This is a genomic window from Paenacidovorax caeni, assembly GCF_001298675.1.
In the GTDB taxonomy this organism is placed as follows: Bacteria; Pseudomonadota; Gammaproteobacteria; order Burkholderiales; family Burkholderiaceae_C; genus Paenacidovorax; species Paenacidovorax caeni.
This window is the reverse complement of the sequence record NZ_CYIG01000002.1, coordinates 56137-111082: the sequence shown is the minus strand read 5'-3', so window position 1 is coordinate 111082 and position 54946 is coordinate 56137. Positions and strand designations below refer to the sequence as shown.

At 65.8% G+C, this 54946-nt stretch carries 55 protein-coding genes (2 of these 55 running past the window's edge); 27 read left to right on the top strand and 28 right to left on the bottom strand.

The features are described 5' to 3' along the window. Together BN2503_RS01420 and BN2503_RS01415 are read left to right on the top strand one after the other, a co-directional pair. On the top strand, positions 1–712 hold the final stretch of the coding sequence (locus tag BN2503_RS01420) for a methyl-accepting chemotaxis protein (protein ID WP_054254854.1). Its footprint begins 1094 nt before the window's first position; the window shows 712 of its 1806 coding nt (coding positions 1095–1806); its start codon lies beyond the left edge, outside the window; the stop codon is at positions 710–712. A gap of 199 nt (positions 713–911) precedes the next feature. Beyond that, the gene (locus BN2503_RS01415) at positions 912–1514 is read left to right on the top strand and encodes a TIGR00645 family protein (protein ID WP_054254853.1); all 603 of its coding nucleotides are present in this window, start codon (positions 912–914) and stop codon (positions 1512–1514) included. A 134-nt stretch (positions 1515–1648) separates the two neighbouring features. Here BN2503_RS01415 and recJ read toward each other — a convergent pair whose 3' ends face one another. Next, positions 1649–3373, bottom strand: a complete 1725-nt coding sequence (gene recJ, locus BN2503_RS01410) for a single-stranded-DNA-specific exonuclease RecJ (protein ID WP_054254852.1) — start codon at positions 3371–3373, stop codon at positions 1649–1651. Continuing rightward, a complete protein-coding gene (locus BN2503_RS01405; RefSeq protein ID WP_054254851.1) occupies positions 3370–4299 on the bottom strand; it encodes a hypothetical protein in 930 nt (309 codons plus the stop codon). The genes recJ and BN2503_RS01405 overlap by 4 nt, the downstream gene beginning before the upstream one ends. Positions 4300–4455: 156 nt before the next feature. On the opposite strand from BN2503_RS01405, the gene BN2503_RS19885 reads away from it, so the two are divergent. Further along, positions 4456–5787, top strand: a complete 1332-nt coding sequence (locus tag BN2503_RS19885; RefSeq protein WP_139235328.1) for an immunoglobulin domain-containing protein — start codon at positions 4456–4458, stop codon at positions 5785–5787. Here BN2503_RS19885 and BN2503_RS19880 read toward each other — a convergent pair. After that, positions 5784–6116: a hypothetical protein gene (locus BN2503_RS19880; protein WP_139235327.1), complete on the bottom strand. Its 333-nt coding sequence runs from the start codon at positions 6114–6116 to the stop codon at positions 5784–5786. The genes BN2503_RS19885 and BN2503_RS19880 overlap by 4 nt on opposite strands. 23 nt (positions 6117–6139) lie before the next feature. Between BN2503_RS19880 and BN2503_RS01400 the strand changes: the two genes are divergently transcribed. The 3 genes from BN2503_RS01400 to BN2503_RS01390 are packed head-to-tail and all read left to right on the top strand — an operon-like array spanning position 6140 to position 8961. Continuing rightward, the gene (locus BN2503_RS01400) at positions 6140–7393 is read left to right on the top strand and encodes a lipoprotein-releasing ABC transporter permease subunit (RefSeq protein WP_054254850.1); all 1254 of its coding nucleotides are present in this window, start codon (positions 6140–6142) and stop codon (positions 7391–7393) included. Beyond that, the gene (gene lolD, locus BN2503_RS01395; RefSeq protein WP_082366460.1) at positions 7386–8117 is read left to right on the top strand and encodes a lipoprotein-releasing ABC transporter ATP-binding protein LolD; all 732 of its coding nucleotides are present in this window, start codon (positions 7386–7388) and stop codon (positions 8115–8117) included. Before BN2503_RS01400 ends, lolD begins: the two co-directional genes overlap by 8 nt. Before the next feature lie 10 nt (positions 8118–8127). Then, on the top strand, positions 8128–8961 hold the full coding sequence (locus tag BN2503_RS01390) for a TatD family hydrolase (protein ID WP_054254849.1): 834 nt from the start codon (positions 8128–8130) through the stop codon (positions 8959–8961). Between the two features lie 57 nt (positions 8962–9018). On the opposite strand, the gene BN2503_RS01385 is transcribed toward BN2503_RS01390, so the two are convergent. From BN2503_RS01385 to BN2503_RS01375, 3 genes are all read right to left on the bottom strand, one after another. After that, positions 9019–10704: a PhoH family protein gene (locus tag BN2503_RS01385; RefSeq protein ID WP_054254848.1), complete on the bottom strand. Its 1686-nt coding sequence runs from the start codon at positions 10702–10704 to the stop codon at positions 9019–9021. A 136-nt stretch (positions 10705–10840) separates the two neighbouring features. After that, entirely contained in the window at positions 10841–11326 is a 486-nt protein-coding gene (locus tag BN2503_RS01380; RefSeq protein WP_054254847.1) for a peroxiredoxin, read from the bottom strand. Between the two features lie 195 nt (positions 11327–11521). Beyond that, entirely contained in the window at positions 11522–11896 is a 375-nt protein-coding gene (locus tag BN2503_RS01375; protein ID WP_054254846.1) for an Mth938-like domain-containing protein, read from the bottom strand. Positions 11897–12019: 123 nt separating this feature from the next. Here BN2503_RS01375 and BN2503_RS01370 point away from each other — a divergent pair, with 123 nt between their 5' ends. The 6 genes from BN2503_RS01370 to moaD all read left to right on the top strand — a co-directional run bounded on the left by BN2503_RS01370 (position 12020) and on the right by moaD (position 18213). Next, the gene (locus tag BN2503_RS01370) at positions 12020–13252 is read left to right on the top strand and encodes a pyridoxal phosphate-dependent aminotransferase (protein WP_054254845.1); all 1233 of its coding nucleotides are present in this window, start codon (positions 12020–12022) and stop codon (positions 13250–13252) included. Positions 13253–13334: 82 nt separating this feature from the next. Next, positions 13335–14669, top strand: coding sequence for a homoserine dehydrogenase (locus BN2503_RS01365; RefSeq protein WP_054254844.1), 1335 nt, complete (start codon positions 13335–13337; stop codon positions 14667–14669). Beyond that, positions 14669–16096, top strand: a complete 1428-nt coding sequence (gene thrC / locus BN2503_RS01360) for a threonine synthase (protein WP_054254843.1) — start codon at positions 14669–14671, stop codon at positions 16094–16096. The genes BN2503_RS01365 and thrC overlap by 1 nt, the downstream gene beginning before the upstream one ends. A gap of 73 nt (positions 16097–16169) precedes the next feature. Then, on the top strand, positions 16170–16712 hold the full coding sequence (gene mobB, locus BN2503_RS01355) for a molybdopterin-guanine dinucleotide biosynthesis protein B (protein WP_054254904.1): 543 nt from the start codon (positions 16170–16172) through the stop codon (positions 16710–16712). Then, complete coding sequence (locus tag BN2503_RS01350) at positions 16709–17944, top strand: molybdopterin molybdotransferase MoeA (RefSeq protein WP_054254842.1); 1236 nt, start codon at positions 16709–16711, stop codon at positions 17942–17944. The genes mobB and BN2503_RS01350 overlap by 4 nt, the downstream gene beginning before the upstream one ends. Next, entirely contained in the window at positions 17941–18213 is a 273-nt protein-coding gene (gene moaD, locus BN2503_RS01345; RefSeq protein WP_054254841.1) for a molybdopterin converting factor subunit 1, read from the top strand. Before BN2503_RS01350 ends, moaD begins: the two co-directional genes overlap by 4 nt. Before the next feature lie 20 nt (positions 18214–18233). Here the strand turns inward: moaD and BN2503_RS01340 are convergent, their stop codons facing one another. The 3 genes from BN2503_RS01340 to BN2503_RS01330 form a co-directional block, all read right to left on the bottom strand. Continuing rightward, entirely contained in the window at positions 18234–18536 is a 303-nt protein-coding gene (locus BN2503_RS01340; RefSeq protein WP_054254840.1) for a hypothetical protein, read from the bottom strand. Next, the gene (locus BN2503_RS01335; protein WP_199445234.1) at positions 18533–19183 is read right to left on the bottom strand and encodes a cytochrome c oxidase subunit 3; all 651 of its coding nucleotides are present in this window, start codon (positions 19181–19183) and stop codon (positions 18533–18535) included. The genes BN2503_RS01340 and BN2503_RS01335 overlap by 4 nt, the downstream gene beginning before the upstream one ends. 185 nt (positions 19184–19368) lie before the next feature. Continuing rightward, positions 19369–19689: a hypothetical protein gene (locus BN2503_RS01330; protein ID WP_054254839.1), complete on the bottom strand. Its 321-nt coding sequence runs from the start codon at positions 19687–19689 to the stop codon at positions 19369–19371. Between the two features lie 38 nt (positions 19690–19727). Between BN2503_RS01330 and moaE the strand changes: the two genes are divergently transcribed. From moaE to BN2503_RS01315, 3 genes are all read left to right on the top strand, one after another. After that, positions 19728–20210 (top strand): molybdopterin synthase catalytic subunit MoaE, encoded by a 483-nt coding sequence (gene moaE, locus BN2503_RS01325; protein ID WP_054254838.1) that lies wholly within the window; start codon positions 19728–19730, stop codon positions 20208–20210. A 50-nt stretch (positions 20211–20260) separates the two neighbouring features. Then, positions 20261–22870 carry an ATP-dependent chaperone ClpB gene (gene clpB, locus BN2503_RS01320; protein ID WP_054254902.1) on the top strand — a complete coding sequence of 870 codons (2610 nt, stop codon included), beginning with the start codon at positions 20261–20263 and terminating at the stop codon, positions 22868–22870. 73 nt (positions 22871–22943) lie between these two features. After that, a complete protein-coding gene (locus BN2503_RS01315) occupies positions 22944–23249 on the top strand; it encodes a hypothetical protein (protein WP_054254837.1) in 306 nt (101 codons plus the stop codon). Between the two features lie 259 nt (positions 23250–23508). Here the strand turns inward: BN2503_RS01315 and BN2503_RS19220 are convergent, their stop codons facing one another. Continuing rightward, positions 23509–23754 (bottom strand): DUF1010 domain-containing protein, encoded by a 246-nt coding sequence (locus tag BN2503_RS19220; protein WP_074930076.1) that lies wholly within the window; start codon positions 23752–23754, stop codon positions 23509–23511. A 609-nt stretch (positions 23755–24363) separates the two neighbouring features. On the opposite strand from BN2503_RS19220, the gene BN2503_RS01310 reads away from it, so the two are divergent. Next, positions 24364–25803, top strand: coding sequence for a coniferyl aldehyde dehydrogenase (locus BN2503_RS01310; protein ID WP_054254901.1), 1440 nt, complete (start codon positions 24364–24366; stop codon positions 25801–25803). A gap of 77 nt (positions 25804–25880) precedes the next feature. On the opposite strand, the gene BN2503_RS01305 is transcribed toward BN2503_RS01310, so the two are convergent. Continuing rightward, positions 25881–27677 (bottom strand): ATP-binding response regulator, encoded by a 1797-nt coding sequence (locus BN2503_RS01305; protein ID WP_082366459.1) that lies wholly within the window; start codon positions 27675–27677, stop codon positions 25881–25883. Between the two features lie 3 nt (positions 27678–27680). Next, positions 27681–28307, bottom strand: coding sequence for a response regulator (locus tag BN2503_RS01300; protein WP_054254836.1), 627 nt, complete (start codon positions 28305–28307; stop codon positions 27681–27683). 129 nt (positions 28308–28436) lie between these two features. Here BN2503_RS01300 and BN2503_RS01295 point away from each other — a divergent pair, with 129 nt between their 5' ends. From BN2503_RS01295 to BN2503_RS01280, 4 genes are all read left to right on the top strand, one after another. Beyond that, positions 28437–29006, top strand: a complete 570-nt coding sequence (locus BN2503_RS01295; RefSeq protein ID WP_054254835.1) for a hypothetical protein — start codon at positions 28437–28439, stop codon at positions 29004–29006. A gap of 195 nt (positions 29007–29201) precedes the next feature. Next, positions 29202–29723 carry a GNAT family N-acetyltransferase gene (locus BN2503_RS01290; protein ID WP_074930075.1) on the top strand — a complete coding sequence of 174 codons (522 nt, stop codon included), beginning with the start codon at positions 29202–29204 and terminating at the stop codon, positions 29721–29723. Further along, on the top strand, positions 29720–30892 hold the full coding sequence (locus BN2503_RS01285; RefSeq protein ID WP_054254833.1) for a methyltransferase: 1173 nt from the start codon (positions 29720–29722) through the stop codon (positions 30890–30892). The genes BN2503_RS01290 and BN2503_RS01285 overlap by 4 nt, the downstream gene beginning before the upstream one ends. 51 nt (positions 30893–30943) lie before the next feature. Next, entirely contained in the window at positions 30944–31942 is a 999-nt protein-coding gene (locus BN2503_RS01280) for a tRNA-dihydrouridine synthase (RefSeq protein WP_054254832.1), read from the top strand. Here the strand turns inward: BN2503_RS01280 and mnmH are convergent. From mnmH to BN2503_RS19215, 10 genes are all read right to left on the bottom strand, one after another. Further along, positions 31866–32954, bottom strand: a complete 1089-nt coding sequence (mnmH, locus tag BN2503_RS01275; protein WP_054254831.1) for a tRNA 2-selenouridine(34) synthase MnmH — start codon at positions 32952–32954, stop codon at positions 31866–31868. The genes BN2503_RS01280 and mnmH overlap by 77 nt on opposite strands. Continuing rightward, a complete protein-coding gene (gene ribD / locus BN2503_RS01270) occupies positions 32951–34075 on the bottom strand; it encodes a bifunctional diaminohydroxyphosphoribosylaminopyrimidine deaminase/5-amino-6-(5-phosphoribosylamino)uracil reductase RibD (RefSeq protein ID WP_054254830.1) in 1125 nt (374 codons plus the stop codon). The genes mnmH and ribD overlap by 4 nt, the downstream gene beginning before the upstream one ends. A 63-nt stretch (positions 34076–34138) precedes the next feature. Beyond that, positions 34139–34555 (bottom strand): type IV pilin protein, encoded by a 417-nt coding sequence (locus tag BN2503_RS01265; RefSeq protein WP_054254829.1) that lies wholly within the window; start codon positions 34553–34555, stop codon positions 34139–34141. A 13-nt stretch (positions 34556–34568) separates the two neighbouring features. Beyond that, the gene (locus BN2503_RS01260) at positions 34569–38336 is read right to left on the bottom strand and encodes a pilus assembly protein (protein WP_054254828.1); all 3768 of its coding nucleotides are present in this window, start codon (positions 38334–38336) and stop codon (positions 34569–34571) included. 91 nt (positions 38337–38427) lie between these two features. After that, the gene (locus BN2503_RS01255) at positions 38428–39222 is read right to left on the bottom strand and encodes a pilus assembly PilX family protein (protein WP_054254827.1); all 795 of its coding nucleotides are present in this window, start codon (positions 39220–39222) and stop codon (positions 38428–38430) included. 11 nt (positions 39223–39233) lie between these two features. Next, entirely contained in the window at positions 39234–40199 is a 966-nt protein-coding gene (locus BN2503_RS01250) for a PilW family protein (RefSeq protein ID WP_082366458.1), read from the bottom strand. Between the two features lies 1 nt (position 40200). Next, positions 40201–40851, bottom strand: coding sequence for a type IV pilus modification protein PilV (gene pilV, locus BN2503_RS01245; RefSeq protein WP_233494976.1), 651 nt, complete (start codon positions 40849–40851; stop codon positions 40201–40203). Positions 40852–40856: 5 nt separating this feature from the next. Then, positions 40857–41423 (bottom strand): GspH/FimT family pseudopilin, encoded by a 567-nt coding sequence (locus tag BN2503_RS01240; protein ID WP_175537916.1) that lies wholly within the window; start codon positions 41421–41423, stop codon positions 40857–40859. Between the two features lie 22 nt (positions 41424–41445). Beyond that, the gene (locus BN2503_RS01235) at positions 41446–41940 is read right to left on the bottom strand and encodes a GspH/FimT family pseudopilin (RefSeq protein WP_054254825.1); all 495 of its coding nucleotides are present in this window, start codon (positions 41938–41940) and stop codon (positions 41446–41448) included. Positions 41941–42006: 66 nt separating this feature from the next. Further along, a complete protein-coding gene (locus tag BN2503_RS19215) occupies positions 42007–42228 on the bottom strand; it encodes a hypothetical protein (protein ID WP_074930073.1) in 222 nt (73 codons plus the stop codon). Between the two features lie 174 nt (positions 42229–42402). Here BN2503_RS19215 and BN2503_RS01230 point away from each other — a divergent pair, with 174 nt between their 5' ends. Together BN2503_RS01230 and BN2503_RS01225 are read left to right on the top strand one after the other, a co-directional pair. After that, complete coding sequence (locus tag BN2503_RS01230; RefSeq protein WP_054254824.1) at positions 42403–43590, top strand: NnrS family protein; 1188 nt, start codon at positions 42403–42405, stop codon at positions 43588–43590. A 50-nt stretch (positions 43591–43640) separates the two neighbouring features. Then, entirely contained in the window at positions 43641–43931 is a 291-nt protein-coding gene (locus BN2503_RS01225) for a DUF2249 domain-containing protein (protein WP_054254823.1), read from the top strand. A 60-nt stretch (positions 43932–43991) separates the two neighbouring features. Here the strand turns inward: BN2503_RS01225 and sufT are convergent, their stop codons facing one another. The 6 genes from sufT to sufB all read right to left on the bottom strand — a co-directional run bounded on the left by sufT (position 43992) and on the right by sufB (position 49933). After that, complete coding sequence (sufT, locus tag BN2503_RS01220) at positions 43992–44552, bottom strand: putative Fe-S cluster assembly protein SufT (RefSeq protein WP_054254822.1); 561 nt, start codon at positions 44550–44552, stop codon at positions 43992–43994. Next, on the bottom strand, positions 44549–45019 hold the full coding sequence (gene sufU / locus BN2503_RS01215) for a Fe-S cluster assembly sulfur transfer protein SufU (RefSeq protein ID WP_054254821.1): 471 nt from the start codon (positions 45017–45019) through the stop codon (positions 44549–44551). The genes sufT and sufU overlap by 4 nt, the downstream gene beginning before the upstream one ends. After that, positions 45016–46269, bottom strand: coding sequence for an aminotransferase class V-fold PLP-dependent enzyme (locus tag BN2503_RS01210; RefSeq protein ID WP_054254820.1), 1254 nt, complete (start codon positions 46267–46269; stop codon positions 45016–45018). Before BN2503_RS01210 ends, sufU begins: the two co-directional genes overlap by 4 nt. An 84-nt stretch (positions 46270–46353) precedes the next feature. Continuing rightward, positions 46354–47583 (bottom strand): SufD family Fe-S cluster assembly protein, encoded by a 1230-nt coding sequence (locus BN2503_RS01205; protein WP_054254897.1) that lies wholly within the window; start codon positions 47581–47583, stop codon positions 46354–46356. Positions 47584–47591: 8 nt separating this feature from the next. Then, complete coding sequence (gene sufC / locus BN2503_RS01200) at positions 47592–48368, bottom strand: Fe-S cluster assembly ATPase SufC (protein ID WP_054254819.1); 777 nt, start codon at positions 48366–48368, stop codon at positions 47592–47594. Positions 48369–48451: 83 nt separating this feature from the next. Beyond that, positions 48452–49933, bottom strand: coding sequence for a Fe-S cluster assembly protein SufB (sufB, locus tag BN2503_RS01195; protein WP_054254818.1), 1482 nt, complete (start codon positions 49931–49933; stop codon positions 48452–48454). Positions 49934–50201: 268 nt separating this feature from the next. On the opposite strand from sufB, the gene rpsO reads away from it, so the two are divergent. From rpsO to secG, 5 genes are all read left to right on the top strand, one after another. Continuing rightward, complete coding sequence (gene rpsO / locus BN2503_RS01190; RefSeq protein ID WP_074930083.1) at positions 50202–50468, top strand: 30S ribosomal protein S15; 267 nt, start codon at positions 50202–50204, stop codon at positions 50466–50468. Positions 50469–50699: 231 nt separating this feature from the next. Continuing rightward, the gene (gene pnp / locus BN2503_RS01185; RefSeq protein WP_054254895.1) at positions 50700–52934 is read left to right on the top strand and encodes a polyribonucleotide nucleotidyltransferase; all 2235 of its coding nucleotides are present in this window, start codon (positions 50700–50702) and stop codon (positions 52932–52934) included. Positions 52935–53054: 120 nt separating this feature from the next. Further along, the gene (locus BN2503_RS01180; protein WP_054254817.1) at positions 53055–54047 is read left to right on the top strand and encodes an NAD(P)H-quinone oxidoreductase; all 993 of its coding nucleotides are present in this window, start codon (positions 53055–53057) and stop codon (positions 54045–54047) included. Beyond that, positions 54035–54802 carry a triose-phosphate isomerase gene (gene tpiA / locus BN2503_RS01175; RefSeq protein WP_054254816.1) on the top strand — a complete coding sequence of 256 codons (768 nt, stop codon included), beginning with the start codon at positions 54035–54037 and terminating at the stop codon, positions 54800–54802. Before BN2503_RS01180 ends, tpiA begins: the two co-directional genes overlap by 13 nt. A 45-nt stretch (positions 54803–54847) precedes the next feature. Then, on the top strand, positions 54848–54946 hold the beginning of the coding sequence (secG, locus tag BN2503_RS01170; protein ID WP_054254815.1) for a preprotein translocase subunit SecG. The gene runs 276 nt beyond the window's last position; 99 of the gene's 375 nt are visible here — the first part of the coding sequence; it begins with the start codon at positions 54848–54850; the stop codon falls past the right edge of the window.

Below are 54946 nucleotides of genomic sequence, written 5' to 3'. Positions count from 1 at the left end.
CTCCATCGCCTTCCAGACCAACATCCTGGCGCTGAACGCCGCCGTGGAAGCCGCGCGCGCCGGTGAGCAGGGCCGGGGCTTTGCCGTGGTGGCCGGCGAGGTGCGTGCGCTGGCCCAGCGCAGTGCCGACGCGGCCAAGGAGATCAAGGGCCTGATCACGGCCAGCGTGGAGAGCGTCGAGTCCGGCTCGCAGCAGGTCAGCCAGGCCGGCCAGAGCATGGAAGAAATTGTCCAAGGCGTGCGCCGCATGAGCGACCTCATTGCCGAGATCACGGCATCGACCAGCGAGCAGCGCGACGGCATTGGCCAGGTGAACCAGGCAGTGACCAACCTGGACCAGATGACGCAGCAGAACGCCGCGCTGGTCGAGGAGTCCAGCGCCGCGGCAGCGTCCATGCACGACCAGGCCCTGCGTCTGGCGGAAGTGGTGGCTGTCTTCAACGTCGGGGCGGGCGCTGCCGTGCGCGCTGCTGCGCCGGCGCGTGCCCCCGTACGTTCCCCTGCGCGAGCCCCCATGCGTGCGCCTGCGGTGCAGCGTGCCCCGGCTGCCGCAGTGACCACCGCCAAGAAGGTGCCAGCAGCGCCCAGCCAGGTGGCCTCAAGCAAGCCCCCGCAACCCAAGGCGGCTGCGCCGCAGCTGCCTGCTGCACCCGCCAAGGCAGCGCCGCCGCGCCCCAGCGCCACGGCTGAGGACGAATGGGAAAGCTTCTGACGGCTTCCCGTCGCGCCGCAGTCCCCGCAAGGGGCTGCGGCTTTTTTTTGCTCTTTTTTCGATAGCTTTTAGCGCTTTATGGAAAAGGGCTAGAGGCTATTTTTTCTGTGTTTTTGCAGGGGCCCTGGGCCGCAAACGGCCGGACGCACTTGCGGGCGCTCTTCTAAAATTCGCGCCCGGCTTTTTCCCGCACACATCCATGAAAAAAAACATCCGTCGTGGCTCGGCCCTGAGCACCCTGCCTTCGCTGATCTTTGCCAGCCGCTGGCTGCAACTGCCCCTCTACCTGGGGCTGATCGCCGCCCAGGCGGTGTACGTGTTCCACTTCTGGGTGGAGCTGGTGCACCTGCTGGAGGCCGTGTTCGGCAGCGAGAAGGCCCTGCAGGCCCTGGTGACCAGCATTGGCTACAAGGCCGATGCACCCATTACCAGCCTGAATGAGACCGTGATCATGCTCGTCGTGCTGGCGCTGATCGACGTGGTCATGATCTCCAATCTGCTCATCATGGTCATCGTCGGCGGCTACGAGACCTTCGTCAGCCGCATGAATCTGGAAGAGCACCCCGACCAGCCCGAGTGGCTCAGCCATGTCAACGCTTCGGTGCTCAAGGTCAAGCTGGCCACGGCGATCATCGGCATCAGCTCGATCCACCTGCTCAAGACCTTCATCAACGCGGGCAACTACGACACCAAGGTGCTGATGTGGCAGTCCATCATCCACATCACCTTCCTGCTGAGCGCGCTGGCGATTGCGCTCACCGACCGGCTCCTGAGCGCCGCGCACAGCGCGCCAGAGCACTGAGCCGCACCTTCTGCGCTACGGCACACAGCGTTAAAACTGGCGCGCCCGAAGCGTGGGCCGCCGCGCAAGGGTCGCCCCGCCACGCTGGCTGCGGCCCCCTCCCACGCGCAGCGTGAGAGAGGGGGGAAGGCGACTCAGGGGGTGTTGGCCTCCACACCCTCCACCACGAACTGCACGCGCCGCTCGCCGCGCCACTCGTTCACGTCGAGCCGGAAGGCCAGCAGTGCCTGGCGCGGCAGCGGCTCGGTGTGGCCGAACCAGATGCCATCCACCGGCTCGCCGCGGTGCAGCAGCTTGAGCGAGAGGTGGTTCTTGCCTTCGCCCACCAGGCGCTGGTTCAGCACTTCCAGCTCCTCGCTGAAGGTCGGTGGGGCAAAGCCTTGGCCCCAGACCTCGCGTGCCAGCATGTCCACCAGGTCGGCACGCAGGTATTCGGGCGCCAGTGGGCCGTCGGTTTCCAGGCGGCGTGTCAGCGTGGCGGCGTCCAGCCATTCCTGCGCCACCTGGGCGAAGGCGCGCTCGAAGGTCTCGAAATGCGCCGCCGCCACGGTGCAGCCCGCCGCCATGGCATGGCCACCGAATTTCAGCACCACGCCCGGGTGGCGTTTGGCCACGAGGTCGAGCGCGTCGCGCAGGTGAAAGCCTGCGATGGAGCGGCCCGAGCCCTTGAGCTCGTGTTCCTTGCCCGGCGCGCTGCTGGCGGCAAAGACGAAGGTCGGGCGGTGCAGCTTGTCCTTGATGCGGCTGGCCACGATGCCCACCACGCCTTCGTGGAAGTCGGGATCGAACACGCTCACGGCGGGCGGCGGGGCTTCGCTTTCGTCGAACAGGTTCTCGGCCATCAGCATGGCCTGCTCGCGCATGCCACCCTCGATCTCGCGGCGCTCGCGGTTGATGGCGTCCAGCTGGCGCGCCAGCTCCAGCGCGTGCGCCGCGTCGTCGGTGAGCAGGCATTCGATGCCCAGTGTCATGTCGGCCAGGCGCCCGGCGGCATTGATGCGCGGCCCCAGCGCGAAGCCGAAGTCGAAGGTGGTGGCCTGCTCGGCCTTGCGCCCGGCGGCGGTGAACAGCGCCGCCATGCCCGCGGGCAGGGCCCCTGCACGCACGCGCTTGAGGCCCTGGGCCACCAGGCGGCGGTTGTTTGCGTCCAGCCGCACCACGTCGGCCACGGTGCCCAGCGCCACCAGCGGCAGCAGCGGCTCCAGCCTTGGCTGGCTGGCGGCATCGAAGACGCCGCGCGCGCGCAGTTCGGCGCGCAGTGCCAGCAGCACGTAGAACATCACGCCCACGCCCGCCATGGCCTTGCTCTCGAACGTGCAGCCGGGCTGGTTGGGGTTGACGATGGCGTCGGCCGCAGGCAGCTCGGGGCCGGGCAGGTGGTGGTCGGTCACCAGCACCGCCAAGCCCAGCGCTTTGGCCTCGCGCACACCTTCCACGCTGGCGATGCCGTTGTCCACGGTCACGAGCAGGTCGGCGCCGCGCGCGTGCACGCGGCGCGCGATCGGCGGGGTCAGGCCGTAGCCGTCCACCACGCGGTCCGGCACCAGGTAGTCCACATGGCGCGCGCCCAGCAGGCGCAGGCCGCGCACGCCCACGGCGCAGGCGGTGGCGCCGTCGCAGTCGTAGTCGGCCACGATGACGATGCGCTGGTCGCTGGCGATGGCGTCGGCCAGCAGCCGTGCCGCCTCTTGTGTGCCGCGCAGCGTGGCGGGCGGCAGCAGGCGGGCCAGGGCGTCATCTAGCTCGCTGGGCGTGCGCACGCCGCGTGCAGCGTACAGGCGTGCCAGCAAGGGGTGGATGCCCGCCTGCTCCAGCGCCCAGGTGGGCCGGGGGGGTACGTCTCGGACTATTATTTTCATAGCTGCTCGCGCACGTCCAGTAAGCGTTGGGGCCGAAAAAAGCTTTGAATGCGTTGGGCCCACGGGCGTGCGCCGCTGTGCCAGTGCAGGGCGCCGTTGTCACCGCACAGGCTCAAACGCACGCTGTGGCCGGCCTGGGCCTGCGCAGCCAAGGTGGCAACGGGGCCGGCATCGAGTGCTTGCCAAGCCTGTGCCCAGGCGGCCCAGTCGCCCGCCAAGGCGCTGGCCCGCAAAGACACATCGAGCTGGGGCGCCGGGCTGCGCGGTGGCGGCAGGGCGTCGAGCTGGCCCGCGCCGTGCAGCCAAAAGGCGTTCACAGGCAGTTGGCCCCGGGCGCTGCGCTCGTCGTTGAAAGGGTGGTTGTAGAGCAGCATTTGCAGCTCGGTGTGCAGGCGCTGTAGCCAGCGTGCTTGCGCGCCCTGGGGCTTCCAGTGGCTGGTGTCGCGCCCTTGTACGCGCTCCAGCGAAGCGGTGTGCAGATCGGCCAGTGCGCTGCCGCAGGCCAGCCAGCGCAGCGGCGCATGGTAGGTGAGCGTGATGCCGTCTTGCGCCAGCCAGGGGGCGACGATGGCCAGCAGGGCCCGCTCTTGCGCGTCATCCAGGCCCAGTTGTTCGGGCGGGTGCATCAGCACCTGGTCGGCCCCGGCTTGCCAGTGGCAGGGCGTGATCCAGGCGCAGGGCTGGCCCAGGGTGCGGCTCTCCCAGGCGGCCCAGGGCGTGGCCGGGCTGGGCAGGCCCAGGGCCTGCGCCAGGGCGCGCTCGTGTGGCAGGGTCGGGTCGCTGTCTTGTCCGGGCTCGGGGGCACTGCGGCCCAGCTGCGCTAGCAATCGCTCCAAGTGGGGCAGGCGCAGGGTTTGCAGGGCGTGGGTGCAGCCGTCAGCGTCGGTGGCGGCGTAGGCAATCAAGAGGTGGCGGGTTTCGGACATGGGGGCGTATTGTCCAAGATGGCACAATCGTATCGTGTGAAGCGGGATAATTTTGGTGAAAGTTACTGTTTACGCGGGCCCTGGATTTTTTGTCTTGGCAAGAAAATAATGGGCTGATTTCACGGCCTCAGTAAAAATATTTTTTTGGAGAAAAAGATGAGTGATCAAAACGAAATTCGCATTCTGCAAGCCCCACTGGGGCGACGCACTCTTTCATTGGCGGGTGTGGCTTGGGTATTGTCCGCATGTGGTGGGGGTGGTGCAACATCTGGTGTTGAAAAAGAACTTTTGCCGAAAATTTTGGGGCTGCGTGGTGGCGGTGAGGCGGAAGAGGGTAATTTGGCTCAGTTTGATGTTTATGTGGATGATAAAAATGGCCCATTTAAATTTCAGTGGATACGTAACGGCGTTGCAATAGCTGGGGCGACGGATAATTTTTATAGGTTCTCGGCGAAATTGGAGGATTCTGGGGCTACTTTTTCAGTCGTTGTATCCAATGCGTATGGTTCAGTGACTTCTGATTCTCTTGGTTTGATTGTGAATCCGCGCAGGGCTGGTGATGGCATTATTGAAGAGGCTACCGGCGCATTGAGTGCCTTGACTTTTGAGCAGACCTTGGTGAAGTTGGGGCGTTCGGGGGATTTGTTTGTTTTGCAAATTCCTACGCGCGAATTGGTGCGTATCAATCCTGATGGTCAGCAGGTGCCGTTGTATTCTGGTGTGCAGTCCATTCAGTTTAAACAGTATCCCAAAAAAGTGAGTGTGCTTGAGCGGGAAAATGGGGATTTGTACGTTTCAGCGGGGTATTTGGAGCCCAAGGGGGGAGAGCTTTACAAGCTGTCTGCCAACGGTCTGGAGAACCTTTTGCAGGGTGACGAGATGTTTGGCATTGTCCCTTGGGGTATTCATCATGGCCCGGCAGGAAGAATTTTGGTGCTGGATTGTCTCACCATGGCAATTTTTGAAATTACAGCAGCTGATAGGTTGCTTCAATACTCCAAGGGGCCTGATTTGACTGGGGCTCGACTGGCAAATAATGAATACTTGTATCGTGGAATGGCTGTTAATAGTGCTGGAAAAATATTAATTTATGTGGGTAGATATAGTGCCTATATGTCTCCAGGGGGTAGCTTCTTGAAAGAGGTTACTCCGACTGGTGATTTTCTGGACGTGGAGTATTTTAAAGACCATCAGACGCAGTCTGTGTTGTCGGTAGGGGATGTTTTTTACGCGCGTTCGTCTTTTCAGTATGAGACTGATCAAGCTTTCGGTCTTTATGAAATTGGTGTAGATAATTATGCGCGGCCTCTCTCGCCTCGCCTGAGGGGTTATTATTCTAGGTATATTGATTTGGTTGATGTGACGCCTGAGGGGAAGATAATATTTGCAATAATGGGTGCTGATCAATTGATGGCTGTTTATCTTAGAAGATCTCCAAGAGCTTCAAGGTATATGCTGCTCAATGTGGGTGCGATGAAGGTTGATTAATTTGTTTGGCGGGAATTGCGTGAGCGCCAATTTTGTGGGGTCGGCTTAAGCCGCGAAACATCAGTCAATCGCCCTTGATTGGTGGGTGTTAAAGGTTGTGTGCCTTGTGATGGCTGAACCATCATTCGCAGCTCAAGCCGCCCCAGCAAAGGATCCGTGCGTAATTCCTGTTTTGGGTAATCATCTTCTATTTTGATTTTCGAGGTGTAAATTGTTTTTATTTGATTGACCTGTTTTTTTGGCAGTGCCTTTTGTTTGTTTTTGAGCGTGCTGCTGGTATTTTTTTGTTGATATCGAATTGACCCTGCAAGTGATTGCACTTCACTCATGGCCCTGAGCCAGTGGTGGTTTCATGCAAATTCCCTACGAGCTGGCCCTGGGCTGGCGCTACACCCGTGCGGGCCGCGCCACGCGGCGCAACGGCTTTATCTCGTTCATCTCGGGCGTGTCCATGCTGGGCATCGCGCTCGGGGTGGCGGCGCTCATCATCGTGCTGTCGGTGATGAACGGCTTTCAGAAAGAGGTGCGCGACCGCATGCTCAGCGTGGTCTCGCACATTGAAATTTTTGCCCCGGGTGGAGCGGCGCTGCCCGATGTGGCGCAGACCCTGGCCGAAGCACGGCGCAACCCGGCGGTGGTGGGCGCAGCGCCCTTCGTGGCGGCCCAGGCGCTGCTGGCGCGCGGCGAAGACATGAAGGGCGCGCTGGTGCGCGGCATCGACCCGGCGCGCGAGGGCGAGGTGACCGACCTGGCCGCCGCCAACGCCGACGTGCTGCGCCAGCTGGAGCCGGGCGCCTTCCGCGTGGTGCTGGGCATCGAGCTGGCGCGCCAGCTGGGCGTGCGTGCGGGCGACCTGGTCACCCTCATCGCCCCGGGCGGCCAGGTCACGCCCGCGGGCGTGGTGCCGCGCCTCAAGCAGATGACGGTGGCCGGCACCTTCAACTCCGGCCACTACGAATACGACGCCGCGCTGGTGATGCTGCACCACGAGGATGCCGAGCGCCTGTTCCGGCTGGAGGGCCCGACGGGCGTGCGCCTGAAGCTGCAGAACCTGCACGACGCCCCGATGGTGGCGCGCGAACTGGCCGACACCCTGACCGGCCACCTCCTGATCCGCGACTGGACGCAGCAAAACCGCACCTGGTATGCCGCCGTGCAGCTGGAAAAACGCATGATGTTCATCATCCTCACGCTCATCGTGGCGGTGGCGGCGTTCAACCTCGTTTCCACCCTGGTGATGACCGTGACCGACAAGCGCGCTGACATCGCCATCCTGCGCACCCTGGGCGCGAGCCCGCGCAGCATCATGGGCGTGTTTGTGGTGCAGGGGGCCATGGTGGGCGTCATCGGCACCCTGGCCGGGCTGCTGCTGGGGCTGGGCATTGCGTTCAACATCGACGTCATCGTGCCGGCCATCGAGCGTGCGCTGAACGCCAGCTTCCTGCCCAAGGACATCTACCTCATCAGCAAGATGCCCAGCGACCCGCAAAGCAGCGACATCGTGCCGATCGCCGTCATTTCTCTGGTGTTGGCCTTCGTCGCCACCCTGTATCCGAGCTGGCGCGCCAGCCGCGTCAACCCGGCGGAGGCCCTTCGCTATGAATAACGTAGCTGCTAGCGCAAGCCCAACAAGCGCTCAGGGCCAAAATGGCATCAATTCTGGCGTGGTGCTGCACGCCCAGGGCCTGGCCAAGCGCTTTACCGAAGGACGGCTCGACGTGCGCGTGCTGCAGGGCGTGGATTTGCAGGTGCGCCGCGGCGAGACGCTGGCCATCGTCGGCGCCTCGGGCTCGGGCAAGAGCACGCTGCTGCACCTGCTCGGCGGACTCGACGCGCCCAGCAGCGGCAGCGTGCAGTTGCTGGGCCACAACCTGCACGGGCTGGCGCCGGCCGAGCAGGGGCGGCTGCGCAATGCGCACCTGGGCTTCATCTACCAGTTCCACCACCTGCTGCCCGAGTTCAGCGCCATCGACAACGTGGCCATGCCGCTGCGCATCCGGCGCCAGCCCTACGAGGACTGTCTGCGTGAAGCCCAGCAGATGCTGGCCGCCGTGGGCTTGGCCGAGCGCGTGCAGCACCGCCCCGCCGAGCTCTCGGGCGGCGAGCGCCAGCGCGTGGCCATCGCGCGCGCGCTGGTCACGCGACCGGCCTGCGTGCTGGCCGATGAGCCCACCGGCAACCTCGACCGCAGCACGGCCGACAACGTCTTTCAGCTCATGCTGCGCCTGGCGCGCGAGCAGGGTACGGCCTTCGTGCTGGTGACGCACGACGAAACCCTGGCCGCGCGCTGCGACCGCGTGCTGCGGCTGGTGGAAGGGCGGCTGGGGTAGGCTCGCGCCCATGCCTGGCTGGATCGACACCCACTGCCACCTCGACGCGCCCGAGTTCGCCCCCGACGTGGACGCCGTGCGCGCCCAGGCGCGCGCGGCGGGCGTGGCGCACTGCGTCATCCCGGCCGTGGCGCGCAGCCAGTGGGATGCCGTGCGCCAGCTCGCGCACCGCCATGGCGACAGCTACGCGCTGGGTATCCACCCGCTCTACACGCCGCAAGCCGCCGACGAAGACCTGGAGGCGCTGGCCGCTGCGCTGGCACGGCACCAGGCCGACCCGCGTTTGGTTGCGGTGGGCGAGATCGGGCTCGACGGCTTCGTGCCCGGCCTTGACCCCGCGCGCCAGTGGCGCTTTTACCGCGCGCAACTGCAGCTGGCGCAGCGCTGTGGCCTGCCGGTGATCCTGCATGTGCGCCGCTCGGCCGACCGCTTGCTCAAGGGCCTGCGCGAAGTGCCGGTGCGTGGTGGCATTGCCCATGCCTTCAACGGCAGTGTGCAGCAGGCGCAGGCGTTCATTGCCCTGGGTTTCAAGCTCGGGTTTGGCGGTGCCGTGACCTACGAGCGCGCCCTGCAGCTGCGCCGCCTGGCGCAGGCACTGCCAGAGGACGCCATTGCCATGGAAACCGACGCGCCCGACATTCCGCCGCACTGGCTCTACCGCACCGCCGCCGAGCGCGCGGCGGGCCAGCCCCAGAGGCGCAACAGTCCGGCCGAGCTGCCGCGCATTGGCGCTGAGGTGGCGGCGCTGCGCGGCCTGGCCCCCGCAGATTGGGCGGCACGCACCCGCGCCAACGCCGTGGCCGCGCTGCCAGGGTTGGCCACCCTGCTTTCGCAATCAGCATAAAAATAGCTGCTAGCGCTTGTCTGGCAAGCGCTAGCAGCTATTGTTTTGATAGTTTCGTTACAGCACTTCGCTGGCGAAATCCGCCAGGCGCGAGCGTTCGCCGCGCGCCAGTGTGATGTGGCCGCTGTGTGGCCAGCCCTTGAAGCGGTCGACCGCGAAGGTCAGGCCCGACGAGCCTTCGGTCAGGTACGGCGTGTCGATCTGCGCCAGGTTGCCCATGCAGACGATCTTCGTACCCGGGCCGGCGCGCGTGATCAGCGTCTTCATCTGCTTTGGCGTCAGGTTCTGCGCTTCGTCGATGATGACGAACTTGTCCATGAAGGTGCGCCCGCGCATGAAGTTCATGCTCTTGATCTTGATGCGGCTGCGGATCAGGTCGTTCGTGGCGGCGCGCCCCCATTCGCCGGGGTTGCCGCCGTCGCCCTTGGCGAGGAATTCGAGGTTGTCGTCGAGCGCGCCCATCCACGGGCCCATCTTCTCCTCCTCGGTGCCGGGCAGGAAGCCGATGTCTTCACCCACACTCACGGTGGCGCGGGTCATGATGATCTCGCTGTAGCGGCGCTCGTCCAGCACCTGCGTCAGGCCCGCGGCCAGCGTCAGCAGCGTCTTGCCCGTACCGGCGGTGCCGGTCAGGGTGACGAAGTCCACATCGGGGTCCATGAGCAGGTTCATGGCGAAGTTCTGCTCGCGGTTGCGCGTGGTCACGCCCCAGACGGCGTTCTTGGCGTGGCCGTAGTCCTTGAGGGTCTGCAGCACGGCGGTCTTGTCGCGGATTTCGGTGACGCGCGCGTACAGGCTGGGCTCGCCCGGTGCCTCGAAGTAGACAAACTGGTTGATCATCATCCCGGCCACCAGCGGGCCGCTGATGCGGTAGTAAGTGTTTGCGCCGCTTTGCCAGCTTTCCACGTTCTTGCCGGCCTTGCTCCAGAAGTCCGCCGGCAGGGCGAGCGACCCTGCGTACAGCAGGTCGTCATCGTCCAGCGCTTTGTCGTTCTGGTAGTCCTCGGCGGGCAGGCCTAGGGCGCGCGCCTTGACGCGCATGTTGATGTCCTTGGACACCAGTACCACCTCGCGCGGGGTGTGCTGGGCGCGTAGCGCCTCCACCACACCGAGGATTTGGTTGTCCGCCTTGCCCTGGGGCAGGCTGGTCGGCAACTGGTAGTTCAGCGGTGCGGTCTGGAAGTACAGCTTGCCGGTGGCGGCGCGCTGGCCCGTGGCGTCGAGCGCAATGCCCGCGCCGATGTCGGCGCCCTGGGTCGCCACCAGCGCGTCGAGCGAGCGGCTGACCTGGCGGCCGTTGCGCGCCACTTCGGTCATGCCCTTCTTGTGCGCGTCGAGCTCCTCCAGCACGATCATCGGCAGGAAGATGTCGTGTTCCTCGAAGCGGAACAGGCTGGTCGGGTCGTGCAGCAGCACGTTGGTGTCCAGCACGAAAAGCTTGGTGGGGCCTTTGCTGCGGGTCTTGCGCGTGCGGGCTGGGGCGGCAGCGGTTTTGGGGACTGCGGCGGGCTTGGTTGCCGGCTTGGCAGCCGCCTGTTGCACGGGTTTAGGCGCGGGCTTGGGCACGGCCTTGGCCAGCGTGGGCGCGCTCGCCAAGGTGCTGGCCGTGGCGGGTGCAGGTTTGGCCCGGGGGGGCGTTTGCGCAGTGCGCGCCGTGGACTTGCGTGCCGCGGGCGCGGCGGCGGCGAAGGCTTGCTCGGGCAGGCGGGCGGCGCGCTGGGTCGGGGCGGGGGGCAGGGGCATGGTCGAGGAGGCTTCCTGGCGGTTCAGAAAACAAAAAGCCGCCGGGCGAACCGGGCGGCTTGTCGTGTAAGGGAGGGGAGCGGCTTGTTCTGGTGCTGCATCAGCGTGCCATTATGCACAGCCCCCGTGACACCCGTTAGGCAGCTTTCTTCAGTGCCTTGAGCGATTTCACGGCCTTGAGCACCTCGTCCACATGGCCGGGCACCTTCAGGCCGCGCCATTCCTGCACCAGCAGGCCATCCGGGCCGACCAGGAAGGTGCTGCGCTCAATGCCCTTGACCTTCTTGCCGTACATGATCTTGTTCTTGACCACGCCGAACATGTGGCACATCTTCTCCTCGGTGTCGGCGATCAGCTCGAAGGGCAGTTCGAGCTTTTCCTTGAAATCGTCGTGCGACTTCATGTTGTCGCGCGAAACGCCGAACACCGCTGCGCCAGCCTTCACGAAGTCCTTGTACTTGTCGCGAAACTGCATGGCCTCGGTGGTGCAACCTGGCGTGTTGTCCTTGGGGTAGAAATACAGCACCAGAATCTGACCCTGGTGGGAGGTGTTCGATACCTTGATTCCGCCGGTCGCGTTGGCTTCAAATTCTGGGAGGGGTTTGTTGACAACGATCGCCATAGGGTCCGAATCTCTGCTGGAAATGTCGTAGAAAAAACCGGGGAAGTGGGTGTGTTATTGTTTTAGGTTACCCCGGCCGCAATCCGCAATTTTACCCCGAAACCCGCAGAAGCCCTCTATCGCGCCGGGCGTGCCGATGCCGTGGGCGTGGAAATGGCACCGCAGCGTCTGCGTGCTGGGATCGCAAACACGCGCTTAGGGCGATTGCAGCAGCAGTGCGACCGCCACGCGGCGGCCTTCGCCTAGCAGGAAGTTGTAGGTGCGGCAGGCGGCGGCCGTGTCCATGGTTTCCAGCCCCATGCGCCGCTGCATCAGCGGCGCCAGCCACGCGGGTGGCACGAAACGGATGCGCGGACCACTGCCAAAGAGCACCATTTCCGCGTCGATCTCGGCCAGCCGGGCGAAGTGCGCGGGGGTCAGGTCCTCGAAGCGCTCGCACGCCCAAGGCTGGCGCAGGCCATCGGGGCCGAGAACGATGCTGTGGTGGATCTTTTCCGGCCCCACGGCCACCCAGCCCGGGCCGTAGCCGCTGATGGAATGGGCGCTGGACGGGTCGGGCTGGAACTTCATGGTGCGGCGGGTGGTGATGCAGCCCGGGGGGCAGACGCCTCGTGGGTGTGCGGGTGAAATGTGGTCAAATTATAAGTTTCACCGCCGTATGCTGGCAGTGCCCTTGTTCTCATTGAGACACGCATGAAGACCGTCCGCAAATCCGCCAAGCTCAACAATGTTCTCTACGATGTCCGCGGCCCCATCGTGGACGCGGCCAAGCAGATGGAGGACGAAGGGCAGAAGATCATCAAGCTGAACATCGGCAACATGGCGCCGTTCGGTTTTGATGCGCCCGAGGAAGTGCAGCAGGACATGATCCGCAACCTGCCCAACTCGGCGGGCTACTCGGACAGCAAGGGCATCTTCGCCGCGCGCAAGGCGGTGATGCACTACACCCAGCAGCTCGGCATCGCGGGCGTGACGCTGGACGACATTTACCTGGGCAACGGTGCCAGCGAACTGATCGTGATGGCCACGAACGCCCTGCTGGACGACGGCGACGAGCTGCTCGTGCCCATGCCCGACTACCCGCTGTGGACTGCCGCGACCTCGCTTTCAGGGGGCGCGCCGGTGCACTACCGCTGCGACGAGGAGGCAGGCTGGCTGCCCGACCTGGACGACATGCGCGCCAAGATCACGCCTCGCACGCGCGGCATCGTGGTCATCAACCCGAACAACCCGACGGGCGTGCTCTACCCCGTGGAACTGCTCAAGGGCATCATCCAGATCGCACGCGAGCACGGCTTGGTGCTGCTGGTGGACGAGGTGTACGACAAGGTGCTCTACGACGGCGTGAAGTTCACCTCGATGGCGAGCCTGTCGACCGACGTACTCACGCTGACGTTCAACTCGCTGTCCAAGGCCTACCGCTCCTGCGGCTACCGTGCGGGCTGGATGGTGCTCTCCGGCCCCAAGGCGGACGCGCGCGACTACATCGAAGGCCTGAACATGCTGGCCAACCTCAAGCTCGGCTCCAACGTGCCGGGCCAGTGGGCCATCCAGACCGCCCTGGGCGGTTACCAAAGCATCAACGATCTGGTCAAACCCGGCGGGCGCCTGTGCCGCCAGCGCGACCTGGCCTACGAGCTCATCACGCAGATTCCCGGCGTCACCTGCGTCAAGCCGCACGCGGCGCTGTACATGTTCCCGCGCCTTGACCCGGTGATGTACCCGATTGCCGACGACCGCCAGTTCTTCATGGAAGTGCTGCGTGCCACGCGCGTGATGCTGGTGCAGGGCTCGGGCTTCAACTACCCGGACAACCAGCATTTCCGCATCGTGTTCCTGCCGCATGAAGACGATCTGCGCGAGGCTATCGGGCGCCTGGCGGGCTTTCTTGCCACCTACCGGCAGCGCCACAGCAAGGCCGCGTGAGTGGTCTTGGAAACTCTTTTTTTCATAGCTGCTAGCGCTTGACTGACAAGCGTTTCAGCCATTTTTGACTGGTAAAACTGATATGAAACCCATCCAAGTCGGCCTGCTGGGCATTGGCACCGTGGGCAGCGGCGTATTCAACGTGCTGCAGCGCAACCAGGAGGAGATCCGCCGCCGCGCGGGCCGTGGCATTGAAATTGCCATGGTGGCTGACCTGGACGTGGAGCGCGCCCGTGCAATCGTCGGCAGCGGCGTGCAGGTGGTGCAGGACGCGCGTGCCGTTATTGCCAACCCCGAGATCGATATCGTGGTCGAGCTCATCGGCGGCTATGGCATCGCCAAGGCGCTGGTACTGGAGGCCATTGCGGCCGGCAAGCACGTGGTCACCGCCAACAAGGCGCTGCTGGCCGTGCATGGCACCGAAATCTTCGCGGCCGCCTCCGCCAAGGGCGTGATGGTGGCCTTCGAGGCGGCTGTGGCCGGGGGCATCCCGATCATCAAGGCGCTGCGCGAGGGCCTGACCGCCAACCGCATCCAGTGGCTGGCCGGCATCATCAACGGCACGACGAACTTCATCCTGTCCGAGATGCGCGACAAGGGCCTGGACTTCGACGTGGTACTCAAGGAGGCCCAGCGCCTGGGCTACGCCGAGGCCGACCCGACCTTCGACATCGAGGGCGTGGACGCTGCGCACAAGGCCGCCATCATGAGCGCCATTGCCTTTGGCATCCCCGTGCAGTTTGACAAGGCCTACGTCGAAGGCATCACCCAGCTGGCCGCTGCCGACATCAAATACGCTGAGCAACTGGGCTACCGCATCAAGCTGCTGGGTATCACCAAGCGCACGGACAAGGGCATCGAGCTGCGCGTGCACCCGAGCCTGGTGCCGTCCAAGCGCCTGATCGCCAATGTGGAAGGTGCCATGAACGCCGTGGTGGTGCAGGGCGACGCCGTTGGCTCCACGCTGTACTACGGCAAGGGTGCGGGCTCCGAGCCGACGGCCAGCGCCGTGATTGCCGACCTGGTGGACATTACCCGCCTGCACACCGTGGACCCGCTCAACCGCGTGCCGCACCTGGCCTTCCAGCCACACACGCTCGACCAGGCCAAGGACGAGCTGCCCGTGCTGCCCATGAGCGAAGTGGTGACCAGCTACTACCTGCGCCTGCGCGTGGCCGACCAGGCGGGCGTGCTGGCCCAGGTGACGGGCATCGTCGCCAACGCCGGCATCAGCATCGACGCCGTGCTGCAGCGCGAGGCCGACGAAGTGGGGGGCGAGGGTTCCACGCAGACCGATCTCATCATCCTCACGCACGACACGCGTGAGGGCACCATGAACGACGCCATCGCCCAGATGCAGCAACTGCCCACGGTGCTCGCGCCGATCACGCGCATCCGCAAGGAGGAGCTGAACTGATGCTGTACCTGTCCACGCGCGGCCATCCGGACCGCAAGCGCTTTTGCGACATCCTGCTCGAAGGCCTGGCGCCCGACGGCGGCCTCTACTTGCCCGAGCACTACCCCCAGATCAGCAGTGAACGCCTGGGCGAACTGCGCGCGGTGTACCAAAGCCAGGGCTATGCGGAACTGGCGTTCCAGATCTTGTCGCTCTATATCGACGACATTCCCGCCGCCGACCTGCGCGCCTTGTGCGCCAAGACCTACACCGCCGAGGTGTTCGGCACCGCTGCCATCGTGCCGCTGCGCCCGCTGGAAGACGGCCTGTGGCTCGAAGCCCTGTCCAATGGCCCCACGCTGGCCTTCAAGGACATGGCCATGCAGCTGCTGGGCAACCTGTTCGAGTACGAGCTGCAGCGCCGCGGCGCGCAGCTCAACATCCTCGGCGCCACCAGCGGCGACACCGGCAGCGCCGCCGAGTACGCCATGCGCGGCAAGCAGGGCGTGCGCGTGTTCATGACCAGCCCGCATGGCCGCATGAGCCCGTTCCAGCAGGCGCAGATGTTCAGCCTGCAGGACGAAAACATCCACAACATCGCCATCGAGGGCGTGTTCGACGACTGCCAGGACATCGTCAAGGCCGTTTCGAACGACCTGGAGTTCAAGCGCAAATACAAGATCGGCACCGTCAACTCCATCAACTGGGCGCGCCTGCTGGCGCAGGTGGTCTATTACTTCGCCGGTTACTTCCAGGCCTCCTCGTCGAACGCCCAGCAAGTCAGCTTCACTGTGCCCAGCGGCAATTTCGGCAACATCTGCGCCGGCCACGTGGCGCGCATGATGGGCCTGCCGATTGCCAAGCTGGTGGTGGCCACGAATGAAAACGACGTGCTCGACGAGTTCTTCCGCACCGGCGTGTACCGAGTGCGCGGCAGCGCCGACACGCACGAAACCTCCAGCCCGTCGATGGACATCAGCAAGGCCAGCAACTTCGAGCGTTTCGTGTTCGACCTGCTGGGCCGTGACGCCGCCGCCACGCGCGCGCTGTTCGGCGACGCCCTGGGGCGCGACGGGCGCTTTGACCTCGGCGCCAACCCGCTGTTCGCCCAGGCTGCCGCGCGCTACGGCTTCGAGAGCGGCAAGAGTACCCATGCCGACCGCCTGGCCACCATTCGCGATACCTGGCAACGCTTTGGCCAGATGATCGACACCCACACCGCCGACGGCGTGAAGGTGGCACGCGAGCACCGCGGGGCGGAGCCGATGGTGGTGCTCGAAACGGCGCTGCCCATCAAGTTCGCCGCCACCATCGAGGAGGCGCTGGGCCGCGCGCCCGAGCGCCCGGCCCGGTTCGAGGGCATCGAGGCGTTGCCCAAGCGCGTGCAGGTCATGCCGGCCGACGCGCAGCAGGTCAAGGCCTACATCGCCGCGCATTGCGGCGAATGAAGGGGTTGATGGTCAAATCGGCTTCCAGCGCTTGCTGGGCAAGCGCTAGCAGCTATCGTTCAAGGAGCGCATGATGAAGGTCGCCGGCTTTGCCGGGTTCTCCGGGGCCGGCAAAACCACGCTGGTGGAGCAGCTCATCGCCTGCCTGCGCGGGCGTGGGCTGCGGGTGTCGGTCATCAAGCATGCGCACCACCGCTTCGACATCGACCACCCTGGCAAGGACAGTTGGCGCCACCGCCAGGCCGGCGCCAACGAAGTGCTGCTGGCCTCTGACATGCGCCTGGCCCTGCTGCGTGAATACGACCAGCCGCACGAGCCTGATGTGCACACCTTGCTGGCCCAGCTCGACGCGCGCGCCGATTGGGTGCTGATTGAAGGCTTCAAGGACGCGCCCCTGCCCAAGATCGAGGTCTGGCGCGCCCCCGCGTCCGGCCAGGCGCCGCGGCCGGTGCTGTACCCGCACGACCCTTTTGTTGTCGCCGTGGCCACCGATGCGCCCGCCGGTTTGCCGCAGCCGCCGCGCCAGCCCGTGCTCGACCTGAATGCGCCCGCGCAGGTGGCCGACTGGCTGCTGGCCCACGGTGCGCGCTTCGACTATTCCAAGGAATCGCCATGACCCGCCCGCCGCTCCTGCCCCTTGACGATGCCCTGGCCCAGTTGCTCGCGCAGGCCGCGCCGCTGGCGCAGGGCGAGGCGGTCGCCACTTTTGACGCCGATGGCCGCGTGCTGCTGCGCGATGCCGTGTCGCCGCTGCAGGTGCCGCCGCTCGACAACAGCGCCATGGACGGCTACGCGCTGCGCTGTGCCGACGTCGTGGCGCCGGGGGCGGTGCTGCCAGTGTCCCAGCGCATTCCGGCGGGCAGCGTCGGCACGCCACTGCTGCCGGGCACGGCAGCGCGCATCTTCACCGGCGCACCCGTACCCCCGGGGGCCGACGCCGTGGTGATGCAGGAGGACTGCGAGGTGCTGGAGGACGGCCGCGTGCGTGTGCACGGCGTGCACCGGCCCGGCCAGCACATCCGCCGCGCTGGCGAGGACATCGCGCGCGGCGCCACAGTGCTGGCGGCGGGCACGCGCCTCACGCCTGCCGCGCTCGGCCTGGCCGCCAGCATCGGCCTGGCGCAACTGGAGGTGGCGCGGCGCCCGCGCGTGGCGCTGTTTTCCACCGGCGACGAACTGGCCATGCCCGGCGAGGTGCCGCCCGAGCGCATGCCGCCCGGCGCCATTTACAACAGCAACCGTTTCTTCCTGCGCGCCATGCTGGAGCGCTTGGGCTGCGAGGTGACCGACCTGGGCATCGTGCCCGACCGGCTCGACGCCACCGTGGCCGCGCTGCGCGCGGCCGCGCAGGGGCATGACCTGATCCTGACCAGCGGCGGTGTCTCGGTCGGCGAGGAAGACCACGTCAAGCCCGCCGTGCAGGCCCTGGGGCGGCTCGACCTGTGGCAGATCGCCATCAAGCCCGGCAAGCCCTTCGCCTATGGCCGCGTGGACGGCGGGGCGGGCGCAGCGCATTTCATGGGGCTGCCGGGCAACCCCGTGTCGTGCTTCATCACCTTTGCCGTGCTGGTGCGCCCCTTCCTGCTGCGGCTGCAGGGCGTGCACGATGTTGCTCCAAAAACCATAGCTGCTCGCGCAGACTTTGATTGGCCTCGGGCCGATAAACGTCGCGAATTCCTGCGCGTGCGCCTGAATGCCGACGGGCACCTGGAACGGTTTGCCAACCAGAGTTCGGGCGTACTCACTTCCACCGTCTGGGGCGATGGCGTGGTGGACAACCCGCCCGGCCAGGCCATTGCGCGCGGCGACAACGTGCGCTTCATTCCCTTTGGAGGGCTGCTGGCATGACCGACCAGACCCTGTGCAAGCGCATCACGGTGCGCTACTTCGCCTCCATCCGCGAGGCCCTGGGCCAAGGCGAGGAAGCCGTGGATACCCCCGCTGCCACCTTGGGCGCACTGCGCCAGGAACTGCTGGCACGCGGTGGCGCCTACGCCGAGGTGTTGGCGCCGGGGCGCGCGGTGCGCATGGCGCTCAACCAGACACTGAGCGACGAGGCTGCACCGCTGCCCGCTGGCGCGGAAGTGGCGTTTTTCCCCCCCGTGACGGGGGGGTAAGCGGCGCCCCCAGCGCCAGCCTAGCTGGCTGCGCGCAGAAATTCGTGCCACGCCGACACTGCCAGCCCCAGCGGGGCCAGGCAGGCAAAGCCTTGCAGCAGGCGTGCGAAGACCGGGCCGGCGCGGTGCACCTCCAGGTAGTGGCGCAGCAGAATGCGCGCCTTGACCCAGGCAACGGCCGCCACCAGCAGTGCCAGCGCCAGGCGTGGCAGCCCGCTGTGTGGCCCTGCTGCCAGTCCCACGCTCAGTACCGACAAGGCGCATAGCAGCAGCCAGGCGAGCGTGGTCGTGCCTATGGGCAGGCGTGTGAGCAGTGTTTTCATACGAAGGCGTAGAACAGGGCAAAAATCATCAGCCACACCAGGTCGGTGGCGTGCCAGTAGATGGCCAGTGCCTGCGGGCCCCGGCAATCGTCGGCCGAATAGCTGCCAGCGCACAGGCCGACCAGGATCCAGGCCATGCCCATCAAGCCCCAGCAGGCGTGAATGAAGTGGTTGATGGTCAGGTAGTAGTACACCACCACGAAAATGCCGGCACTGGCATCCAGCCCCTGCGCCAGGTTCCACTGCCACTCAAAAATCTTCAGCACCGGGTAGACCAAACCCGTGGCCAGCGCTGCCGCCATCCAGACGGTGGCACGCTGGCGCCGCCCGGCTTCCAGATGGTGCACCATGCGCGTGAGCATGAAACCGCTGCTGACCATGACCAGGGTGATGCACAGGCCGCTGAGAGTGGACAGGCGTGTGGGCCCCTCCTGGAACGCTTGCGGGTAGTGCCAGCGGGCGGTGAAGTAGACGGCGAAGAACACCGTGAACTCCAGGCATTCCAGGCAGATGCCGATCCACATCGCCTTGTAGCCCGGGCGCTGCATGTCGCGCAGGGGGGCGTAGGTGGGGGCCTCTGGCATGGGCTGGGGCGGCGCCACGGGCGGTACGGCCAGCCCATCCGGTGAAAGCGTACAGGTCGTCATCGGGGATAGTTTTTTGTGCGGGGCGAGGGACCGTCTGTTAGCGGGTGCGCGAGACCAGCGCGCTCAAGGACGATGCCAACGACTATGCCGCGGTCACGTCTGCTGCGTAAGGCGCAGAGAAGACGAAAATACCATACCAGTTTGCTACGATTTTTGGAAAACCATGTCGCTGGCAGGCGCGGCTTTCAGTCCACCCCGACCGGCAGTTCGGGGCTGCGCCATTGCAGCAGTTCGGCCAGCCGCAGCGTGATCCAGCGCGCCTCGGGCGGCGTCACGCCCGACTCCGCGCCCGCCAGCCCGGCGTGGATGCGGCGTAACACCTCCTCCTCCGACGGCACGGCGCCGTGGTAGAGCTGCTGCGCCTGCTCGACCAGGTGATTTGCCAGGTCCTCGCACAGCTCGTAGCGCGCACACAGTTGCGCCGCCGTGGCCCGCAGGCGCCCGCGCGTGTCGCTGTAGAGCGCGGCGAACGAGGGCGGCAGAAAAATCTGGTGGTCGTCTTGCATGGCATGGTGCGGCGGTGGAATGGCCGAGAATAACCGCCATGACCTCGCCCCGTGTTTCCATCCAAACCCAGGACTTCGACGTGTCTGCCGAACTGGCTGCGCTGCGCGCGCAGGACGCGCGCGTGGGTGCCGTGTGCTGCTTCGTGGGCACCGTGCGCGACCGCAACGAGGGCGACGCCGTCGCCAGCATGGAGCTGGAGCACTACCCCGGCATGACCGAAAAATCCATCGAGGCCATGATCGACGCGGCGCTGGCGCGCTTTGCCCTGTACGGCGTACGCGTCATCCACCGCGTGGGGCTGCTGCAGCCGCTGGAGCAGATCGTGCTCGTGGCCGTTACCAGCGCGCACCGCGGCGAGAGCTTCCAGGCCTGCGAGTTCCTCATGGACTACCTCAAGACCCAGGCACCTTTCTGGAAGAAAGAACAGACGCCGCAGGGCGCGCGCTGGGTGGATGCCCGCGTGAGCGACGACGCGGCCATGGCGCGCTGGGGGCTGCAATTACCGCCGATGGCGGGTTGAAAAACCGCCTGGGTGGCCTATCTATTCAGCAGTTGGAGGTTTTTTACACCATGCGAATCGACAAGCTCACCACCAAGTTCCAGGAAGCCCTGGCAGATGCACAGTCCCTGGCACTGGGCAACGACCACGCCTACATCGATCCCCTGCACCTGCTGGGCGCCATGCTGCGCCAGGAGGACGGCCCACGTGCGCTGCTGCAGCGCGCCGGTGCCAACGTGGGGGCGCTGCAGGCGGCAGTAGAAAACGCCGTCAAGCGCCTGCCCCAGGTCGAAGGCCAGGAGCAGGTGCAGGTCGGTCCCGACCTGGCGCGGCTGCTGCAGGCCACTGAGAAGGAAGCCATCAAGCGCGGCGACCCGTTCATTGCCAGCGAGCTGTTCCTGCTCGCCCTGGCCGACGGCAAAGGCGAGGCCACGCGCATCGCCAAGGACAACGGCCTCACGCGCAAGAGCCTGGAATCCGCCATTGATGCCGTGCGTGGCGGCCAGAAGATGGACAGCCCCGAGGCCGAAGGCCAGCGCGAGGCGCTGAAGAAATACTGCCTGGACCTGACCGAGCGTGCCCGCGTGGGCAAGCTCGACCCGGTGATCGGCCGCGACGACGAGATTCGCCGTGCCATTCAGGTGCTGCAGCGGCGCAGCAAGAACAACCCGGTGCTGATCGGCGAGCCCGGCGTGGGCAAGACCGCCATCGTTGAGGGGCTGGCCCAGCGCATCGTGGCCGGCGAAGTGCCCGAGTCGCTGAAGAACAAGCGCGTGCTCTCGCTCGACATGGCGGCGTTGCTTGCCGGCGCCAAGTACCGTGGCGAATTCGAGGAGCGCCTGAAATCCGTGCTCAACGAGCTGGCCAAGGACGAGGGCCAGACCATCGTCTTCATTGACGAGCTGCACACCATGGTGGGCGCCGGCAAGGCCGAGGGCGCCATGGACGCGGGCAACATGCTCAAGCCAGCCCTGGCGCGTGGCGAGCTGCACTGCGTGGGCGCGACCACGCTCGATGAATACCGCAAGTACATCGAGAAGGACGCTGCGCTGGAGCGGCGCTTCCAGAAAATCCTGGTGGACGAACCCAGCGTGGAAGCCACCATCGCCATCCTGCGCGGCCTGCAGGAGAAGTACGAGGTGCACCACGGCGTGGAGATTACCGACCCGGCCATCGTGGCCGCGGCCGAGCTGTCCAACCGCTACATCACCGACCGCTTCCTGCCCGACAAGGCCATTGACCTGATCGACGAAGCCGCAGCCAAGATCAAGATCGAAATCGACTCCAAGCCCGAGGCCATCGACAAGCTGGACCGCCGCCTGATCCAGCTGCAGATCGAGCGCGAAGCCGTGAAGAAGGAAAAAGACGAAGCCTCGCAAAAGCGCCTGCAGCTGATCGAGGAAGAAATCACCAAGCTGCAGCGCGAGATTGCCGACCTGGAAGACATCTGGAAGAGCGAAAAAGCCCAGGCCCAGGGCAGCCAGCAGGTGCGCGAGCAGGTCGAGAAGGTCAAGCTGCAGATTGAGGAACTCAAGCGCAAGGGCGACTTCAACAAGGTCGCCGAGCTGCAATACGGCAAGCTGCCCGAGCTGGAAAAGCGCCTCAAGGAAGCCCAGGCCCAGGAAGAAGGCCAGGGCGGCGCGGTGCATGCCAACCGGCTGCTGCGCACCCAGGTGGGCGCAGAGGAAATCGCCGAGGTCGTCTCGCGCGCCACCGGCATTCCGGTCAGCAAGATGATGCAGGGCGAGAAAGACAAGCTGCTGCACATGGAAGACAAGCTGCACGAGCGCGTGGTGGGCCAGGACGAAGCCATTAACGCCGTGGCCAACGCCATCAGGCGCTCGCGCTCGGGCCTGTCCGACCCGAACCGGCCCACGGGCTCGTTCCTGTTCCTCGGCCCCACGGGCGTGGGCAAGACCGAGCTGTGCAAGGCGCTGGCGGGCTTTTTGTTCGACAGCGAGGAGCACCTGATCCGCATCGACATGAGCGAGTTCATGGAGAAACACTCCGTGGCCCGCCTGATCGGCGCGCCGCCCGGCTATGTGGGCTATGAAGAGGGCGGCTACCTGACCGAGGCCGTGCGCCGCAAGCCCTACAGCGTGCTGCTGCTCGACGAGGTGGAAAAAGCCCACCCCGACGTATTCAACGTGCTGCTGCAGGTGCTGGACGACGGCCGCCTGACCGATGGCCAGGGCCGCACCGTGGACTTCAAGAACACCGTGATCGTGATGACGAGCAACATCGGCTCGCACCTCATCCAGGCCATGGTGGGGCAGGACAGCGACGACATCAAGGAAGCGGTGTGGGGGGAACTCAAGCAGCATTTCCGACCCGAATTCCTCAACCGTATCGATGAAACCGTGGTGTTCCATGGCCTCGATGCCCGGCACATTGCCGCCATCGCGCGCATCCAGCTGCAAATGCTGCAAGCGCGCCTGGCCCGCATGGAGCTGACGCTCGATGTCTCCGACGCCGCGCTGGAAGAGCTGGCCAAGGTCGGGTTCGACCCGGTGTTCGGCGCACGCCCGCTCAAGCGCGCGATCCAGCAACGCATCGAGAACCCGCTGTCCAAGCTGCTCCTGGAAGGGCGCTACCAGCCTAAGAGCGTGGTTCCCGTGGGCGTCGATCCGGTGAAGAACCCGGGGGTATTCCAATTCGGCGAGGCCCGCCCAGCGGGCTGAGCCCTACCATCGAAGCCGCAAGCGGGCCGTGTGGCCCGCTTGCGCCGCTTCACCAGCCAGAAAGGGACATGGTTTGAACGACATAGTGGCCGGCGCGATCCGGTGGACGTTGCGCCTCGTGGTGGTTGCCGCCGGCGTGGTCTTTTTCCTCAGCCTGCTGGCCGCCGCCGCCGTGCTGGCGCTCGTCTGGGGCGTGCGCGCCCTGTGGGCCCGCCTCACCGGCCGCCCGGTCATGCCCTGGGCCATGCGCATGAGCCCGCGCCAGGGATGGAGCACCGTGCACCGCAGCACCGCGCGCTGGACCGCCCCGCGCCCCGCCGCACGCGCCGGGCAAGGTAGCACCGACGTGACCGATGTGGTTGCGCGCGAAATCCGCTGAGTCTGGGGACGGTGGCTGCGCAGCTAAATTGATAGCTGCCAGCGCTTGCTGGGTAAGGGCGGAAGGCCAAAACGGCTTGAAATGGTGCCGCGCCAGCAGGCGCGGCTTGGTTGCCGCATCCCGGGGGATCATCCGCAACGGGTTGCTGGCCTTGTTACCTGATTGGCGGGTCAGGGATACTCATTGCTTTTCTCTCGGACACATTTTTTGTTTTCTTGGTCGATTTTTCCGCCAGAGTCGAGGCAACGATCCATTTCTCCTAACGGCCAAGGTAAGCGGCCCGCAGAATGCGGGTCCGCTTGACCGCAGAGTTAGACCCGAAGGCCAAAAGGGAACGCCCTGCCTTGAAGAAGGGCGCGGCCCACGAAAAAGCGCTGGGCCACGGAAGCGGCGCAGCACTGCAAGAATGATAGCTGGTGGCGCTTGCTGCACAAGCGCTGGCGGCCAAAAAGACTAGAAAGCCTTTGGAACAGGGCGGAGCGCTGGAATAGGTGGCTGCGCGCATGAAGCGGGTGATGGGACTAACTAGATTTAGACAACCGCATGCTACTGAGCCGATGCGGCCTAAGTCAAGCATGCGGCGCATACCGCCCTCAGCTTACCCTATGCCTGCGGCAATTTAGACCGCCTAAATTTCTATGGAAGGATGCGCTTCCCGTTCCGCCTGTTTCTGCCGCGCCGTTTCATTCCACGGCAAGCGCCATCCTCGTGAGAGAGGTGCGTCGAAGGCTGCCGTTTTGCTGGCGCATCTGGCCGTGGAGCGCAATGTGCGTGCTTCCACACGCGGAACCCCAGGCCAGGGCCGTCTCATTCTTCTCTTTGCGAGCAGGTGCCGGGCATCCATCTGCCTTGGTTTGACGGCGTGGCACGTGCAATGCGGCCCCGGCATTTGCCGGTGGTGCAGACGCCAGTGGCGGTGCGTGATTTGCCCATGCACATGGAGGGCACGGCGGGCTGGCCGTGGGGTGCGGCCTCCCTTGCGCTCGCTAACGGTTGCTGCGCAACCGGCCGCCATGGCGGCATGCTGTCCGGTGCGGATTCTGTTACCGCTTCGCCATCACGCGAAGTGCGAACCCCTAATCGGAATGGCATGCCTGGCCCTATCATGCCCGGCATGACCACCGACGACATTCGCGCCCTTTTCGAGGTCCAGTACCAGGCCAGCCGTGCCCAGCCCGACGTGCCGCTGCTTTTGCGCCGCGAGCGCCTGCTGCGTATGCGCAAGCTCATCGACGAGCGCGGGCCCGAACTGGCCGCCGCCGTGCAGGCGGACTTCGGCATGCGCTCGCTCCGGCTCACCGAGGTGGCGGACTTCTTCGTGCTGCGCGCGCTGCTGTCGCACACGCTTTCGCACCTGGCACGCTGGAGCCGTCCGCAGAAGGTGCGCACGCCGCTGCACCTGCAGCCTGCGCGTGCCTGGATCCAGCGCCAGCCGCTGGGCGTGGTGGGCGTGATCGCGCCGTGGAACTACCCCATCCAGCTCGCGCTGGCGCCGGCCATCACGGCGCTGGCGGCGGGCAACCGGGTCATGGTCAAGCCCAGCGAACTGACGCCGCACCTCTCGGCCAAGCTGGCCGAGGTGGTGGGCCAGTTCTTCGCGCCCGACGAGCTGTGCGTGGTGCAGGGCGACGCCTCGGTGGCGGCGCTGGTGGCCTCGCTGCCGTTCGACCACCTGGTGTTCACCGGCTCTACCGCCGTGGGCCGCAAGGTGGCGCAGGCCGCAGCCGCCAACCTTACGCCGACCACGCTGGAGCTGGGCGGCAAGTCGCCGTGCATCATCGATGCCAACTGCAACCTGCAAGAAGCCGCGCTGAAGATCGCCCACGGCAAGCTGCTGAACGCAGGCCAGACCTGTATTGCGCCCGACTACGTGCTGTTGCCCCAGGGCAGCGAGGCGGCGTTTACCGAGGCCTACCGCGCCGCCGTGGCGCGGCTGTTCCCGCAGATCGAGGGCAACCCGGACTATGCCTCCATCATTTCCGCGCGCCACCTGGCGCGTCTGCGCACCATGCTGCAGCAGGCGCAGACCCAGGGCGCCGAGGTGGTGAGCGTGCAGCCCGCGCCCGTGGCGCCCGCACCCAACCACCAGGCCAGCCTGGGCGATGGCATCAGCCGCCAGATGGCGCCCGTGCTGGTGTTTGGCGCCACGTCGTCAATGCAGCTGATGCAGGAGGAAATCTTTGGCCCGGTGCTGCCGGTCATCACCTACGAGCGGCTCGACGACGCCATCACCCACATCAACGCCAACCCGCGCCCGCTGGCGTTGTACTGGTTTGGCAACGATGCGCGCGTGCGCGACGATGTGCTCGCGCGCACCGTGAGCGGCGGCGTCACGGTGAACGACACGCTGATGCATATCGCGCACGACAACCTGCCCTTCGGCGGCGTGGGCGACAGCGGCTGGGGTGCGTACCACGGGGAGCAGGGCTTTGTGCGCTTCTCGCACCAGAAATCGGTGCTGGTGCAGTCGCCCTGGGCCATGGGCTGGCTGTTCTACCCGCCTTACGGTGCGCGCTTCGACCGCGTGATGCAGGCGCTGCGGCGCTGGCTGTAACAGGCGCGTGGGCTATTTCAAGCAAAATCGGCTTCCAGCCCTTTCTGGGTAAGCGCTGGAAGCTATCAAAAACGGAGTCATTGCAAGACTTCCACCAGCGCCTCGCGCAACTGCGCCGCCGAGACCGGCTTGTGCAGCAGCAGCGCGCCGGTGGACTGCGCGTCGCGCAGGCGCTGGGGCGAGGTGTCGCCCGTCATGATGATGGCGGGCACGCTGCGCTGCAGGTGCGCGCGCAGCGTGTCTAGCACCTGCCGGCCGGTCTCCTCGTGCCGCAGGCGGAAGTCGGTCACCACCACGTCGGGTTGTGGCATCTGGTGCAGGCGCGCCAGCGCATCGGCCGCCGATTCCGCGCACACGCAATGGCAGCCCCAACTGGCCAGCAGCGACTGCATGCCCAGGCGCACCGGTTCATCGTCGTCCACCACCAGGACGCGGCGGCCGACCAGGCTGGCGCCGTCGTGCGCGCTGGCTACGGCCTCATCGACCAGCGCGCCGCGCCAGGGCGTGAGCCAGAGCCGGAAGACTGAGCCGCGCCCGAGGCGCGAGCGTACCTCCACCTGCGTGTGCATGGCCTGCGCCAGGCGCTGCACGATGGCCAGGCCCAGCCCCAGGCCCTTGCGGCGGTCGCGCTCAGGGTTGCCGAGCTGGTGGAACTCCTTGAAGACCTCCTGCTGGTGCTCGGGCGCGATGCCGCAACCGGTGTCCCACACCTCCAGCGCCAGCCGGCCGCTGCGTGCGCGGCAGGCGATCAGCAGGCCTCCCGTGCGCGTGTAGCGCAGCGCGTTGGAGATGAAGTTGCGCATCACCAGATCGACCAGCGCCTTGTCGGCCAGCGCCGCCGCCGTGGTCTCGCGCGTGCGGTAAACCAGCGCGGCGGCGTCGGCCTGGGGGCCGAATTCCTGCTCCAGCGCGCTCAGCAGCGGCTGCACGGCGAACGGCGCGTCGTGTGCCTGCACCACGCCGGCCTCCAGGCGTGAATAGTCGAGCAGGGTGGTGAGCATTTCCGATGCTGCGCCCGAGGCCGTGCGCGCGTGGCCCAGCACGCTGGCCTGCTGCGCCGTCAGCGGGCTGCGCGCCAGGGTGTCGAGGAACAGGCCCATGGCGTGCAGCGGCTGGCGCAGGTCGTGGCTGGCTGCGGCGAGAAAGCGCGACTTGTCCTGGTTGGCCTGCTCGGCCGTTGCCAGGGCCTGCACGGCACGGTCGGTCTGCGCGCGCAGCTGCGTCACCAGGCGTTCGTTGTCGAAGCGCAGCTCAATGCTGTCGCGCGCTGCGCGTGCCAGGTTGCGTGCGTGCAGCGCCGTGAGCAGGTAATACACCGCCACCATCACGCAGCCGGGCAGGGCGATGGGCCCACCCACCACGGCCAGGGCGACGAGCACGCTGCTGATGGTGCACGTCAGGTAGATCATGTAGCCGCGCAGCAGGGGGGCACCCAGGCCCAGGGCTCCGGCCGAGACGGTGCTGAGAATGCCGATGGCGTAGACCACGGCGTCGCTGCCGTGGCCTTGCCACAGCGCCACGCCGCCGAGCGAGCCCCAGGTCAGGCCCATGCCCGTCATGCAGGCCAGCAGGCGCCGCGCGTCGCTGCGCGGGCCGTGGTCCGGGCGCGGCAGTGGGCGCAGGGTCAGGTACACCAGCGTGACCACCGTCACATGCGAAGCCAGCCACCACAGCATGGGGGCCATGGACATGCTCAGCGACATGATCCACACCGTGCCTACCGAGGTGATGAGCGAGGCCCACAGCGTGACCGGGAAATTGCGCCGCAGCAGCAGGACCTGCTCGGCCAGCACGGCGTCGCGCTCCCAGCGCAGCGCCTCGCGCCATGCGCTGCGCCAGTTGCGGACGGCGCGGGCCAGGGCGTGGTGGTGCACGCTCTAGGCCTCGCTCCACTGCACCAGGCCCAGGCGCTGCGCCGCCAGCAGCGCGGCGCTGCGGCTGTTCACGCCCAACTGGCTGAAGACGGCGGCGACATGCACGCGCACGGTGTTCTCGCTCAGCCCCAGTTCGCGCGCGATCACCTTGTTGGGTTTGCCCGTGCACAGCAGCCGCAGTACGTCAGACTGGCGCGTTGTCAGGGCCGGAGCAGGGTGCCCGGCAGGTGGCGGCACGGGGGTGCTGGCGGCCGGGAAGCAGGGCTTGCCGGACAGCGCGAGCGTGATGGCGTCCAGGATGTCTGCGCCGCTGGCGGACTTGGGCAGGAAGCCATCGGCACCACGTGTGCGCGCCTCGCGCACCGCGTCGGGCGCCACGCTGGCCGATACCAGCACCACGCGTGCCTGGGGAAACGCCTCGCGCAGCGGGCGCAGACCGTCCAGCCCGTTCATGCCGGGCATCTGGATATCGAGCAGCACCAAGTCCACCGCGCAGGGTGCCAGGGCGCAGGCCTCGGCCACCGAGCCAGCCTCGGCAATCGCGCCCACATCGGGGTGGTCTTGCACGATCAGGCGCAGACCGGTGCGGAAAAGGGTGTGGTCGTCCACAAGCAGCAGGTGGGCAGGCATGGGCTGAGTATTGCGCACAAGCGGCCTGGGCCGACTTAGTCCATTTGTGCGATGGACGCGGCAGGGCGCGTTTTCTAGACTTTTCTCCACCGATCACCGATCACCGACCCCGCACGAAAGGAGTGGTTCATGCCTGCCGCCGTCTTGCCGATCCATGCCCAGCCCCAGCCGTCCGCGCATGCCCTGGCCGCGCGTCCCCAGCCGGCCCAGGGCAGCGCCTGTCCCCCCGGCCTGGGCGGCTGCAGCGTGGCCGCGCTGGTCGGCACGCACTGCCCGGACTTGCATGCGCCGCAGGGCGTGATCGTCGAATACCTCGATGCCCAGGCGGGCACCTGGCAGTATTCGCTCGATGGCGGAGCGAGCTGGCGCGGCATCCGCACCGACCTGGTCAACCGTCCAGGCCACCTCGGCCTGGCATTGGATGGCGCGGCCCGGCTGCGCGTGCTGCCGTTTGCCGACGGCGGTCGCAAGGGCGTGCGCGTGGTGCTGCATGCGGCCCAGCGGGCGCTGGATGGCTGCAGCGGCAGCTACTGCCTCTACGCCCCGGAAGACCGCGACGCGGGCGCGCACAGCATCACCCTGGTGCTGGGGCTCGCGGCCATCAACGGCAAGCCACCCGCCGCCGCAGTGCCCCGCCCGCGCAACAAGCGGGCGCTGGCAGCGCAGCGCCTGGCGCAACAGGCCCTGGCGGCGGCTTGATGCGGCGGGGTTGAAAAAAACTTTTTTGATAGCTGCCAGCGCTTGCTGCGCAAGGCCTCAGGGCATATTTTTCTACTGTCAAGAATGGCCGGTTAGCCGGGCTGCGCGCGGGGCGGTTCACCTGGGGGGCTGGCACTTCCTGGGGCAAATGGCGAAAATACCGGGTTTTTCGTTTTCCTCCCGTTTCGTTCTCCCATGTCTAGTATCCAGGTTCGTCCGGCCACCCTACGTGACGCCAAGGCCATTGCACAGGTCCATACCACTTCCGCGATGGAAGCCTATCGTGGCCTGGTGCCTGACGATCAATTGAAATCCATGTCCTCGGTGGAGAAGCGCCAAGCCTACTGGCGCGAAGCCATCGAGTTTTGTGAACCCCAGGTGCAAGTGGCCGTTGACGGCGACAAGATCGTCGGCTTCGTCGGCTTCGACCGCTCGCGCGACCCCAAGACCCGTCCCACCACGGGCGAAATCTGGGCCATCTATGCCGCACCCACGCACTGGAACCAAGGCGTGGGCCTGGCGCTGTGGGACGCCGCGCGCGACGGCCTGCAGGAAGAAGGCTGCACCACCGTCACCGCTTGGGTGCCGTTGCGCAACGAGCGTGCGCTGCGCTTCCATGAAATGGCCGGCTTCAAGCGCGAGATGACCACGGCCAAGACTTCGGTCCTGGGCAGCGTCAAGATCGAGGAAGTGCGCCTGCAAAGGCCGCTGAATTGAGCCGCAGCGGCGACGCTACCCTCCACTGGAGCGAGCAGGGCCAGGCGCGCTGCGCGCTGTGGCGCTCCGAAGGCGGCCAGCCGTTGCCGCGCCGGGTGGTGTGCGCCGACGACACCATGCCTGCCGACACCGCCTACCGCCTGGCCTGCGAAGGCACGGCGCTGCTGTGGCGGGGTGACTTTCACAACGCACGCCAGCTGCTGCAGGCCATGGCCCGGCGCTTGGAGCGCAAGCCCCGCAAGGCGGCCAAGCCCGCGGCAGCCGGCGCCGGGCCGGCGCAGGCATTCCACCTGCACCGCCAGGCCCAGGGCCAGCGCGCACGCGTGCTGGCCATGCTGCTGATTGCGTTGGAGGGCGACTACACCATTGCCCTGCGCCGTGCGCCCGACTGGCGCGCCGCCTGCACCGAAGCCTGGGGTGCCGCCCCCGGTGAGCCGCTGGTGGCGCCTTTGCGCCAGTTGCTCGGCATCGTGGGCGCGCACGAGTGGCGCAAGAAGGGCGTGGAGATTCCGGCCCTGGGCGCGCCGCCGGGCAACCGCATCTATCCGCACTACGGCGTGTTCTCGCCCGTGCGTGGCGAATACGTGGATCTGGTGGCCCAGGCACCGCTGCCGCAGGTGCCGGGTGGCTGCGCCCTGGCGTTTGACATCGGCGTCGGCACCGGTGTGCTTTCGGCCGTGCTGGTGCGCCGGGGCGTGGCGCGGGTGGTGGCCACCGACCAGGATCCGCGCGCCCTGGCCTGCGCGCAGGACAACCTGCAGCGTCTGGGTGTGCTGCCGCGGGTCGAACTGCGGCAGGCCGACCTGTTCCCGCCCGGGCAGGCCGCCCTGGTGGTGTGCAACCCGCCGTGGCTGCCCGCGCGCGCCAGCAGCCCGCTGGAGCGCGCCGTGTACGACGAAGGCAGCAGCATGCTGCGCGGCTACCTGGACGGCCTGCGCGCGCACCTGGCGCCGGGGGGCGAGGGCTGGCTTATCTTGTCGGACCTCGCGGAACACCTGGGCCTGCGCACCCGCGCCGAACTGCAGGGGTGGATCGAAGCCGCCGGCCTGCGCGTGCTGGCGCGCCACGACACCCGCCCGCGCCACGGCAAGGCACAGGACGCCACGGACCCGCTGCACGCCGCCCGCGCAGCCGAGGTGACGTCGCTGTGGCGCCTTGGTGCACTATGAATTGAATAGCTGCTAGCGCTTGATGGATAAGCGCTAGAGGCCATTTTGACCATGAAACTACTGCTTGCTCCGATGGAGGGCCTGCTCGACTGCGTACTGCGTGACCTGCTCACGCGCGTGGGCGGCGTGGACCGCTGTGTGTCGGAGTTCATTCGTGTCACCGGCACGCTGCTGCCCGAACGCGCATTCCTGCGCACCATGCCCGAGCTGCGCCATGGCAGCCGCACCCTGGCAGGCGTGCCGGTGCGCGCGCAGCTGCTGGGCTCCGACCCCGCGTGCATGGCCGAGAACGCCGCGCGCCTGGCCGAGCTGGGGGCCGAGGGGGTGGACCTGAACTTTGGCTGCCCCGCCAAGGTCGTGAACCGCCATGGTGGCGGTGCGGCGTTGCTGCGCGACCCCGCACAGATCGAGGCCGTGGTGGCCGCCGTGCGCCGCGCCGTGCCGGCTGGCGTGCCCGTCTCGGCCAAGATGCGCTTGGGCTACGACGATGACGCCCTGGCGCACGAATGTGCCCAGGCCATGGCCTCTGGCGGCGCGGGCGAGCTGGTGGTGCATGCGCGCACCAAGGCCGACGGCTACCGCCCGCCGGCCTACTGGGAGCGCATTCCGGCCATCCGTGCCGCGGTGTCCATCCCCGTGGTGGCCAACGGCGAGATCTGGACGGTGCAGGATGCACAGCGCTGCCGCGCGCTCTCGGGCTGCGACGCGCTCATGCTGGGGCGTGGCGCGGTAGCCGACCCGGGGCTGGCGCTGGCCATCCGCGCGGCAGACGGCGTTGCGGCCCCGGCTGAGGCATTGCCCTGGCAGGCGCTGGTGCCGCATTTGGTGCAGTTTTGGCAGATGGTGGGCGAGCGCGTCACGCCGCGCCACCGTGCCGGGCGGCTCAAGCAATGGCTGAATCTGCTGCGCCGCCGCTACCCCGAGGCGCAGCAGGCGTTCGACCAACTGCGCACCCTCAACGACTGCCGTGCGGTCACGGACTGGGTGAATCGTCTGCAGACGCAGCCACAGGATCAGGTAGCGCTGCAATCGTCTGCGCCAGCGCGCTAATCGCCGCGTCCGACAAATCGTGCGCCTGCACGCTCTGGCGCTGCTCCCAGCGGTAGAGGTTGCGGCTTTGCGAACGTTCGTACAGCGGGTCGTAGTGCAGTGCCATCAGCTGGGCAAACAGCGGCGCCAGCTCGCGCGCCTGCGCCCAGGCCTGCCATTGCGCGATCACCTGGCGGCCGTGCAGCTCCTTGAGCGTGCCCAGTTGCTGTGCCAGGAGCGCCGGGTCGTCGGCCAGGTTGGCGTAGTCGCGCAGCAGGTAGGCCAGTCGGGTATCGGTGTCGGCGCAAATTTCGATGCAGGGGCTGGCACGCAGGCGCTGCACCAGCGGCTGTGGCACGTTCAGGCGGCCAATGCGCGCGCTCTCGGCCTCGATATAGATGGGGCGCTGCGTGTCCAGGCGGTCCAGCGCATCGACGATCTGCGTCTCAAAGCCGGTTTGCGACGGTTGGGCCACGCCCGGCCAGGCGCCCAGCACCGAGCCCCGGTGGCGCGCGAAGCCCTCCAGGTCCAGCACCTGCTGCCCTTGCGCCGCCAGAGCCTGCAGCACGCGCGTCTTGGCACTGCCGGTGGCGCCGCACAGCACGCGCAGCTGTAACTGCGGCGCATGTTCGGTCAGGCGGGCGATGACGTGGCGGCGCCAGGATTTGTAGCCGCCGGCGAGCTGCTGTGCGTCCCAACCGACCAGGCGCATCCAGTTCACCATGGCGCCGCTGCGCATGCCTCCGCGCCAGCAGTACACCAGTGGCCGCCAGCGCTCCGGCCGGTCGGCAAAATGCGTGCGCAGGTGCTGCGCCAGGTTGGCCGCCACCATGGCACCGCCGACGCGCCGGGCCTCGAAGGCGCCAACCTGCTTGTACAGGGTGCCGACGATGGCACGCTCCTCGTCGTTGAGCACCGGGCAGTTGATGGCGCCAGGGATGTGATCGAGCGCGTATTCGGCGGGCGAGCGGGCGTCGATGATGCTGTCGAAGCGCAGGCGGTCCTCCACCCGCACCGGGTGCCGGGCGCTCATGCGCGAAGCTCCGCTGCGGTGCGGCTGCGCGCCAGGATGCGCAAATCCGGCCCCACCTGCTGCACCGATTCGAACGCCAGCGGCAGTGCCTGCGCCAGCGTGTTGAACGGTGGCAGGAGCGCCATGCCACGCCCGCTGCCAAGCAGTTGCGGGGCCAGGTAGAGCAGCCACTCATCCACCAGCCCTGCCTGCGCCAGCGCGCCGTTGAGCTGCTGGCCTGCCTCCACGTGCAGTTCATTCACGGCCTGTGCGCCCAGGTCGTGCAGCATGGCCTGCAAGTCCACGCGGCCATCGGGGGCGGGTAGATGCACCACACGGGCACCTTGGGCCTGCATCGCGCTGCGGCGTGCCTGCATCGCCGCATCCATTGCGCCGCCGCAGTAGATGGTGCAAGCGCGGCCAGCTATGAAAAGCGCAGCATTCACGGGCGTGCGCAAGTGGCTGTCCACCACGGCCACCTGGGGCTGGCGCGGCGAGGCGACTTCACGCACGTCCAGGCGCGGGTTGTCGGCGAGCACGGTGCCGATGCCGGTCAGCACCGTACAGGCGCGCGCGCGCCAGGCGTGGCCGTCGGCGCGTGCTTCGGGCGAGGTGATCCATTGGCTGGCACCGTTAGGCAGTGCGGTAAACCCGTCAAGGGAGGCCGCCACCTTCATGCGCACCCAGGGCGTGCCGCGCTCCATGCGGCTGAAAAAACCCACATTCAAGGCACGCGACGCCTCTGCCCCCGGACCCACTTCCACCGCCACCCCGGCCGCGCGCAGCCGTGCGAACCCCTGGCCAGCCACCAGTGGGTTCGGGTCGGCCAGCGACGCGACCACCTTGCCGATGCCCGCGCCAATCAGCGCATCGCAGCATGGGCCCGTGCGGCCCTGGTGGGCGCAGGGCTCCAGCGTCACATAGGCCTTGGCACCGCGTACGTCGTTGCCCCGTGCCGCGGCATCGCGCAGCGCCATGATTTCAGCGTGTGGCCCGCCCGCCTGCTGGGTAAAGCCTTGCCCCAGCAGCCGCCCATCGGCCGCCGTGATGACGCAGCCCACGCGCGGGTTCGGGTTGGAAAGAAAAAGCGCCTGGGCGGCGAGCCCAAGCGCTTGGTGGATGAAGGGGGTGGGGTCTGTCATGGCGGCTGGGATGGTAGCGCGCCCAGGAGACCAAGGTTCAGATGCCTTGCGTTTATGGGCCCGTTACTTCCAGCAATCAGCGACCGAATCCGTGCCATTGGAGCCGCGTTCCCCGGTATGTCTTAAAGTCAACTTGCCGCACTTTGGGTCGGTATAACTCGATTTGAGCGTCGCTTCCAGCCTGTAGTCCGCGGGGGTGTTACCCGCAGCGAAGGCAATCTCGTAACGCTTGGAGCTATCCCCAGACCACGTGAGCATTGAGGGCAGCGTTGTGGGGTACACCCCTGTTGCAGTGGATGCGCGCTCCAACCACTGCTGTGCTTGAAGCAATCCCGCACGCGCGTCCGCACGGTGGGCTTTGCGTACATGCTCGTTGTAGCTCGGCAAGGCAATCGCGGCCAGGATGGCAATGACGGCCACCACGATCATGAGTTCGATCAAGGTAAAGCCGTGTTGTGAAAGGCTTGTGCGTAGGCGCATGGGCGTGTTCTCCTTATTTCAGTTGGCGCCAGATTGAGCGCAGCGATTGCTCGGGCATGCGGGCGAGCTTTTCGCGGTTGTTTTTCACGTCAATGTCTTCGACTTTGTTGCCGCTGTTGATGAGATTGTGGGAGCCCTTGGTGACTTTCCGGCGTGACGGGCGCTTGCCGGAACCACCGCCATCTGCCGCATCAAAGGCGCCATCGCCGTTGACGTCTACCAATTGCACGGAGGGGCTCTTGCCATCCATCATGTTGATGAAGGTGCGGTACTGGCGCTCTTCATCCACTGTGCTGGATTCGCAGCTCTCGACGTTCGGGTCTACATCCGAGCCTTTCGCTGGCACTTGCGAATACACGGCCAGAATGTTGCTGCCATCGTAGAGATCGATCGGCTTGAGCAGGCGTTCGCCAACAGCTGGGAAGTCCATGTACCAGCCGTTGTTAACAGCCCAGTCCAGGGTGGTAGCGTCTTCCACTTGGCCAAAATCTCCGCCAGAAAGATCGGTGATGGTGCGTTGCACCAGTTTGGCCGTGGCCACGCCTTCGCCCAGCGCTGCGGGCACGGGGGCACAGTCTGCTGCGGGCACGGGGGTGCAGGTTCCTCCGCCAGGGTGAACCTGCAGGCGGCTGCCAAGGGTGGTGCTGACCGTCTTGTACCGTGTGTTGTCCAGTACCGAGTACAGCGTTTGCACGTTGCGATCGCTTTCATCGGCCTTGGTGACGTTGCGACCCGTGCCGAACACCACCATCATGCCGCCAACGTCCACTGTCTTGGCGGTGGGGCCGGTGCCTACTGTTTTCTTGCGATCATTGGGCCGCGCTGTGGGCGCTACCGTAATGGGTTGAATGATTGTGCGAGCACTGCCCAGCGATCCCGATCCCTTGGCGGTGAACAGGGGGGTGCCAGCGACACCTCCGCCAGACGTTGTGCTGGGAGCCGTATCTGGCGCAATAGGGGGTGTGATGGAGGCACCAAAAGGCGCAACCCCCCACTGGGTGTCATCGACGCTGGTCAGATCGAATTTCCACATGTTGCCAAGGTTGTCACCCGCATAAGCCACGTCCGGGCGGCCATCGCCGTTAATGTCCACCAGGCGTGGGGCAGCCAGTCCGTTGTCGGCGGCCTTGCCCTGGCCCGGAAATTCGGTGGTGGCGGGCAGGCGCAAGAGTTGCATGTTTTTCGTCGCATCGCCGCCCGGGTCATTGTCCAGATACTGGACGAGCAGCACAGGCCGCTGGTTGGCGCTGTTGTAGCCATTACCCATCACTACAGCCCAGCGGTTGTTGTTCATCCGCGTGATCTGTGTGGTGCGCATGGGGTTGGTGTCATCCAGCACCGGGCGGGCCGTGATGTTGCCAATGTCCTTGTCCTCGGTCGTTGCCTTATTGCACGCTGCTTTTTCAGCACTGCTCATGGTGGTTAGCGCACAGTTAGGCGTTGTACCTGCTTCTGTGCTACGCGTACGGTCGAGCTTGACCAAGGTGGAGGCATTGGCCTCTAGGAAGGCGTTGGGGTCAGTGACGTCCAGCACGAAATAGCCTTTGCCACCGGCGCCCAGCGTACCGACCAGCAGGGTGCGCCAGGTAGGTGAGTAGGTGGGGTCGTAGTTGGGCGCGTCGGGGTCTTGCACACCAGCGCCCATATCAACATCGCCCGTCATGGGTGACCCGTCCACGAAGAATCGGTGCTTTTGGTTGTATGTAGGGTTGGTCAGGCGCGTGAGGCTGGGGATAACGCCCTGCGGCACGTAGGCAATTTTTTCGCTGCCGTCTGCCGCAGAGAAACCGTGCAGCATGCCGTCATTGCCTCCCACATAAATCATGGGCGTGCGTGTCTTGTTGTCGCTGGTGAAGGTGCTGTAGCCCTTGAGCGCGTAGTTACTGGCGGGCGCGCCAACGTACCAGACCACCGAATTGATGATGTCGCCTTGGGCAGACTGGCGTTGGCGGTAGGGCTTGGACGTGGGGTAGCCTGAGGAGTCGGATCCCTCCTTGCTGCGGTCGCCACGGATGTAATCGAGCCTGTTCTGGCCTGCGGTGGCACCCTCGTCGGTGCCATCGAGATTTTTTTGCAACCAAAGCTTTTGAGAGGTGCTCAGGTTGTTTTCAGTGGTCGTCCATTTGAAGGGGGTGCCGCCTGTATATTTGCTGGTGGCCCATTTGTCGTTCCAGGTAAAAATCCGGCGGTCGCCTGGGTTCATGGCATCAATTTTTTGCGCCGTGTTCTGGCCGCCCCAGCCTGCGGTGGCTTCGGTTGTACCGTCCTTTTTCACCGTTTCTGCTGTCACGTAGCCTTTCCAGGCGTTCTTGGGCTCGTAGTTTCCGGTGTATTTGCCCACGTCGTTGCGCGAAGTGTTGGATCCACTGGTAGCCGTGGAGGTCATGTCGGGGTCAGTCTGGGTGTTGATTTGCCCGAAGATCTCGCGAAAAGCCTTTTCCAGGTCTTCCCCTTTTTCCACCGCGTAGAAGCGGCCCCGTCCATTCAATGCTGCGTGCCACAGGTCGAGAGATCTAACGCTTTCGCCCGTACCCATATCAGGCCACTTTTTTGTCCCGGTGACTAGGTCGGGAAAGCTACCGTCGTAGCCAAAGGGCACTTTGCTGGTGGGCGCCTGTATGGTTGGTGCGCCCGGCCACGTAACGGCCATGTTGCTGAAACCGATGGCGTAGGTGACCATGTGCGGCCAGGTCGCGGGGTTGTAGCGCGGGTTCCAGAAGCGCTCCAGGATTGCATCGTTGCCAGCAGAGTCTTTGCCGAAGTTTTCCGTCTGAGTGGCCTTATCGTAGTCCGCCGTAGGCTGCGGGTTGCCTGTGAGCCCGCTGGTACGCAGTGGCGTGGCCCAACTGTAGAAAGCCCAGTCCGCCAGGGTTTTGCTGTGACCGTCGCGATAGAGCGCGGTCTTGCTTCTTTCGGCGGCCGTGGTACCACCATAAATAGTGCCGTTGGGCAGAGCAATGTTTGTGGCGTTATCGCGGCGAGTGGTGTCTCCGATATCTGTAGACAGGGTATTCCAGCGCCCGTCAGTCATCATGATGTGATAGTTACGGCGGCAACCCAGGTAAGTCGTGCTGGCGGTATCGCTGCCCCCCGGGTTGCCAGACCAGGGGCCATTGGAGTTCACGTTACTGCGCATGTAGGCATCGGCCTGGCTGAACATCCAGTGGGATGGCGTACCGCTGTTAGCATCCAGCTTGTCAACAAAACTGATGAAGTTCGTGCGATGGGTGTTGTCAAGCACTTTCATCGAGTTCGTGCCTGCGGTGGGCGTATCTGTGCCGTTGTATACGCTGTTCGCTCCTGCTTTGCTTGTTGTAGACCCGCTGGTTTTTTGGGGGCCAATGCCTGGCGATCCCCCGTTATTCCACATTGCTTGCCAAGCAATGCGGATCTTCTTATCCGGCAGTAAGGCCGTGTCATTGAAGACCTGCTTGAGCGAATATTTCAAAACGTTGATGCGCCGGGCATTGCCTGGCCAATTGCCGTTCGCGTCGGGAACCAGGGTATTACTGACGGAGGCAGACTGCGTTGGATTGCCATTGGCATCCCAGGCGATGGGACAGCTGCTGGTGCCCTCCTTGGTTAGGCAGTAATCCATACTCCCCGAATCGTCGACGGAAATGATGACGTTCGGTGTTACATAGGGCTGTACCGTGCCCGGCGGCGCTTGCAACAGATCCACCGCCCAGACGCCGTTTGGCGCCAGCGCGGCGCCAGCGGCCAAGGCCAGCAGGTGTTTGCGAAAGCGAGGGAGGCGGCGTACAGGTGTGGGGCGGGGCATGGTGTGCTCCTGTGGTCGGTTTTGCATAAAAAAGGGCTCCAAGTGCCACTGGGCTTGCGTTAGCAGCTATTGTTTTTGCCTAAGAGGGCGTTCAATCCTTGCGCCTTTGCTGGGCGTAGGTTTCTTGCAGTACTACCATTGAACCCTTGAGCCCATAGGCCAAAGCGGTGATGCGGTAGGCAACGTTGGGGTCTAAATTGGGACGCAGCAGCTCTGGCTCGTTACTGCTGGTGGCGCTAGCGTTGACGATGAGACCGTTACCTCCCGTGGCGGGCTTGATGTACGGCATGATCTCAATCCAGTACCAGCCTCCCTTGTTTGCGGCACTGGTGTCCGCCAAGATGGGGTTGGCGGGTGCGCTGGAGCTACCTTTGGCAGCGCCGGTGAATTGGCCGTAGCGCGCGCCCACGGCACTGTTGGCCATTTTGGCCAGGGTGGCGGTGTCGTTCCAGAAATCCTGTTTGCCCGTGCGTTTGATGCACAGGCCTTTCTGACAGCCTTCGGTGTTGGAGTGGCTGGTGGCAAGTTTGGCCAGCAGAATGCCGACCTTCTCGTTTTCTCGCGAGGCTGGGATTTGGTAATCGCTGAGCCCCATGCGGCAGATATCTACGCCTGGGCTGCAATCCACGCCGTCGGCGGTTTTATTGTTCGTGTCGGGCTCGGCACTACGGATATCGAGTTCGGCATCCTGTATCAGGGATTGAGCGGCTGCGAAGGCACGCTGGTAGTCTGCGTCGTTGCCTACGACGAGTTCGTTAAATAGCGAGGTGCGCGCGCCCCACATGACCAGCAGGGAGGAGAGCAGTACGACCACTATGACGACAAACAACGCGACACCGTGCTGGTGGTGTGCTGTCCGGGAGGGGGAGGTGTGAGCTTGGGTCATGGCGTGATCTGTCAAGTGAGCCCCTGGCTGCGCAGCTGGAAGACGTTGCGGAACAGAAGGTGCATGCGCCGCGCACGTTCGCCAGTGAGAGTGGCCATGTTCACTGAGGTGGTTCCGTCGCAGTCTGTGTAAGTGGTGGCGCTCGCGTCGAGGCCCGTCATATTGATGGGTTCATTGCCGTAGAGCACCAGGCAGACTTCAACAGCCTGCACTTGGCTCCAGTTGCTGACATCGGCCGCAGCCACGTTTCGCATTAGGCTGCCGGTGGAGGTTATGGTTGTGTTGTTTTGCACCAGGTAACGCACCTGGAAGTTGGCTACGTTCTGAAGAATCGGCTGCGCTGCCATACCGTTGCCGCTACAGCGCAGTTCGTTGGTGCTGGCGTTGAAGGTGAAAACACTCTCCACTTTCTGATCCTTGTTGGTTTCGGCAGGGCCCCCCAGGCAGTTGCGCACCAGCGATTCTTCGGCGGACGCGCTATAGAGGGGCTCTTTGTACCGACGGTACCCTGTGGTCAGAGAGGTGTTCGTACCGGTAATGGTGTCGGATGCGGGGTCGAATGCAGTACCGCCAGTTGATGGGGCGAGGGTTTCAAAGGCCACCTCTGTCAGGTATGCATCGCCGCCCACACCGGACGCAGCGGCTGCAGCGGCAGAGGCTGAGGTGTTGGGGCTCAGGTTGAGGCGCAGTGAGCCTGCCTGGCGCAGCTGCGTACCGATGACGCGCATGGCATAGCTTGCCTGCTGCTGGATGCCGCTGGCGTCGCTCACGGTGCCGGATACGCCGCGTGAGATGAGGAGCGCCCCCATGGCCACGCCAATAACGATCAGCCCGATGGTGAGCCCTATCATGAGCTCCAGTAGCGAGAATCCGCGTTGCGCTTGCGGTGGATGCACACCGATTTCTCGGCTATTTGGCTTTTCAGTGCGATGCGCCCTGGAGGTGCGGGCGGGAGAAGCTGTGGCTTTTATAGTCATTTCAAGCCCCTGGGCAGAAATACTGGGCTGCACCGGTGCCCGGCTTGTAGGGCGCGCAGCGGGCAGAAACGGCGATGTATTGCAGGTGGCAGGTGCGGTCCGCAGGGCAGGCGTTGGCGCTGCCGGCGCCATCTTGGAGGGCACCGCTCGTGTTGCGTACTTTGGTGGCGTCGATATCGTTTTTGTAGCTTGCGCCGCTGTCGCGCTCGTTTTCGCGCCAAGCAATCATCACGCCGATCTGGCGGCGGCCCGTGGCGTCCACCGCGCTTTCCGCCGGGGGGACGAATATCTTGGCCTGGCCCAGGGGAAGGGTTTTGACGTTTTTCTTCCAAACAGCCAAGTCATAGGCGGCTTGCTGGGCTTGCGTGCAGCCTGTAGTAGAGCTAGCACAGTTGCCTGGTGTGGGTTCGTCGCTGAAGTCGGAGACATAACTGCTCAGGACGGCCTGTGCATTCGGGTTGACCTTCATGCGTTCGCTCAAATCTTCAATCAGGCGTATGGCCTGTGCACGCCGCACGGTAGTTTGCGTATCGGACAAGGTGCGCATTTGTACACCGACGATACCCAGGATACCTAGGCCCGCAATGACGATTGCGATGAGCGATTCGATCAGCGTGATACCGCGCTGGTGCTGTGGGTTTGGGGTGTGCATAGGGGTTAGCCGGTGCATGGAATGTCCTGGGGAGGAAGAATGCGGATGCGACCACCCGAGCTCATGCAAAGGCCACGCGCTCCGGGATGGTTGGTGCTTTTGTCGAGGGGAATGAGACTGAAACCGAGCCAGGTGCCGTCAACCAAACCCCAGCGGTTGAACTTGATGCTGGCGCCCCCGCCGGTACGTGTGACTTGCACTTTCGCCGGTGCATCGATTCGCTGCAATACGGGATCCGTCGTGTTGCAGGAGCCATTGCCGTTGGCGTCGTGGCAGACGATCCAACCGCAGTCCCAGTCGCGCGTACCAGTGGGGCAGTTGGACGCACTGATCTTTTGAATAACGACCTGTCCACCACGTTTGATGGCCTCGGAGCGAGCGAAGCTCAGAGTGTCGTGAAGGTGATTGGTGGTTTGCATCACACGCCAGCTCTCCACCAGCGGTATGAGATTGGGCACCGCAATGGCAGTGAGCACGCCCAGCACCGCGATCGATACCAGCAGTTCCACAGTGGTGAATCCGCCTGCGGTTAGCAGACTGGGGCTGGCGTGGATCACTGTGAGAGTGCGCATGGCAATGACCTTTTGGTGACGTTCAGCAGGTGGATTTCTGCGCGACGCGCCCGCCTGCTCCTACGCACAGGTGCTGGGTGTTGGCGGTGTTGCCGCTGTCTGGGGCGATGGTGAAATCCAAGGTGGTGGCTGTGGTGGTGGTGCCAAACAACAGCATGCCCCAGCGATCGACGGTGATCGAGCCCGCTCCCTTGTCTAGAGAAATGGTGACTTTTGCTGTGGGTGGCACCACTTGCAAAGTGTTGCCGGAGCTGTCTTTGACTTTCCAACCCTCCCATGCACTTGTGTCAGGGACGATGGTGATGCCGCCGCTGCGTTTAAGGGCCTCGGAGCGGGCAAGGTAAATGGTCGATTGCAGCGCTTCCGTTGCCTGCCGCACACGCCAGCGTTCGATCAGCGGTGTGAAACTGGGTGCGGCGATGGCTGCCAGGATGGCGATGATGGCAATAGTCACCATCAATTCGATGGTAGTGAAACCACTTGAACGTTCACGGGGATGGAGGCGAGAAGAACACATGCCTTCATGCTAGGCGGCGTGCCGCTCCGTGCCCCTCGTGCCGGATGAGTGGTTTGGCTGACCCGATCAGCGGTGGACATACCCTAGGCAAGCGCCCGCATTTGGCATGCCCTTGCACTCCCGGGTGAGTCGGCGCTCGCGTTCGGCCTTGGTTTCCTCCGAACTGCTGCGCTGCGTTTGCGTGCTACCGCCGCCGCGGTGCTTCTTCTTGGCGAGCGCCGCGTGCGGCGTGGCCAAGCTGCAAACCAGAAGTAGGCACAGTGCGTATCGGTAGGTCAAGGTGGGCATGGCAGCAACGAGGTTGGGTGGTGGTGCGCCATGCTGCCACGCGCACGGCCGTTGCAGGGGCAGCGCAATCCCGTAGCTATCGCGTTTTTTAACATTCATATAAAATGAACATTAAATATGCAGGTCTGAGCCTGCAGCTTGCCATCTGGTTATTCACCTTTCCCGGGCCGCTTCATGCAAATCCTTGACAAAACGCCGTCGCCTTTCGCGCTGCAGGGCTGGCCTGTGTTCCGCCTGGGTTTTCGGCCCTTTTACCTGGGCACGGCGTTGCTGGCATGTCTGTCGGTGCCGCTCTGGGTCGCCATGTTCCTCGGCCATGTACGTTTCGCCTTGCCTATGCCGGGCGTGCTGTGGCATGGGCATGAGATGCTGTTTGGCTTTGCCGCTGGCGTGGTGGCCGGCTTTCTGTTGACTGCGGTCAAGGCCTGGACCGGCCTGCCTACGCCCCGGGGGCCACTGCTTGCCGGTCTTGCGCTGCTCTGGCTGGCGGCGCGGGTGGCGCTGTTCGTTGCGCCCTATCCGGTGTTTGCGGTGATTGATGTGCTGCTGCTTCCCGCCGTTGCGATGGCTTTGCTGCGGGTGCTCGTGCAGGCCGGCAACAAGCGCAACATGCCCTTGATTTCGCTGCTGCTGCTGATGGCCCTGGCGAATGGGGTGTTCCATCTCTCGGTGTTGCAGTGGGTGTCTGTGCCGCCGGTGTCGGCGCTGTATGCCGAGCTGGGCCTGATCGTGATGGTGGTGTGCGTGATGGCCGGGCGCGTGGTGCCCATGTTCACCAAGAACGTCACGCCGGGTCTGGTCATCCAGATGCCGCGTTCGCTCGAACTGTCTGTGTTGGGCGTGACGGCGGTTGCCTTGGCGCTGTGGGTGTTCGCTGCCCCGGCGGCGCTGGTGGCCGTGGCAAGCGCCGCAGCTGCGGTGCTGCATGCCGTGCGCCTGTGGATGTGGCACCCGCAGGTGACGCTGCGCCGCCCCATCCTGTGGGTGCTGCATGCCTCCTATGCCTGGTTGCCGCTGGGCTTCGCGCTGCTGGCGCTGGCGCAGGGGGGCTGGGTGCAGCTGTCCCTGGCGGTGCATGCCTTCGGCGTTGGCGTCATCGGCGGGCTGATCATCGGCATGGTGACGCGCACGGCGCGCGGCCATACCGGAAGACCGCTGCAGGCGGGGCGGGGCGAGGTGGCGGCGTATGCCTTGGTGCTCGCAGCGGCCGTGTTGCGCGTGCTGGTGCCGGCGCTGCAGCCTGGCTGGTACGCCTATGCGCTGGAAGCGGCTGCCTGCCTGTGGGCGCTGGCTTTTGCCCTCTATCTCTTTATTTACACCCCCTGGCTGACGCGCACGCGGCTCGACGGCAAGGACGGTTGAGTTTTTTTCCCTTACTCCTGGTTGTTTCCCTCTGTTGAAAGGTTGTTTCCATGAACGCTACCCTGGCTGAAATCGACGTGCGCACCATCGCCCCCTACGAGCGTCACGCGCAGATCTTCGCGCGCTTCGACGCCTTGAACGTGGGCGAGGCCTTCGTCATCGTCAACGACCACAATCCGGTGCCCCTGCACATGCAGCTGGAGGGCCGCACCCCCGGCCAGGTCAAGTGGAGCTACCTGCAAGCCGGGCCAGACCTGTGGCGCGTGGAAATTGGCAAGCAGGCCGCGGCGGGTAACAAGGCGCATGCCGCCGGCACGTGCTGCGGCTCCTGCGGCGGCTGAAAGTTTGGGCCCCGGCGTGCCGTGGCACGTCGGGGCTTTTTCACGTCCTGGACCGGGTGGCTACAGCCCCAGCGCCAGCAGCGCGGCCTCAGACATCTTGGAGCGGTCCCAGGGCGGCGTGAAGACCAGATTTACGGTGATTTCGCCCACGCGCGGCAGCGCCAGCACCTTGTCGCACACCTCGTTGGCGATGGATTCGCCCATGCCGCAGCCGGGGGCGGTAAGCGTCATGTCGATCAAGGCGCGCACCTTGTCCGCGCTGCCGTCGTCCATGGGCTCGAAGGCCACGCGGTACACCAAGCCCAGGTCAACGATGTTGACCGGGATCTCCGGGTCGTAGCAGGTGCGCAGCTGTTCCCACACCAGCGGCTCCAGCGCGTCGATGTGCAGGTCCGCCGGAATGTCCAGGGCGGCGGGCGGCTGCTTGCCGATGGCATCGGCATCCTGGCCCTTCAGGCGTACCAACTGGCCTTCCACCGCCAGGGTGAACGAGCCGCCGAGGGCCTGGGTGATCTGCGCCAACTGGCCCGCCTGGAGCGTAAGGGGTGCGCCACTGGGAATGGCCTCCACCGCCACGCCGCGGCGCATCAGCACATCCTCGCGCGGGCGGCGGTGCGTCATGGCTGCACCTCCGGGGGCGTGGTCGCCGGCGCGGCACCTTGCGGGGCCGCGATGGCGTGCATCAGCGCATGCCAGCCCAGCAGCGCGCACTTGATGCGGCTGGGGTACTGGCGCACGCCCGCCAGGCTCACGAGCTTGCCCAGCGGCGCGGCCTCGGGTGCTTCCTCGCCCGTGAGCACGGCGCGAAAGTGCTGCTGCAGCGCCTGGGCGGCGGCCACCTCGCGGCCTTTCACGGCCTCGGTCATCATTGAAGTGGACGCCATGCAAATCGCGCAGCCTTGGCCGGTGAAGGCGATGTCGCGCACCGTGCCGTGCTCCAGCGCCAGTTCCACGGCGATGCGGTCGCCGCACGACGGGTTGGTGCCCTCGGCCTGGTGCGTGGGGTGCGCCAGGTGGCCGTAGTTGCGCGGCGCGCGCTTGTGTTCCAGCACCACTTCCTGGTACAGGTCCTGTTCCGCCTGGCTCATTGCAGTACCTCCATGGCGCGGGCGACGGCCTGCACCAGCCGCCGCACCTCGTCTTCCGTGTTGTAGAGCGCGAACGAGGCGCGCGTGGTCGGCCCCAGGCCCAGGTGTTCCAGCAGCGGCTGGGCGCAGTGGTGCCCGGTGCGCACGGCGATGCCGCGCTCGTCCAGCAGGGTGCCAATGTCGTGCGGGTGCACGCCCCGGGCCACGAACGACACCAGCCCCGCTTGCGTGGCGTGCGGCGCCAGCACGGTGATGCCGGGAATGCCTTGCAGGCCCTGCAATGCCAGCGCGCGCAGCGCGCGGACATGCGCGTCGATGGCGGCGCGCCCGGTGGCGTCGATGAACCGGGCCGCCGCTGCCAGTCCTACGGCACCTGCCACGTTGGGGGTGCCGCCTTCCAGGCGCGCGGGCAGGCCGGCAAAGCGCGCCGTGTGCCATTGCACCGACTCCACCATGTCGCCACCCAGGCGCAGCGGGTGCAGGCGTGCCAGCGCGCTGCGCCGCCCTGCCAGCACGCCGGTGCCCATGGGGCCGTACATCTTGTGGCCCGAGAAGGCCAGAAAGTCGCAGTCAAGCCTTGCCAGCACCGGTGTGTCGTGCGCCACAGCCTGCGCCGCGTCCAGCACGGTGAGTGCGCCCGCTTGCGCGGCCTGGGCCAGCAGCGCCTCGTAAGGCGGGCGCTCGCCGCTGGCGTTGGCGCAGGTGGTGAGTGCGAACACGCGCGTGCGCGGCGTGAGCAGGGCCGCCAGGTCGCAGGCGTGCAGGCGGCCCGCGCCGTCGGGCTTGAGGATGGCCAGCTCGGCGCCGCTCTGGCGCGCGGCCTGCTGCCAGGGCAGCAGGTTGGCGTGGTGCTCCAGGCCGCTGACGATGATGCGGTCGCCCGGGCGCAGCCAGGCCTGGCCTGGCCCGGCGGCCCACAGGCCCTGGGCCACGAGGTTGAGCGCCTCGGTGGTGCCCGAGGTGAAGACGAGTTCGTGCTCGGCCTGCGCGCCGATGAACTGCTTGAGCGTGGCGCGGGCCTGCTCGAAGGCGTCGGTGGCGCGCTGGCTCAGCGTGTGCACGCCACGGTGGATGTTGGCGCGGTCTTGGCGCTCAAAGTCGAGCTGCGCCTGCTGCACGGCCAGCGGCGTTTGTGTTGTGGCGGCGTTGTCCAGGTAGGCCAGGGGCTGGCCGTGGATGGACTGGGCCAGCACCGGGAACTGCGCGCGCAGGGCCTCGACGGGCAGGGGAGCGATGGGGTTATCGGCCATGCTGCGTCTCCTGTTGGAGTTTTAAGCAAAATTGACCTCCGGCCCTTGCTGGGCAAGCGCTAGCAGCTATCAAAAATAGAGCTTTCATGTGGTGTCTCCCAGGGGCGCCTGGGCCTGGCGCTCCAGCTGCCGGGCCAGCCAGCCGCCCTCCAGCCACTCGGCCAGCAGCGGGCTGTCGCCCAGCGCACGCTCCAGCAGGGCGCGCGCCATGCCTTCGGTGATGAGGGCGCGGGCACGGGCGTCGTCCAGGCCACGCTGGGCGGCGTAGAACAGCGCCGCCTCGGGGAGCGCGCCCCAGGTGGCGCCGTGGGCGGCTTGCACGTTGTCGTGCAGGATCTCCAGGTGCGGGCGCAGCACCAGGCGCGGGTGGCCGGCCAGGGGAATGCCGGTCAGGCGCTGGCGCACGTCGGCGCCGTCGGCACCCGGGGCGATGCGGGTGTAAGCGTTGCTCACGGCGCGCGCGTTGCCCTGTGCCAGTGCCAGGGATTCGACCTGGCTCGTGGCCCGCGCCGCCCGCAGGTCGGTGTGCGCCTGGTGGTCGATTTGCTGCGCCCCGGCTAGCAGCAGTGCGGCCTGCCGTGCGTGGGCGCCCGTACCCTGCAGTGCGAAGTGGCTGCGCTGCAGGTGGTAGGCGCAGCCCGTGGCGGCGAGTGCCTGGGCGTAGCGGGCCTGGGGCGCCAGCGTGGCGTGCACGTGGTGCGCCACCCGGTCGTGCGCCAGCGGCGCTGCCACGCGCAGGTGCTGCAGGTGCGCGCCTGCGCCCAGGTGGATGTGGATGTGCAGGTTCTGCGCGGTGGCGGGCGCATCGGGGGCGGTGCGCTCATGCGTTTCCAGCAGCAGGCAGTGCGTGCCGGGCGCCACGTCCAGCACCAGCAGCGGCGCTTCGGCGGCGTCTTGCGGCTGGTGGTGCAGCGCGAGGCGGACGGTGCGCTGCACGGCATCCGCCGAGGGGCCCGCTGGCGTGCCCACGTGCAGGCGCAGCCCGTGGCGGCACAGCGCGCGGTGGGCCCAGGCGAACGGGGCTGCATCACCGCTGTCGGCGCCGGGCGCAGGCAGCCCGGCCAGGAGTTCGGCGCGCTGCGCTGGGTCGTGCGCGTCGAGCCAGCGCGCCTGCACGCGGGCGGCGGCGTCGCCGTCCAGTGGCTGCAGCGTCCAGCCGCTGGAGGAGGGGGCGGACGGTGCATCGGCGCTGCCCAGCCAATGTTCCAGGGCGGGCGGCGGCAGGTGCTGGAAGGCTTCGCTGTGCCGCGTGATCCAGCCCTGGCGCTGCAGCTGCGCGCGTGCCGCCAGGCGCTCTGCCGCAAGGGCGTCCACGGCGGCGGTCATGGCTGGGCCTCCGCCACCGTGGCCGGGCGGGCAAAGCCGTCGCGGGCAATGGTGCGCGCCAGTTCCAGGCCCCCGGTTTCGGCGATGCGGCCCTGGTCCAGGCGCAGCACGGTGTCGGGCTGCAGCTGCTCGATCAGCGTGAGGTAGTGCGAGACCACGATGAACGCCGTGCCCTGCGCGCGCAGGCGCTGTACTAGGCCGACCACGGCGCGCACGCCGTCCACGTCCAGGCCGGAGTCGATTTCGTCGAGCAGCGCCAGGCGTGGCTGCAGCAGTGCCAGCTGCAGCAGCTCGTTGCGCTTGCGCTCGCCGCCAGAAAAGCCTTCGTTCACCGGGCGGGCAAGCAGCGTCTCAGGCAGGCCCAGGGTGCCGGCAGCCTGCTTGGCGCTGGCGAGGAAGTCGAAGGCATCGAGCGGCGGCTGGCCGCGCGCTTCGTGCACGGCGTTGAGTGCGGTGCGGATGAACAGGTTGTTCTTCACGCCCGGCACGTCCGGCGGGGCCTGGAAGGAGACGAACAGCCCGGCGCGGGCACGTTCGTGGGCGGGCAGCGCCAGCAGGTCCTGGTCCGCGAGCAGCGCCTGTCCGCCAGTGACGCGGTAGCGCGGGTGCCCGGCCAGCGCCATGCCCAGCGTGCTCTTGCCGCTGCCGTTGGCACCCATCAGCACGGCAAGGCTGCCGGGTGGTACGTCGCACGAGACGCCGCACAGCACGCTGCGCTCGCCCACGGCGACGTGCAGATCGCGCACCTGCAGCAGGGGGGAAGGGGTGGTCATGGGTGGTCCTTCTTTCAAATTTGATAGCTGCTAGCGCTTGTTAGCTAAGGCTTGGAGCCGGTTTTCTTGAAATCGCGGCGCTGTCAGCCCACCGCGCCTTCGAGCGACACCGCGAGCAGCGCCTTGGCTTCCAGCGCGAACTCCATGGGCAGCTCCTCCAGCACCGCCTGGCAGAAGCCGCCGACGATGAGCGCCGTGGCGTCCTGCGGATCGATGCCCCGCTGCTGGCAATAGAACAAGCGTTCCTCCGAGATGCGCGTGGTCGTGGCCTCGTGCTCCACCACGGCGTCGCCGCGCGCGGTGTCGATGTAGGGGAAGGTGTGCGCGCCGCAGTCCGGGCCGATGAGCAGCGAGTCGCATTGCGTGTGGTTGCGCGCGCCCGCCGCGCCGGCATTCACGCGTACCAGGCCGCGGTAGCTGTTGTGCGCGTGGCCCGCGCTGATGCCCTTGGAGACGATGCGGCTGGTGGTGTTCTGGCCCAGGTGGATCATCTTGGTGCCGGTGTCCGCCTGCTGGCAGTGGTTGGACACGGCGATGGAGTGGAATTCGCCGCTGGATCCGTCGCCGCGCAGCACCACGCTGGGGTACTTCCAGGTGATGGCCGAGCCGGTCTCGATCTGCGTCCAGGCAATGCGCGAGCGCTTGCCGGCGGCCAGGCCACGCTTGGTGACGAAGTTGTAGATGCCGCCTACGCCGTTTTCGTCGCCGGGGTACCAGTTCTGCACGGTGGAGTACTTGATGAAGGCGTCGTCGTGCGCGATGAGCTCGACCACGGCGGCGTGCAGCTGGTTCTCGTCACGCTGCGGCGCGGTGCAGCCCTCCAGGTAGCTCACCGAGCTGCCTTCCTCGGCGATGATCAGCGTGCGCTCGAACTGCCCGGTGTTGCGGGTGTTGATGCGGAAGTACGACGACAGCTCCATGGGGCACTTCACCCCGCGCGGCACGTAGACGAAGGAGCCGTCGGAAAACACGGCCGAGTTCAGCGCCGCGTAGTAGTTGTCGCCCACCGGCACCACGCTCCCGAGGTAGCGCTCGACCAGTTCGGGGTGGTGCTGCACGGCGTGCGCGAACGAGCAGAAGATCACGCCCACCTCGGCCAGCTGTTCGCGGAAGGTGGTGCCCACCGATACCGAGTCGAACACCGCATCCACCGCCACGCCGGCCAGGCGCGCGCGCTCGTGCAGCGGCACGTTGAGCTTTTCGTAGGTCTCCAGCAGCTTGGGATCGACGTCGTCCAGGCTCTTGGGCGCGTTTTGCATCGACTTGGGTGCGGCGTAGTACGACAGCGCTTGCAGGTCGATGGGGGCGATGCGCAAGTGCGCCCAATGCGGCGGCGCCATGCCGCGCCAGCGCGCAAAGGCCGCCAGGCGCCACTGCAGCAGGAAGTCGGGCTCGTGCTTCTTGCGCGAAATGGCGCGGATGGTGTCTTCATCCAGCCCGGGCGGCAGGCTGTCGGTCTCGATGTCGGTGACAAAGCCATGCTGGTAGGGGCGCTGCAGCGCCTGCGCCAGTGCAGTATCCTGGGGCGGTTGCGCACGGGGCGCGGCAGGGGTGGTCTGGGACATGGCCGTGCGGTGGGTTTGAATATTCACATCGTATGAATCTTTTTGTGCTGGCGCATCCTTTCCCGCGGTGCCCGCACCTGCGCCATGGGATTGCGCGCCGCGCCCGGGCCCTGCCCCGGGGAGTCAAAAAACGGCGCGGGTTATAATTGCCAGGTTTTGCATGGTGCAAGACGCACGCTCCACGCCGTTCCAGCGCGGGGCGCAAGTAAAAACCATGGCCTGCCGCGCTCTGCGGCTCCCAGGCCATCCAATACCCAAGGAAAACATCATGATCGCTGCCTCCATCAAGGCCGAAGTCGTCAAAGCCAACGCCCGCTCGCAAAACGACACCGGTAGCCCGGAAGTGCAAGTGGCCCTGCTGACGGCCCGCATCAACGAGCTGACGCCCCACTTCAAGCAACACGCCAAGGACCATCACGGCCGCCGCGGTCTGCTGCGCATGGTGAGCCGCCGCCGCAAGCTGCTGGACTACCTGAAGGCCAAGGACGCTGACCGCTACACCGCGCTGATCGCCAAGCTGGGCCTGCGCAAGTAAGCCGGCTGCATGCACGCAACGCCTGAGTTAGCACGCTAGCTCAGGCGTTTTTTGCTTTCACGGAGAAACACCAGGCAGAGCGAAGCTGTGTCATTCCACACCCGCGTTGGTTGTCGTTCACTACTGAATTGATAGCTGCCAGCGCTTGTCTGGAATGGCATCGCGGTCTGTTTGGTCTCCAAAACCAAGCTGCTAGAGCGCTGGCAGCTCATTTTTCAGGAGCAAACCAATATGACGATGTTCAACAAAGTCACCAAGACCTTCCAGTGGGGCCAGCATACGGTCACCATGGAAACCGGCGAAATCGCCCGCCAAGCCAGCGGTGCCGTGCTGGTCAACATGGACGACACCGTGGTGCTGGCCACCGTGGTGGCCTCTAAAACCGCCAAGCCCGGCCAGGATTTCTTCCCCCTCACGGTGGACTACATCGAAAAAACCTACGCCGCTGGCAAGATTCCCGGCAGCTTCTTCAAGCGCGAAGCCAAGCCTTCGGAGCTGGAAACGCTGACCAGCCGCCTGATCGACCGCCCCATTCGCCCCCTGTTTCCCGAAGGCTTCTACAACGAAGTGCATGTGGTCATCCACACCATTTCGCTGAACCCCGAAGTGGATGCCGACATCGCCGCCATGATCGCCACCAGCGCAGCGCTGGCTGTGTCGGGCATTCCGTTCAACGGCCCGATCGGCGCGGCCCGCGTGGGTTACGTCAACGGTGAATACGTGCTCAACCCCGGCCAAACCGCCCGCAAGAACAGCCAGATGGACTTGGTGGTGGCTGGCACCGAAGCGGCTGTGCTGATGGTCGAATCCGAAGCCCTGCAACTGCCCGAAGACGTGATGCTGGGCGCCGTGGTCTATGGCCACGAGCAAAGCCAGATTGCCATCAACGCCATCCACGAACTGGTGCGCGACGCGGGCAAGCCCGTGTGGGATTGGCAGCCTGAAGCCAAGGACGAAACCCTGATCGCCAAGGTGACCGAGCTGGCCGAAGGCCCGCTGCGCGCTGCCTACCAAAACCGCAACAAGCAACTGCGCACGCAAGCCTGCCGCGAAGCCTACGCCGCCGTGAAGGCCGCGCTGACCGAGCAGGGCGTGGAGTTCGACGGCGTGAAGGTGGACAACATGCTGTTCGACATCGAAGCGCGCATCGTGCGTGGCCAGATTCTGGCCGGCGAGCCGCGCATCGACGGCCGCGACACGCGCACCGTGCGCCCCATCGAAATCCGCAGCAGCGTGCTGCCGCGCACCCACGGCTCGGCCCTGTTCACGCGCGGCGAAACGCAGGCGCTGGTGGTCTCTACCCTGGGCACCGAGCGCGACGCGCAGCGCATTGACGCACTGGCTGGCGAGTTTGAAGACCGCTTCCTGTTCCACTACAACATGCCTCCCTTTGCCACCGGCGAAGTGGGCCGCATGGGCTCGACCAAGCGCCGCGAAGTTGGTCACGGCCGTCTGGCCAAGCGTGCTCTGGTGGCCTGCTTGCCGAGCAAGGAAGAATTCCCCTACACCATCCGCGTGGTGTCGGAAATCACGGAATCGAACGGTTCTTCTTCGATGGCTTCGGTGTGCGGCGGCTGCCTGTCGATGATGGACGCCGGCGTGCCCATGAAGGCGCACGTGGCGGGCATCGCCATGGGTCTGATCAAGGAAGACAACCGCTTTGCCGTGCTGACCGACATCCTGGGCGATGAGGACCACCTGGGCGATATGGACTTCAAGGTGGCCGGCACGACCAACGGTATTACTGCGCTGCAAATGGACATCAAGATCCAGGGCATCACCAAGGAAATCATGCAAGTCGCCCTGGCCCAGGCCAAGGAAGCGCGCATGCACATCCTGGGCAAGATGCAGGAAGCCATGGGCGAGGCCAAGGCTGAAATCTCCAGCTTTGCACCCAAGCTCTTCACCATGAAGATCAACCCCGAGAAGATCCGCGACGTGATCGGCAAGGGCGGCGCCACCATCCGCGCGCTGTGCGACGAAACCGGCTGCCAGATCAACATCGAGGAAGACGGCACCATCACCATCGCCTCCAGCGACTCCGCCAAGGCCGACGAGGCCAAGCGCCGCATTGAGGAAATCACCGCCGAGGTCGAAATTGGCAAGGTGTACGAAGGCCCGGTGACCAAGATCCTGGACTTCGGCGCGCTGGTGAACCTGCTGCCCGGCAAGGACGGCCTGCTGCACATCAGCCAGATTGCCCACGAGCGTGTGGAAAAGGTCACTGACTACCTGCAAGAAGGCCAGGTCGTCAAGGTCAAGGTGCTCGAGACCGACGACAAGGGCCGCGTCAAGCTGTCGATGAAGGCGCTGACCGAGCGTCCCGCCGGCCTGCCCGAGCGCGAGCCGCGCGAATACCGCGAGCCGCGTGCACCGCGCCAGCCGCGCGAATACCGCGAGCCGCGCGAGCCGCGTGAAAACCGCGCCGAGCGCGGTGGCGAGCAGGAGCAGCCAGCCCAGGAATAAGCGCCTGGTGGCAAGCGGCCCCGCAGCGCGGGGTTGCTATTTAAATGAGAGCTGCTAGCGCTTGCTGTACATGCGCTGGCGGCTTTTTCGCTGGATTGACTTGGCATTTTTTTCCCAGCCATGCGCGTTGTAGAAATCACATCGTTCGGTGCGCCCGAGGTGTTGCGCCTGGGGCAGCGGCCTGTGCCCGTGCCGGGTGCGGGCGAGCTGCGCATCCGCGTCGCGGCCTCGGGGGTGAACCGGCCCGATGTGCTACAGCGCAAGGGCCATTACGCGCCACCGCCGGGTGCCTCTGACGTGCCTGGCCTGGAAGTCGCTGGCGTCATTGACGAAGGCGACGACGAGGCCCTGGCGCAGGCGGGCCTGCGGCGTGGTGATCGCGTGTGCGCGCTCGTGGCGGGCGGCGGCTATGCGGAGTATTGCGTTGCCCCGGTGGCGCAGTGCCTGCCAGTGCCCCAGGGGCTGAGCGATGTCGAGGCGGCCTCGCTGCCCGAGACCTTTTTCACCGTGTGGAGCAATGTTTTTGACCGTGCGCGCCTGCAGCCCGGGGAGACCTTGCTGGTTCAGGGTGGCAGCAGCGGCATTGGCGTGACCGCCATCCAGCTTGCGCGTGCCCTGGGGGCCACGGTGATCACCACGGCGGGCAGCGTGGAGAAATGCGCGGCCTGCGTGCAGCTCGGCGCGCACCACGCCATCCACTATCCGTCGCAGGATTTCGTCGAAGAGGTTCGGCGCATCACCGGTGGACGGGGCGTGGATGTAGTGCTCGACATGGTGGCTGGTAGCTACGTGGCGCGCGAGGTGGAAAGCCTGGCCGACGACGGGCGCCTGGTCATCATCGCGGTGCAGGGCGGCGTCAAGGCGGAGTTCAATGCCGCTTTGGTGCTGCGCAAGCGCCTGGTCATCACGGGCTCCACGCTGCGTCCGCAGACGGTGGCGTTCAAGGCGGCCATTGCCCAGGCGCTGCGCGCGCGTGTGTGGCCGCTGCTGGACGCTGGCACTGTCAAGCCGGTGGTGCACCGCTGCTTCGCGGCGGCCGATGCGGCCCAGGCCCATGCGCTGATGGAGTCGAACCAGCATATTGGCAAGATCGTTTTGACATGGAATTCCTGAACACCATGAAAAAGAAACTCATCGCTGGCAATTGGAAGATGAACGGCGGCCTGGCCGCCAACGAGGCGCTGTTGCGCGCCTTGCGCGAAGGGCTGGCGCAGCAGGCGCCGGCCTGCGATGTGGCGGTGGCCGTTCCTGCACCTTATCTGGCGCAAACCCAGGCGCTGACAGCGGGAACAGCTATCGACTTCGGAGCGCAGGATGTGTCGCAGCACGAGGCGGGCGCCTACACTGGCGAGGTCTCGGCCGGCATGCTGCGTGACTTCGGCGTGCGCTACGTGCTGGTCGGCCACTCGGAGCGTCGCCAGTACCACGGCGAAACCGACGCCGACGTAGCGGCGAAGGCCCAGCGTGCGCTGGCGGCAGGCATTACGCCCATCGTGTGCGTGGGCGAGACGCTGGCGCAGCGCGAGGCGGGCGAAACCGAGGCCGTGGTCAAGCGCCAGTTGGCGGCGGTGATTCACCTCAACGGCCACTGCATCAGCGAAATCGTCGTGGCTTACGAGCCCGTCTGGGCCATCGGCACGGGCCGTACGGCCACGCCTGAGCAGGCACAGCAGGTGCATGCCGTGCTGCGTGGGCAGCTGGCGGCCGCCAGCACGCAGGCCGACCGCATCCGGCTGCTTTACGGCGGCAGCATGAATGCTGCGAATGCGGCGCAACTGCTGTCGCAGCCTGACATCGACGGTGGTCTGGTGGGCGGTGCGTCGCTCAAGGCGGCTGACTTTTTGCAAATCATCGCGGCCGCCCGCTGAGTGCGCGGCGCCAATGCTCAAACCCTTTAGGAAAGAAGAGAAGCAATGAATATGTTGACGAATGTGATCCTGGCCGTACAGATGCTGTCGGCGCTGGGCATGATCGGCCTGATCCTTATCCAGCACGGCAAGGGGGCCGACATG

Excerpts from the sequence above, each read along its gene's own strand:
- sufB (WP_054254818.1), bottom strand. The coding sequence starts at position 49,933 with ATGTCCCAGACCACCCCTGCCGCGCCCCGTGCGCAACCGCCCCAGGAT.
- BN2503_RS01280 (WP_054254832.1), top strand. The coding sequence starts at position 30,944 with ATGAAACTACTGCTTGCTCCGATGGAGGGCCTGCTCGACTGCGTACTG.
- BN2503_RS01295 (WP_054254835.1), top strand. The coding sequence starts at position 28,437 with ATGCCTGCCGCCGTCTTGCCGATCCATGCCCAGCCCCAGCCGTCCGCG.
- BN2503_RS01340 (WP_054254840.1), bottom strand. The coding sequence starts at position 18,536 with ATGAAAACACTGCTCACACGCCTGCCCATAGGCACGACCACGCTCGCC.
- sufU (WP_054254821.1), bottom strand. The coding sequence starts at position 45,019 with ATGAGCCAGGCGGAACAGGACCTGTACCAGGAAGTGGTGCTGGAACAC.
- BN2503_RS01250 (WP_082366458.1), bottom strand. The coding sequence starts at position 40,199 with ATGACTATAAAAGCCACAGCTTCTCCCGCCCGCACCTCCAGGGCGCAT.
- BN2503_RS01265 (WP_054254829.1), bottom strand. The coding sequence starts at position 34,555 with ATGCGCCTACGCACAAGCCTTTCACAACACGGCTTTACCTTGATCGAA.
- moaD (WP_054254841.1), top strand. The coding sequence starts at position 17,941 with ATGACCGACCAGACCCTGTGCAAGCGCATCACGGTGCGCTACTTCGCC.
- BN2503_RS01255 (WP_054254827.1), bottom strand. The coding sequence starts at position 39,222 with ATGACCCAAGCTCACACCTCCCCCTCCCGGACAGCACACCACCAGCAC.
- thrC (WP_054254843.1), top strand. The coding sequence starts at position 14,669 with ATGCTGTACCTGTCCACGCGCGGCCATCCGGACCGCAAGCGCTTTTGC.
- mobB (WP_054254904.1), top strand. The coding sequence starts at position 16,170 with ATGAAGGTCGCCGGCTTTGCCGGGTTCTCCGGGGCCGGCAAAACCACG.
- BN2503_RS01405 (WP_054254851.1), bottom strand. The coding sequence starts at position 4,299 with ATGTCCGAAACCCGCCACCTCTTGATTGCCTACGCCGCCACCGACGCT.
- BN2503_RS01290 (WP_074930075.1), top strand. The coding sequence starts at position 29,202 with ATGTCTAGTATCCAGGTTCGTCCGGCCACCCTACGTGACGCCAAGGCC.
- rpsO (WP_074930083.1), top strand. The coding sequence starts at position 50,202 with ATGATCGCTGCCTCCATCAAGGCCGAAGTCGTCAAAGCCAACGCCCGC.
- BN2503_RS01180 (WP_054254817.1), top strand. The coding sequence starts at position 53,055 with ATGCGCGTTGTAGAAATCACATCGTTCGGTGCGCCCGAGGTGTTGCGC.
- BN2503_RS01415 (WP_054254853.1), top strand. The coding sequence starts at position 912 with ATGAAAAAAAACATCCGTCGTGGCTCGGCCCTGAGCACCCTGCCTTCG.
- BN2503_RS01230 (WP_054254824.1), top strand. The coding sequence starts at position 42,403 with ATGCAAATCCTTGACAAAACGCCGTCGCCTTTCGCGCTGCAGGGCTGG.
- BN2503_RS01380 (WP_054254847.1), bottom strand. The coding sequence starts at position 11,326 with ATGGCGATCGTTGTCAACAAACCCCTCCCAGAATTTGAAGCCAACGCG.
- BN2503_RS01375 (WP_054254846.1), bottom strand. The coding sequence starts at position 11,896 with ATGAAGTTCCAGCCCGACCCGTCCAGCGCCCATTCCATCAGCGGCTAC.
- recJ (WP_054254852.1), bottom strand. The coding sequence starts at position 3,373 with ATGAAAATAATAGTCCGAGACGTACCCCCCCGGCCCACCTGGGCGCTG.
- BN2503_RS01225 (WP_054254823.1), top strand. The coding sequence starts at position 43,641 with ATGAACGCTACCCTGGCTGAAATCGACGTGCGCACCATCGCCCCCTAC.
- BN2503_RS01260 (WP_054254828.1), bottom strand. The coding sequence starts at position 38,336 with ATGCCCCGCCCCACACCTGTACGCCGCCTCCCTCGCTTTCGCAAACAC.
- tpiA (WP_054254816.1), top strand. The coding sequence starts at position 54,035 with ATGGAATTCCTGAACACCATGAAAAAGAAACTCATCGCTGGCAATTGG.
- BN2503_RS01390 (WP_054254849.1), top strand. The coding sequence starts at position 8,128 with ATGCCTGGCTGGATCGACACCCACTGCCACCTCGACGCGCCCGAGTTC.
- BN2503_RS01300 (WP_054254836.1), bottom strand. The coding sequence starts at position 28,307 with ATGCCTGCCCACCTGCTGCTTGTGGACGACCACACCCTTTTCCGCACC.
- pilV (WP_233494976.1), bottom strand. The coding sequence starts at position 40,851 with ATGCACACCCCAAACCCACAGCACCAGCGCGGTATCACGCTGATCGAA.
- BN2503_RS01240 (WP_175537916.1), bottom strand. The coding sequence starts at position 41,423 with ATGCGCACTCTCACAGTGATCCACGCCAGCCCCAGTCTGCTAACCGCA.
- BN2503_RS01350 (WP_054254842.1), top strand. The coding sequence starts at position 16,709 with ATGACCCGCCCGCCGCTCCTGCCCCTTGACGATGCCCTGGCCCAGTTG.
- lolD (WP_082366460.1), top strand. The coding sequence starts at position 7,386 with ATGAATAACGTAGCTGCTAGCGCAAGCCCAACAAGCGCTCAGGGCCAA.
- BN2503_RS19215 (WP_074930073.1), bottom strand. The coding sequence starts at position 42,228 with ATGCCCACCTTGACCTACCGATACGCACTGTGCCTACTTCTGGTTTGC.
- BN2503_RS01365 (WP_054254844.1), top strand. The coding sequence starts at position 13,335 with ATGAAACCCATCCAAGTCGGCCTGCTGGGCATTGGCACCGTGGGCAGC.
- BN2503_RS19880 (WP_139235327.1), bottom strand. The coding sequence starts at position 6,116 with ATGAGTGAAGTGCAATCACTTGCAGGGTCAATTCGATATCAACAAAAA.
- BN2503_RS19220 (WP_074930076.1), bottom strand. The coding sequence starts at position 23,754 with ATGCGCGCAGCCACCTATTCCAGCGCTCCGCCCTGTTCCAAAGGCTTT.
- BN2503_RS01335 (WP_199445234.1), bottom strand. The coding sequence starts at position 19,183 with ATGACGACCTGTACGCTTTCACCGGATGGGCTGGCCGTACCGCCCGTG.
- mnmH (WP_054254831.1), bottom strand. The coding sequence starts at position 32,954 with ATGAGCGCCCGGCACCCGGTGCGGGTGGAGGACCGCCTGCGCTTCGAC.
- BN2503_RS01400 (WP_054254850.1), top strand. The coding sequence starts at position 6,140 with ATGCAAATTCCCTACGAGCTGGCCCTGGGCTGGCGCTACACCCGTGCG.
- BN2503_RS01210 (WP_054254820.1), bottom strand. The coding sequence starts at position 46,269 with ATGGCCGATAACCCCATCGCTCCCCTGCCCGTCGAGGCCCTGCGCGCG.
- BN2503_RS01370 (WP_054254845.1), top strand. The coding sequence starts at position 12,020 with ATGAAGACCGTCCGCAAATCCGCCAAGCTCAACAATGTTCTCTACGAT.
- sufT (WP_054254822.1), bottom strand. The coding sequence starts at position 44,552 with ATGACGCACCGCCGCCCGCGCGAGGATGTGCTGATGCGCCGCGGCGTG.
- BN2503_RS01235 (WP_054254825.1), bottom strand. The coding sequence starts at position 41,940 with ATGTGTTCTTCTCGCCTCCATCCCCGTGAACGTTCAAGTGGTTTCACT.
- ribD (WP_054254830.1), bottom strand. The coding sequence starts at position 34,075 with ATGACAGACCCCACCCCCTTCATCCACCAAGCGCTTGGGCTCGCCGCC.
- BN2503_RS01385 (WP_054254848.1), bottom strand. The coding sequence starts at position 10,704 with ATGCCCCTGCCCCCCGCCCCGACCCAGCGCGCCGCCCGCCTGCCCGAG.
- sufC (WP_054254819.1), bottom strand. The coding sequence starts at position 48,368 with ATGACCACCCCTTCCCCCCTGCTGCAGGTGCGCGATCTGCACGTCGCC.
- BN2503_RS19885 (WP_139235328.1), top strand. The coding sequence starts at position 4,456 with ATGAGTGATCAAAACGAAATTCGCATTCTGCAAGCCCCACTGGGGCGA.
- BN2503_RS01330 (WP_054254839.1), bottom strand. The coding sequence starts at position 19,689 with ATGCAAGACGACCACCAGATTTTTCTGCCGCCCTCGTTCGCCGCGCTC.
- clpB (WP_054254902.1), top strand. The coding sequence starts at position 20,261 with ATGCGAATCGACAAGCTCACCACCAAGTTCCAGGAAGCCCTGGCAGAT.
- moaE (WP_054254838.1), top strand. The coding sequence starts at position 19,728 with ATGACCTCGCCCCGTGTTTCCATCCAAACCCAGGACTTCGACGTGTCT.
- BN2503_RS01310 (WP_054254901.1), top strand. The coding sequence starts at position 24,364 with ATGACCACCGACGACATTCGCGCCCTTTTCGAGGTCCAGTACCAGGCC.
- pnp (WP_054254895.1), top strand. The coding sequence starts at position 50,700 with ATGACGATGTTCAACAAAGTCACCAAGACCTTCCAGTGGGGCCAGCAT.